A 57,671-nucleotide genomic window follows, 5' to 3' on the forward strand; every position below is an offset into this window, starting at 1 on the left:
ACTTAATACGGTTATTGCCTCATACAAAGACGGTTTATCATTGACCGATAGGAAGTTACTTAACGCGGAGATTGTTGACATTAAGGTTTGATAGCTAGCTGAATGAAAAGAAAAACTGGCTTTTTGATTGAGAGTCGCCTCAATGGAGAAGGCTTTATCGTAACGAGTAGAAGTAATCACATAACGCCAAGGCTGATTTAACCACTCATCACCGTCAACATGCCAAACCGAAGTCGGCGAGCGCAGCCCCTCAACGGTTAAGGTATAGCCGTTATGGCTAATGCAGCCTAAACCCGCCATTAATCCGTCAATCAATCCTTTACCTAATTGTCCAAAAAGGCGATTAAAGCCATTCGCCATATTGTTTTCCTATTTTCCCTAAAATCCATGGATTGCTAATGAGGTTATTCGCTTATCGTTATTTATAGTCTTGTTTTAAGCATAAACGATAATGCGAACAGAGTATAAACTATTTTAACGCAAAGTTAACCTTTTTAATCAATACCTTTACTTAATAACAATAATATCTGTTAGCTAAACGAGTATATGGTAGCGGCTTAACGTCTTTATTTAAAAAGCGATTTAAGCAATGTGATACTTTAACAATTAAAATTTTTTGAAGTTGTTAACTTTACCCAAAAAATGACATCACTCAGCGCAAATCGAAAGAAAAATAATAAAACAAAAGGTAAATTATAGGAACTACTTACATAGACCATCATTTAGTCTGTAATACATTAAAGCAAACTTTGTTTCAGCGTCACTTTCCTAAAGATGTACTCATTTATAGTGACCAAGGTAGCCAATATTGCAGTGCTGTTTTCAAACAACTATTGTTACAATATGGCCTAAGGCAAAGTATAAGTCGAAGAGGAAACTGCTTTGATGATGCGGTCGTTGAAAGTTTTTTTCATACACTCAAAACCCATATTATTCATGGTTGTTACTACAAAACGAGGATGTTGGCTAATAAAGCACTATTTGAATATATTGAAATTTATTATAATCGTATTCATTGTCATTCAGCCAACGGCTGGATATCGCTTGAACAATATGAACAACAATACTACCAAAACGATAGAGGTGGGCACTGTTTAATATTTTGGCGAGGATCAGTATCGCTCTCCACTACCCATTACAAATGTCGTCTTCCCATAATCAACATTCATTGTATTCCCTAATTATTTACACTTTAGCAAGGCACATAACAAGCGAATTTTTGTCAATTAATCCTTTACATAAATAAACTGAAAATGAAAAAGCCCTTAATATAAGAGCCTTTTTAATATCTTTTATAAAATCATTCTCTGGCTAACTCTAGAATGGAATATCATCATCAAAATCCATAGGCGGTTCAGGTGTAGCTGCCGGTTGTGTTGCTGTAGTTGGTGCACTTTGTGTAAAAGGACGAGATTGAGCAGTTGGAGCAGATGAAGAATTATTTGTACTTTGTCCCCAATTTTGTGAACCCATATTCATGCCTTCACTGCCATTACGTGTCCCTAAAATTTGTAAAGTACCACCAATTGGGTTGATTACAACTTCTGTAGTGTAACGATCTTGTCCTGATTGATCTTGCCATTTTCGAGTTTGTAATTGCCCTTCAAGATAAATTTGTGAACCTTTTTTTAAATATTCACCAGCAATTTCAGCTAATTTACCAAATACAACCACACGATGCCATTCTGTACGATCGCGGGTTTCACCCGTTTGTTTATCCTTCCATGATTCTGATGTTGCAACACTCAAATTAGCAACTGCATTACCATTGGGCATGTAACGAACTTCGGGATCTTGACCTAAATTACCAACTAAAATGACTTTATTTATTCCTCTATTGGCCATTATTAACTCCTAAACATTGCATAAGTATTTAAGCTACATATTGTAACATGAGACTATAGTAATATCAGCGAATTTAATCCAATAATGGAATTTTGTTCTCACTTTGTAAAGATATAGAAAGTTCGGCTTAGACATAGGAATTTGTTGCCATAGCGAGTATAATGCCAACCGTTTGTTAATGCAATGTTCTAAAAAATTTCCCCTATAGGAGGCCTTATGATTAATGCGTTTGGATTAAAAAACAAACAATTAGTGAAGATTAATGAAGGCGATATAAATAATGCGACCTGGATTGATTTAATTGAACCAGAAGAAGCCGATCGCGATTTTGTTTTAACACATTTAGGACAAAACTTAGCAACCAGTATTGAACTAGACGATATCGAAGCGTCAGCTCGTTTTTTTGAGGATAATGAAGGGTTACATGTTCACTCATTCTTTTTTTATGAAGATGCGGAAGATCGTGCGGGTAATTCAACAGTGGCTTTTACGGTACATAATGGACGTTTATTCACACTACGTGAACGTGATTTACCAGCGTTTCGTTTGTATCGGATGAGATCTCGTTATCAAGGTATGAGTGATGGCAATCCTTATGAAGTATTACTTGATTTATTTGAAGTAAAAGTTGAGCAGTTGGCCGATCAAATTGAAAATATTTACAGTGAACTTGAAGAGTTAAGCTTAATTATTATGGATCGTTCAGCACAAGAACATTACGATGAAGCCATTACTTCGTTAGCAGAGCTTGAAGATACTGCATGGAAAGTTCGACTTTGTTTGATGGATAGTCAACGTGCGGTTAACTATTTAGTTCGTCGGGCAAAAATGCCGGTAGATCAGTTAGAGCAAGCTCGCGAAGTTATTCGCGATATCGAGTCACTTGTTCCTCATAATGAGTCATTATTTCAAAAAGTAAACTTTTTAATGCAAGCAGCAACTAGTTTTATCAATATTGAACAAAGCCGAATTATTAAGATTTTCTCGGTTGTATCTGTTGTGTTTTTACCGCCAACAGTGGTTGCTTCTGCTTATGGTATGAACTTTGAATTTATGCCCGAATTAAAATGGGAATATGGTTACCCGTTCTCATTACTATTAATGTTGCTAGCGGGTGTTGCACCTTATATTTATTTTAAACTTAAGAAGTGGTTGTAGATTTATTGACTTAATTTTGAGTCTCTATCTGATCATTCCTTATATAGCCTAGCGGAAATTCGTCTTGACAATAATCACTTAGGATAATCTAATTAAATTAATATCACTAATTAATAATATTAATAATTATTCTTTATTACATTGATGGTAAAGCTTGTTCTTTGAACAAAAAAAATTTAATTTATTATAAAGGAAATAATATGAATCAATATGCACTTGTCACCGATATTGGTGGAACCAATGCCCGATTTGCACTTTATAATTTAGGGACTAATGAGCTATCGGCGATCACAAAAGTGCTTATCGCAAAAGATGATGTATTGTTAACATTAATCAAAGATTACTTACATACCCAATCTGTTATCGTTAAAACGGCTTGTATTGCCATTGCTTGCCCGGTTGATGACGAAGATGTTATTAGTATGACAAACAATAATTTGTCGTTTTCACGGTCTGAATTGATTAAGGTACTTGGGCTTGATAAACTAGAGGTGATTAATGATTTTACTGCAGTATCAACCTCAATTCCTAAATTACCTAAACAAGATCTTGTTCAAATTGGTGGTGGTGAACCCAATTTAGATTATCCAATTGCAATTTTTGGCGCTGGTACGGGACTTGGTGTGTCACATTTAATAAAAGTTAATCAACGTTGGATTAGCTTGCCAGGTGAGGGAGGCCATACCGAGCTTCCGATGACAAGTGATGATGAAGATCTTATTTTAGTACAACTACGCAAAAAATTTGGACGTGTTTCTAGCGAGCGGTTTTTATCAGGTAATGGTATTGTTAATATTTATCAGGCCCTGTTACAAATTAATAATCAACCAGTAGAAGAAATTACGCCTGACATGATTGTTAAGAAAGCTTTATCACGAAGTTGCCCACTTTGCTTGCAAACTTTAACTTATTTTTGTACTTTTATGGGGCGTTTTGGTGGTAATTTGGCTTTAACACTTAACACGCAAGGCGGCGTTTATATTGCTGGTGGTATTGTACCGCGTTTTATTGAGTTTTTTAAAAATTCTCCATTTAGAAAGGCTTTTGAACACAAAGGTCGTATGTCATATTTAGTCAAAAAAATTCCCGTTTATGTAATAACACATGAAGATCCAGGCTTGTTTGGAGCAGGTGTTTATTTACAAAATTGTCTTAAATAATATTGATGAGTAAAGGTTTTATTCTATGATGTGGTGTTATATTTACCGAAGTACCAAAAAAGAGAACTGCTATTTGTATATGGAAAATGAAAATGATTTTTCAACGATTCCTGACAAAATAATATCTATTTTTGGGGCTCCTATTTTTGTCATGAAAGTGTTGCTTGATGGCAAAAGAAAATTTGTGGTCGGTACCGCTAATGAAATAGAAGAAAAAATTAAGGCCGATGGATTTTTTTTACAAATGTTAAACGAAGATGATTTCAAAGTATGATTGAGCCATTTTGGGAATCTAAAACATTAGATCAAATGAACGATGATGAGTGGGAACAACTTTGTGATGGTTGTGGACAGTGTTGCTTAAATAAATTAATGGATGAAGATACCGAAGAAATATTATACACCAATGTAGCTTGTAATTTGCTTGACTCTAATACTTGTCAGTGTAAGCATTATTATAATCGCTTTGATTATGAACCTGATTGTATCAAGTTGACACGTGATAATCTTCTTACCATTGAATGGTTACCTGTAACTTGTACTTATCGTTATTTTTCTGAAACAGGGCAATTGCCACATTGGCATCCGCTGATTACAGGTAATAAGAAACTTATGCATAAGCTGAAAATTTCGGTTAAAAACCGGATTGTCTATGAGAAAGATGTTATTTATTGGGAAAACCATATTATCTAAAACAGGGAGCTGTTGCTCCCCCGCTTAATTTTCGCTTTAAAGTAACAGCCACAAATAGCCGAAAAGATCGATAGCAAACATATTTAAAAACATCAGAATAAATACAAAAATCATGAATGAAATATCGATCATACCAATAGGAGGCACAATACGTCGTATCGGTGCAATGAGTGGTTCGGTTAGTTGAGCAAGTAGTTCATCTGCATTTGATGGCCCACGGCTAACCCAACTTAAAATTGCTCGAAATAATAATAACCAAAATAATAAATGTCCAAGTGCATGAACCATTGCGGCAATAGCTAAAAAAAGATAGTCAGCAGACCAAATTGGTGTATTAGTTGTTTTATAATAAAAAATGAAAATAATTTTAATTAATGAAAATAGATATAAAAGTAACCATGTGGCGGTATCAATACGCCCAATTGAAGGAATAATTTTGCGTAATGGACCAATAATTGGTTGAGTAATACGGACAATAAATTGGGTAAAAGGATTATAGAAATTTACTCGTACTTGTTGCATCCATAAACGCAATATCAAAACATATAGACATACCGTTAAGACAGTATTACCTAGAAAATAAAGCGATGTCATTTAAGACTCCTTAAAATAAACATATTTAGGTAATATATCACAAATAATGCCTTGCACCAAAGATTGCTGTACCAATGCGAACCATAGTGCTACCAGCAACAATAGCGGCTTGCATGTCGCCACTCATGCCCATGGATAATGTGTCCATACATGGATAATCAGCTTGTAAAGAGTACAAAAGTTTTTGCATTTTGGTAAAGACATTTAGTTGTTTATCAAAATCATTTTCTATTTCTGGAATGGCCATTAATCCACGTAAATGTAGATTGGGTAGTGCTATAATTTGTTTTATTAAATCTGTAACTTCTTCAGGAGCAACGCCCGATTTACTGGCTTCTTGACTAATATTAACTTGAATTAAGACATTTAGTTTCATCATGTCAGCTGGGCGCTGATCATTTAAACGCTGTGCAATTTTAAATCGATCAATGGTATGTATCCAGTCAAAATGTTCAGCGACTAATTTGCTTTTGTTGGATTGTAAAGGACCAATAAAATGCCATGAAAGTACCCTATTTGGCATGATTTGTTTAAAATATTTAATCTTTTCTATGCCTTCTTGGACATAGTTTTCACCAAAAGCGAATTGGCCAGCGTTTATTGCTTCGGCGATTTGTTGTACAGGTTTGGTTTTACTGACTGCAATAAGTTCTATTGTATTGGGATCTCGTTCGCACTTTGATGCAATTTTTTCAATTTCATTTTTAATAGCAATTAAATTGTCATGTATTGTATTCATGTTAATTCCCAATTGGTAATTATTAGTAGGCGAAGTTTAATGTTAAACTCAATTTTGGCTCTTAGTGTAACTCAAAATGCGTCAGATTTGCATCTTTCAAGTGGTGAAGCACCATGCATTCGAGTTAATGGGCAATTACAGTTTTTATCTAAAGATAAATTATCACCATTAGAACTTGAAATTGAATTATTCAATTTGCTGGAACAATCACAAATTGATACCTTAAAACAATATAAACAAATAGATTTTGCTTATTATTTGGCTGAGGTAGGGCGATTTAGGGTAAATATTTTTTATCAACAACGCGGCATTTCAGCTGTGTTTCGTGTTATTAATCATTATATTCCAACCCTATCACAAATCAAAGCTCCCACTATTTTTAGAGAGCTTGCTATAATTAAATCAGGAATGATTCTTGTCACGGGGGCAACAGGAAGTGGTAAATCGACCACTTTGGCATCATTAATTCAATATATAAATTCGACAGTTGCTAAGCATATTATCACCTTAGAAGATCCGATTGAGTATATTTACCAAAATGATAAATCATTAATTCAGCAACGAGAATTAGCAAATTTTAGACATGCAATTGATGGTTTTTTACGGCAGGATCCCGATATTATATTGTTAGGCGAATTACGTAACAAATATTCAATCCAAGCAGCATTAACTGCTGCTGAAACGGGTCATTTGGTTTTTGCCACTTTGCATACTAGTTCCGCTATTCAGGCAATTAATCGTATTATTGATGTATTTGAAGATAGTTCACGAGATTTTATTCGCTTGCAACTCTCTAATAGTTTAAAAGCTATTATAAACCAAAAACTAGTCCCTGTTGAAAATGGTCGTAAAGCACTATTTGAAGTACTTATCAATACACCAGCTGTCAGCAATTTAATTAATGAAGGTAAAATTAAACAAATCTTTTCTCTTATGCAGACTGGACAAAAATATGGCATGCAAGTGATGCCTGAAAGTTAATAGAATCTGTTATTTTTTATCAAAGTAATGAATTAATTTCTTAGGATATAAAATTTTCAGTTTTATATCTAAAATCATTTATAATCTTTTAAATAGTCTTTTATAGAAGAGGGTAAAATGGAACAACGTATTGGGTTAATTGGTTTAGGTAATATGGGTAATGCCATATTGCAAGGTCTTTTGGTGAGCAATATTGTACCAGGAACACAAATTTATGTTTATGATACTCACCTAGAAAAAGGAGAGAAGTTAAATGAAACTTATTCTATCAATAATTTATTTTCACCAAAAGATGTGGCTCGTGAATCAGATATTGTTATAATTGCGGTTAAACCCAATGTTATTGTTGATGTATTAAATAATATTCAAAAAGAATTAAAAAAGAATACTATTGTTATTTCAATTGCTGCTGGTGTTACCATTAAAACAATTGCAAATTATGTGGGCTATGAGCAAAAAATTATACGTGTTATGCCAAATACACCGGCATTGGTTAATGCAGCAATGTGTTCAATTAGTCCAAACACTGAAGTTACCGATGAAGAGTTAAACATTGTAAAAACATTACTAAATTGTATAGGTGAAACTGAAGTTGTGCCAGAATATTTAATTGATGCAGTTATTGGTGCAAGTGGTTCTTCTCCAGCTTTTGTGTTTATGTTTATTGAAGCGTTAGCAGATGGAGCAGTTAAAGGTGGATTATCAAGAAAACAAGCTTATAAATTTGCTGGGCAAGCAGTTTTGGGATCGGCAAAACTATTATTAGAAACAGGTAAACATCCTGGTGAGTTAAAAGATATGGTTTGCTCACCAGCGGGCACAACAATTGAAGGTGTGCAACAGCTTGAGGCTAAAGGATTTAGATCGGCTGTTATAGATGCAGTAGAAGCAACGATAAAAAAATCTCAAGCAATGACAAAGAATTAACATTATAAAAATTATAACGTTATATATTTAAAGTGGCATTAAAAATGATTCTATTAATAAACTAATGAACAATTTTTAAAAAGATTGCTTGCATTAGTAAACTAATTATGAGTAAATAGAAATAAGCATATGACATGCGGATTTATTTTGTAACATTTCGATATATGTAGTTTGTAGTTTACTATGTCTTAGGGATTAGTTTTCTTCAGTATCTTCTTCTTAGTGTTAATAAGTAGTCTAGGTTTTATGTTTTTGAATATGGCCCTCAGTGGCTGAGATTAATTTATTTATAGGAAGATTATTATGTCTAAGAAAACTGGTCAAGTTAAATGGTTCAACGAAAGTAAAGGTTTTGGTTTCATTTCTCCTGCTGATGGCAGTAAAGATGTATTTGTACATTTCTCTGCAATTTCTGGTGATGGATTCAAAACATTAGGTGAAGGTCAACAAGTAGAATTCTCTATTCAAGACAGCCCTCGTGGTCCTTCAGCTGCTGATGTTACAATTATCTAAAATTTACACTCTATCTTATTATCTTATCAGTAAAGGGTTACTGATAAGATAGACTCTCCACCTTCGATTCTTTATAATAAGTCTGTTTTTACATAAAATTGATTGATATTTTTAATGAAATCATGAATAAACATATTTTATATAAGGAAAAATAATGAAAAAGTTAGTGTTATCTATTGCGTTATTGGGCGCTTGTCCAGTTGCAATAGCTGATTTATCTGAATCATGTAAAACCTATTTTGATAAACTCGACAGTTTAGTTAAAGTTATCCCAGAAGATACAGTAACTAAACAACAAACTGATGTAATCAAGCAAAGCTTAGAAATGGGTAAACAACAAATTTCCTCATTATCGGCAGAAAACCAAGATTCAGCTTGTGAGCAAGCCATAGATTTACTCAAACAAATTGAAGCTTCTTTACCTAAAAGATAAAAATTTTATAAGAAAATTTATCGTCTATTATGACGAAAATCCCAAGGGGCTATTGGATGTTTATCTTTCCATAGTCCTTTTTTGTTTTGTTTAGCTCTTGCCTCTAATTTTACCATGATTTTGTTATTAGCTACACCTTTATAACGATACGCCCAAGCATAACCACTTTCGACCATTTTAGCATTGATATTCACTTTATTTAAGAAAATAGTACCTAAGGTTCTTTTATAGATATCTTTCTTATTTTCTTTAACAAAAACATTTTTACCTGCAATGAGCGAAGCTAAATATTTTCGTGATACATTACCATAGGCTTGTTTTTTTTCTGGAGCATCAATATCCGACAAACGGACACGAATTTTTCGTTTTTTTATGGTTAAAATATCTACCGTGTCGCCATCAATGACTTTAACGACTTTACCATTGAAATCAGCATAAGCTAGCGCATTTGATAAACAAAATAAAACAATGCAAATAAATAAACGTTTAAAAAATTTCATTATTAATAAAAGAAAGATGTAAAATTTATAGCATTATACATCGATTATTGGATCCCATTAAGTTGTAATGGTATTTTTAGTTTAATAGTTAACCATTAATTTAGTAGTTGTTCGTACTTTAAACAACTATCAACAAAAAATAACTATATAACTATACAGTAATAGTTTATTTTTTCTTTATTTAATAAAACAAGGAATTAAATGTAGCCTTACTTATATATTAAGTAAGGCTGAAAAAAGAATAGCTTTAAATTAAAAAGCGTTGGTATCTTGGAATAAACCTACTTTTAAATCAGATGCTTGATAAATTAGTTTACCATCAACAAAAACTTCACCATCACCAATCCCCATAATTAATTTACGATTAATTACGCGTTTGAAATGGATTTTATAGGTCACTTTTTTATTCGTTGGTAATACTTGTCCGGTGAATTTTACCTCACCAACACCTAAAGCACGTCCTTTACCCTTACCGCCAATCCAACCTAAATAAAAACCAACTAATTGCCACATAGCATCAAGTCCTAGGCAGCCAGGCATAACTGGGTCGTTTTTAAAATGACATTTAAAAAACCATAAATCAGGATTAATATCAAGTTCTGCCTCGACAAAACCTTTTCCAAAATTACCACCGTTTTCATTCATTTCGATAATACGATCCATCATTAACATTAAATCCGATGGTAATGGAGGTCCATCATGGCCAAATAGTTTATTATTTCCTGATTTAATTAAGTCTGCTTTATCGTACGATGATTTACGTTCAAATGTCATAAAAAAACCTTTTTATTTGTTGTTATTACTTTCATGATTCAAAGAATAGATTATTTAGAACTATGTTATAAAAATTCAAAAGCGATAAAAACGTTTTGTTTTATCCCATTAATTAATGAAATTATGAGCTAAAGTTTATTGGTTATTGTCACTTTTTGCAATATCTTTGCCATTTACTTAGCCAACTATCTTGTTTTTTGTCTTGTAATAATACTGCCTGCATACGTGCATGAATTAACTGGTAAAGGTTGATACTACTTTTATCTTTATAAGGTATACCCGTGAGCAAATAAAGTGCATCTGCAATATGTTCCACTGTCCATATTGAAAATTTCTCTTGTTCGATGGCTTCAATGACTTTATCACTTAAACTTAGATGGCGTTGATTGGTGGCTGGTATGATCACTCCTTGTTGACCTGTTAAGCCTTGATGCTGACAAACAGCAAAAAAGCCTTCAATTTTTTCATTTACACCACCAATTGCTTGGACATGGCCAAATTGATCCACAGAACCAGTTACAGCCAATTGCTGATCAATAGGTTGCTGAGATAAAGCGCTAATGATTGCACAAAGTCCGGCAAGCGAAGCACTGTCACCATCAATTTCACTATAAGATTGCTCAAAAACCAAAGAAGTCGAAAAAGGTAATTGGTGATTAAACGCAAACTCAGACATGATAAAGGCTTGCATGATCATCATTCCTTTTGAGTGAATATTACCGGCTAATTCTGTTTTGCGTTCAATATCAATTAGCTCACCATCGCCAAAATGAATAAGGCAACTTAAACGTGTCGGTTCACCTATAGCTTTGGGATTTCCAGGATATTCAATTACCGATAAGCCATTTATTTGCCCAACGACTTGATCTTTAGTATTAATCATTATTTGATTACTAAAGATTTCCTCATGTAGCCGTTCTTGCAAATAATCTTCGTGCCATGATTTTTTCTTTATCGCCGTTGTAATCGCTGATTCATCTATTACATTATTTTGCATAAAGTAAGTTGCATTGACTAATAATGAATTAACCCAATCAACAGACAGGGGTAGGTAATATTGATCACCAGTATAGCGTGTTGCTGCTTTGTAAATTTTTGCAAAAGCCGAGGTATCAATATCAGGTAATTGCTGTTTACTGGCAATAAATTTCAAGTAGTTAATCCAGTGTTCAAGTTGTTTGGGTGATTTAACCTGTAATTCATTTTCAAATTCAGTATAAATAGATGTTGAGTAAAATTCAGGTTCGAAATCTTGTAATTCTGCTAAACTTAATCTATCCCCCACTAAAATGATACGTAAATCAAGTGGCATAGGAGGGATAGATAAGGGTAAAGGATGAGATTCGTCAGATGAACCCCACTCAAATTCTTGTGTTATTACCATTTGCTTTAGCTTTGTCCATAGCGACGGTTGGCTAAGTAGCGACCGAAGACCTAAAATTAAAACGCCACCATTAGCATGATGAACCAGTCCTGCTTGTAATTTAATTGGTGCATTTTCAGGTTGTCTAACACAACCAAACAGTTTTTCAGCATCAACAGATGTGGCAAATAAACAATTGTCTTGAGTTGCAAATTTATCTTGCTTGCTTTTCGCTTCGGTTAGTGTAATTTTGCTTTCGTTACAAAAATAACGATAACCGAGTGGAGTTGAAGTTAAATCAAGTTTAATAGCTTGCCTTAGTAAATCAAAAAAAAGCTCACTTTCAGGAGCTTTAAGCAGCATAAAGCGTGGGCTGTAACATACTCTTTTCTTGGGGCATAACAGTGACAAAGCGGAAGCAACACGTGGTTGCCACATGAGTAAATGTTCTGATTTTTCTGACACTAAGGCTGTTGAAGCATTAGTTTCGTGTCTGAATGCAGAAATATAAGATAAATCAGGTTGGATCTGTTGTGCATTGAGTTGTGTAATTGCCAAAGTTGTTGTCTTTTTTGTTAACTTATTTCATCTTCAAATTATAACAAGTATCCGATGTATCGCCAACAGATTACCAAAATCTTTATGCTAACAAATAAAAAATTTACAGAAAGATTTTTCAAAATCAGGTAAACTAAAGCATAATTTAATGTTTATAAATCTTCATTATCACCATTAGTAACGACTTAATATGCTCAAAATCAAAAATACTTACTTCAAAGACGATCGTGCCTCACAAATTGTTAGCTGGGGTCATTGGTTTACGTTGTTTAATATTTTTGTTGTAATTTTATTGGGGAGCCAATATTTACTCATTGCGGATTGGCCCCGTACTTTTATGGGCCGATTTTATGCAATCATTAGCGCCATTGGTCATTTCAGTTATTTGACCTTTATTGCTTATTTAATTTTACTTTTTCCGTTAAGTTTTTTTATTCATTCGTCTCGCTGGCAAAGGATTATTGCAACGGTTTTTGCAACAATCGGTATTTCATTACTGATTATTGATATTGAAGTTTTTTCGCATTTTAGAATGCATCTTAATTTGTCAATTTGGCAATTATTTTCATCGCAAAAAGTTTCTTATTTAAGTACGATATTTATTGCCATTCCATTTATTTTATTGATTGAAATTTTATTTTCATTATGGAGTTGGAAAAAACTACGTAGCTTAAGTAAACGCAAATGCTATGCAAAACCAGTAGTAATTCTTTTTATTGTTTGCTTCGTTGCCTCGCATTTGATTCATAGCTGGGCTGATGCTAATTTTTATCGACCAATTACCATGCAACGCTCAAGTCTTCCACTTTCTTATCCTTTAACTGCTCGCCATTTTCTTGAACGGTATGGCTTTATGAAAGAAAACGGTTATCGCGATCGTGTTGCTCTAGAAGGAAATCCTTTTGCGATGACAATTGAGTATCCGTTAGGACATATTGTTTATGATCAGAAGCCAATAAAAAATAACGTGATAATGATTGCTATTGAAGGATGGAATGCTAATTTGTTAACTAAATATATGCCGTGGTTAAATGAATTTTCTCAAGATAATATTTCCTTTACTAATCATTATGGTGCAAGTAATCAATCGTATTTGAATGATTTTTCATTGTTTTATGGATTAGATCCTAATTACTATAATAGTATTCTTGTTGGGCATAAACCGTCTGTATTGCTCGAGGTTGTTAGTAAGCAGCACTATAATTTAGGTCTATTTTCAGCAGATGGCTTTGCAGAACCTTTATATCGTTCGGCTTTGTTATCTAATTTTTCAATACCAGAGCCTAAAAGACAGTCTAATAAACAGATAACCGAAAACTGGATGAAATGGCATAAAGAACAAAATAACCTAAATAATCACACACCTTCGTTTTCTATTATCCAATATTCGTTGAGTGATAAAAACAAAAAAGTTTCGCTGTCCGCTCTCCAATCTGAAGCTAAAAAATTGGATCAGTATATTAAATCATTAATTGCTTATTTAAAATTATCTAATGCTTATAATGATACGGTTATTATTATTACTGGATCGAATGATATTAAAATTGATGAAGCCAAAAAAATAGTATTACGCAATACAGGTAGCAATTTTAATCGTGCATCATTAAAAGTACCATTGATTATGTCATGGCCTAATAAAGACAGTGCTCAAATCACAGAAACAACCTCGCAAACGGATATTATGTGTACATTAATGCAAGAAATATTTCACGTCTCTACGCCACCACAGCAATATAGTCAAGGTAAAAATCTATTTAACCAAAAGTCTAGACAATGGATAGTTGCTGGTGATGAGAATACGATTGCTGCACTTTACGATGATAACACTGTTGTTCTAGATGCCTTTGGTCGTTCTAAAATTTATGATCTTAATGGTAAATTACAAAAAGGCGAAAAAATCAGCTTGCCGATCTTTTTACAAGTCGTTACCGAAAATCGCCGTTTTATGGTCGTGGATAATTGATTTATCTTTTAAAGAGAATAATAAAAATAGGGTGAAGATTACTTCACCTCTTTGCCCATTGCTTGTAAATCAGCATGATAAGATGAACGCACAAATGGTCCACAAGCAGCATGAGTAAATCCCATATTTAATGCTGTTTGCTTCAATTCTTCAAATTCTTGTGGTGAAACATAACGTTCAACTGGTAAGTGATATTTACTAGGTTGCAAATATTGCCCCAGCGTTAACATAGTGACACCATTACTTCGTAAATCTTTTAATACTTTAATTAATTCCTCGTTTGTTTCACCTAGTCCAACCATCAAGCCCGACTTTGTTGGAATTTCAGGATGTCGTTCTTTAAACGCTGCTAGTAATTTGAGTGATCCTTCATAGTTAGCACCAGGGCGGATTTGTTTATATAAACGAGGAATGTTTTCTAAGTTATGATTAAATACGTCGGGAGGATTATCACTTAACACATCAATTGCTTCATCAATACAGCCACGAAAGTCGGGAGTTAGTGTTTCAATTTTTATATTTGGATTTAATGTCCGGATTTCTTGAGTACAAGAGGCAAAATGACTTGCACCGCCATCTTTTAAATCGTCCCTATCCACTGAAGTAATAACAACATAGCGCAACTTCATCTCTTGAATTGTTTTAGCTAGTTTTATGGGTTCTTCACGATCTGGTGGTAATGGTCTACCATGTGCAACATCGCAAAATGGGCAACGGCGAGTACAAATATCGCCTAAAATCATAAAAGTGGCTGTACCATGGTTAAAGCATTCAGCTAAATTAGGACAAGAGGCTTCTTCACAAACTGAATGCAATCCATGTTTACGCATGGTATTTTTGATATGTGCAATATTATCAGAGTGAGCAGATAATTTAATTCGCATCCATTCGGGCTTTTTTAGTGGTGCTACATCTTCTAATGTGATTGTTGGGATTAAGCGTGTTTTGTCAGCATCACGATATTTTGAGCTTCTGATTATTGTTTCATTATTTGGCATAATTGGTATCTTAATACTTGGATAGATGATTAATAAAGTTATCGGTTAATAGTTGTTTTATTTCGTTGCGGTCAATGTTCAAAACATAGTCTTTTAATTGTGTCATTTGTAATCCAGCGTAACCACAAGGATTAATGTTATTGAAAGGGGTAAGATCCATATCAATATTTAATGCCAGTCCATGTAGTGTGCAGCCTCGGTTTATATGCAAACCAAGCGAACATATTTTTTTATGATTAATATATACACCTGGAGCCTCTGCTTTTGTGTAGGCTATAATACCATAGTATGCTAAAGTTTGAATGACACAATTTTCTAAAAAACTCACCATATCACGAATGCCAATATTGCGTCTTCTTAAATCAATTAGGATATACATGATTTGTTGTCCGGGAGCATGATAAGTAATTTGACCACCGCGATCAGTTTGAATAACAGGAATATTCGTATGATTTAATAAATGTTCAGCTTTACCCACTTTACCTTGGGTAAAGACGGGTTGATGTTCTACTAACCAAATTTCATCAGGTGTTTGTTCATTACGATTTTGGGTAAACTCATGCATAGCTTGATAAGTTTGCATATAGGGAACAACGTGTAGGTCTTTGATGATAACATCATTAATGTTCATGATATTGCTTATTGTCATTGGTATTAACAAAAAATTTATAAATATATATCAGATTTTACTACAATTTGACAACTTGTAGATGATTTCGGTATAGACATTATAGCTATTTTTTTGTATTTATTCATTAGTAAAATTTGGTTTTTATCAAACAACTAACATTGTTTTAAATGTTACCATTGAAATAGTTGATTAATTTGATAGGAATTAACATTCTTTTCTAAGCTTTGGTTTGCTTTACTTTTTTTATGAAAATGGCAGACTGATGCAAATGAAACTCCATAATGCAGGGTTGTAATTTATATAGTTATTTATAGCTAAGGATAGCAAATACTGCATTTTTTTTAACAAAAAAGAGGTTTTTATATGTCGGACATGCAAGTGAATGATATCGATCCCGTTGAAACACAAGATTGGCTCAAAAGTCTTGATTCAATTATTCGTGAAGAAGGTATCGAACGTGCACAATATATTATTGAACAAATAGTCAATAAAGCAAGAGATGGTGGTGTTCCACTACTTTTTGGTTCTTCAACAAGTAATTATGTCAATACAATTCCAGTAGAAGAACAACCTGCTTATCCTGGCGATTGGGAAATAGAAAGACGCATTCGTTCAATTGTTCGTTGGAATGCAATTATGATGGTGCTAAGGGCTTCAAAAAAAGATCTGGAACTTGGCGGTCATATGGCATCGTTTCAGTCTGCTGCTACATTTTATGAAGTTTGCTTTAATCATTTTTTCCGTGCACGCAACGAAAAAGATGGTGGTGACTTAATTTATTTCCAAGGACATATTTCACCGGGCGTTTATTCACGAGCATTTATTGAAGGTCGTTTAACCGAAGAGCAACTTGATAATTTTCGTCAAGAGGTACATGGAAAAGGACTACCTTCTTATCCTCATCCTAAATTACTCCCTGAATTTTGGCAATTCCCAACAGTATCAATGGGGCTTGGTCCTATTAGTGCTATTTATCAAGCTCGTTTTTTAAAATATTTAGAAAATCGTGGTCTAAAAGATACTTCTGAACAAACTGTCTATGCTTTCTTAGGCGATGGTGAGATGGATGAACCAGAATCAAAAGGTGCAATCACCCTTGCAACGCGTGAAAAGTTAGATAATTTGGTATTTGTTATCAACTGTAACTTACAACGATTAGATGGTCCAGTAACCGGTAATGGTAAAATTATTAATGAGCTTGAAGGCGTATTTGCTGGTGCAGGTTGGAATGTCATTAAAGTTCTGTGGGGTGATCGTTGGGATAAATTACTACAAAAAGATAAATCAGGTAAATTAATTCGTCTAATGAACGAAACGCTTGATGGCGATTATCAAACATTAAAATCAAAAGACGGTGCTTATGTTCGCGAGCATTTCTTTGGTAAATATCCTGAAACTGCAGAACTCGTTAAAGATATGTCTGATGAAGAAATCTTTAGATTAAACCGTGGTGGTCAAGATCCAGCTAAAATGTTTGCTGCATTCCAACGAGCCAAAGAAACTAAAGATCGCCCAACTGTTATTCTTGCTCATACCATTAAAGGTTATGGTATGGGGGCAGCAGCCGAAGCAAAAAATATTGCTCACCAAGTGAAAAAAATGAATATGGATGGTGTGCGTCATGTTCGTGATTTCTTCAATATTCCTGTAACAGATGAAGCACTTGAAAAATTACCTTATATCAAATTTGAGGAACACACGCCAGAATACAAATATATTCATGAACGTCGTAATGCATTACATGGCTATGTTCCATCAAGATTAACCAAATTCTCTGGTACGATCTCTATTCCATCATTAAGCGAATTTTCGTCATTACTTGAAGCACAATCAAAAGAAATTTCAACCACAATTGCGTTTGTCCGTGCACTTAACATCATGCTTAAGGATAAAGAATTAGCACCACGCTTAGTACCTATTTTGGCTGATGAAGCGCGTACTTTTGGTATGGAAGGCTTATTCCGTCAAATTGGGATTTATAATCCACATGGGCAACAATATACGCCACAAGATAAAGAGCAAGTTGCTTATTATCGTGAAGACGAAAAAGGTCAAATTTTACAAGAAGGGATTAATGAATGTGGTGCAACGGCTTCATGGTTAGCTGCTGCGACATCATATAGCACCAATGATTTCCCAATGATTCCATTCTACATTTATTATTCTATGTTTGGTTTCCAACGTATTGGCGATTTAATGTGGGCAGCTGGCGATCAACAAGCACGCGGATTTATGATCGGTGGTACATCAGGTCGTACAACATTAAATGGTGAAGGCTTACAACATCAAGATGGTCACAGCCACATTCAATCATTAACCATACCTAACTGTATCTCATATGATCCTGCTTATGCTTATGAAGTTGCGGTTATTATGCAAGATGGTTTACGTCGTATGTATGGCGAACAAGAAAACGTTTACTACTATATTACAACACTCAATGAAAACTATGCACAGCCTGCAATGCCAGAAGGTGCAGAAGAAGGCATTCGTCGTGGTATTTATAAACTTGATACTGTTGAAGGTCAAAAAGGTAAACCGACTGTTCAGTTATTAGGTTCTGGTTCGATTTTACGTCATGTACGTGATGCGGCTGACATCTTAGCTAAAAACTATGGTATTAGTTCCGAAGTTTATAGTGTAACATCATTTACTGAACTTGCTCGTGATGGACAAGATTGTGAACGATACAATATGCTACATCCAAGTGAAACACCAAAAGTGCCTTATGTTGCACAAATTATGAATAACAATCCAGCAGTAGTTTCAACTGATTATATGAAAATTTTTGCTGAGCAAATTCGTGGATTTGTACCTGCTGAAAGTTATCGAGTGCTTGGTACTGACGGCTTTGGTCGCAGTGATAGCCGTGAAAATTTACGCCATCACTTTGAAGTTGATGCATCTTATGTTGTTGTTGCAGCATTGGGTGAACTTGCTAAACGTGGTGATATCGAAGTTAGCGTTGTTGAAGAAGCGATTAAAAAATTCGAAATCAATGCTGACAAACTTAATCCACGAATTGCATAAGAGGTTGTTATAATGAGTATTCAAATTAAATTACCAGATATTGGCGGTGATGAAGTCGAAGTGACCGAAATTCTAGTTAATGTTGGTGACAAAGTTGAAGCTGATCAGTCAATTATGACTGTCGAAGGTGATAAAGCATCAATGGAAATTCCAGCACCACAAGCCGGTATCGTTAAATCTATTTCGGTAAAAATTGGCGATAAAGTCCAAACAGGTGTGGACATTATGGTCTTTGATGAGCAGGGTGGTGCTGAGCCTGCGGCTTCAGCACAAGAAGCACCAAAAGTTGAAGTGACACCAACTGCTGCTGCAGCGAGCCAAACTGTTGATGTCAATGTGCCTGATATCGGTGGCGATGAAGTTGAAGTGACCGAAATTTTAGTAAAAGTTGGCGATACTATATCTGTTGATGATTCGTTAATTACCGTTGAAGGTGATAAAGCTTCAATGGAAGTACCCGCAACCATTGCCGGCACCGTTAAAAGTATCACAGTGAAAGTGGGCGATAAGGTGAAAACAGGTTCCAAAATTATGGAATTTGAAACCACAACTAGTGCAGCGCCAGCTACACAAACAGCGCCGGTCGCTCCAGCACCTGTTGCTGAAAAAGCCGCACCAGCGCCAACATCATCGCCTGTTACCGCACAATCAGCGCCTGTATCATCAGGCAATGACTTTGTTGAAAATGATGCTTATGCGCACGCAACACCATCAGTACGCCGTTTAGCGCGTGAATTTGGCGTAAATCTCGCTAAAGTCACCGCGACAGGTCCTAAAAACCGTATTTTGCGTGAAGACATTCAAGCCTACGTTAAAAACGCAGTTAAACAAGTTGAGAGTGGCGCTGCTGGTGGTGCATTACCTGGTTTATTACCATGGCCGAAAGTTGATTTTAGTAAATTTGGTGAAGTTGAAAGCCTACCATTAACTAAAATCCAAAAAGTATCAGGTGCAAATTTACACCGTAACTGGGTCATGATTCCACATGTGACTGAGTTTGATGAAACCGATATTACTGATTTAGAGGCATTCCGTAAGCAACAAAATGCAGAAGCTGATAAGAAGAAGCTTGACCTTAAGATCACACCTTTAGTGTTTATCATGAAGGCGGTAGCTAGCGCATTAACCGCGTATCCACGCTTTAATAGCTCATTATCTGAAGATGCTCAAACGCTAATTATCAAAAAATACATTAATATTGGTGTAGCTGTTGATACACCAAACGGTCTTGTTGTGCCAGTGTTTAAAGATGTTGATAAAAAAGGCATTGTTGAGCTTTCTCGAGAACTTGCGGCAATTTCTAAAAAAGCGCGTGAAGGTAAATTGACTGGTAGCGATATGCAAGGTGGATGTTTCACTATTTCTAGCCTTGGTGGTATTGGTACAACCTCGTTTACACCAATTGTCAATGCGCCAGAAGTGGGCATTTTAGGCGTATCTCGTTCTAGCATGAAACCAGTATGGAATGGCAAAGAGTTTACACCACGCTTAATGTTGCCTTTATCATTATCATTCGATCATCGTGTTATTGATGGTGCGGATGGTGCGCGCTTCTTAAGCCATATTGTTAACGTCTTATCCGACTTACGTCGTTTAGTGATGTAATTAAGGAGATCAAATTATGAGTCAAGATGTTAAAACACAAGTTGTGGTTTTAGGAGCAGGACCAGCGGGTTATTCCGCTGCGTTCCGCGCAGCCGACCTTGGACTAGATGTTACCCTTGTTGAACGTTATTCAACACTGGGTGGTGTCTGTTTAAATGTAGGCTGTATTCCATCAAAAGCATTACTTCATGTTGCTAAAGTAATGGATGAAGCAAAATCATTAACTGAACATGGTATCCATTTTGGTACCCCGAGACTTGAATTAGACAAAGTGCGTGGCTGGAAAGAAAAAGTCATTAGTCAGCTGACTAACGGACTTGCTGGCATGGCAAAAATGCGCAAAGTCAATGTGATTCAAGGTGAAGCTCAGTTTACTGGTAGCCATACTATGGAGGTGACTTCTTCAAAAGGGATCACTAAAATTACCTTTGATAATGCGATTATTGCAGCGGGTTCTCGTCCAATTAAGTTACCTTTTATTCCACATGATGATCCGCGTATTTGGGATTCAACAGATGCCTTAGCGCTAACTACCATTCCTAAAAAATTATTATTAATGGGTGGCGGAATTATTGGTCTTGAAATGGGGACTGTATACCATGCGTTAGGTTCAGAAGTCGATGTGGTTGAAATGTTTGACCAAGTGATCCCTGCTGCTGATAAAGATGTGATCAAAGTCTTTACTAAGCAGATCCAAAAGAAATTCACTTTACGATTAGAAACCAAAGTGACCACCGTTGAAGCCAAACATGATGCAATTTACGTCACCATGGAAAAGAAAGACGGCTCCACCGAAACCTATACTTATGATGCGGTATTAGTGGCGATTGGTCGTACGCCAAATGGTAAGTTAATTAGTGCAGAAAAAGCAGGTGTTAACGTTACTGATCGTGGATTTATCGAAGTGGATAAACAGATGCGCACTAACGTACCACACATTTATGCCATTGGTGATATTGTGGGTCAGCCAATGCTTGCGCATAAAGGTGTACACGAAGGGCATGTGGCAGCAGAAGTGATTGCTGGTAAAAAACACTTCTTCGATCCAAAAACCATTCCTTCTATTGCCTATACTGAACCTGAAGTGGCGTGGGTGGGCTTAACTGAAAAAGAAGCGAAAGAAAAAGGCATTGATTATGAAGTATCAATCTTCCCATGGGCTGCTTCAGGGCGCGCTATTGCTTCGGATTGTTCAGAAGGGATGACAAAACTCATCTTTAATAAAGCAGATAATCGCTTGCTAGGTGGTGCGGTTGTTGGCGTGAATGGCGGTGAATTACTAGGTGAAATCACCTTAGCTGTTGAAATGGGCTGTGATGCCGAAGATATTGCATTAACTATCCATGCTCACCCAACATTGCATGAATCGATCGGCTTAGCTTCTGAAATTTATGAAGGCTCAGTCACCGATTTACCTAATGCCAAAGCGAAGAAGAAATAGTTAATAAGTCATTTATTTACTTAGTAAAATGCCGTTAGCTCAAACTAACGGCATTTTTATTTGTCTTAAAATAATTTATTTTGTAAAAATTTTTCAGAAAATACTGTGTTTCAGTAAAAAAATAAAGACACGATTAAACTACTAAGCGCTAATCTTAATGAAATTGCAGGGAGAAGGAAGTAAGTTATTTAGCATGATTGTTTCCATAAATGACAGACCCTCACCAAAATATTATACAGTTCTTACTCTCTATAAATTGTTTATTTTGGTAATTGAAGAGGAATAGAATCACGTACAATAACAATCTTCTCCTCACAAATCCAACCAAAATTATTTAAACAGCATTATTTATATTAAGATGATAACGCTTAATTATAAATATTATCTCTATACATTCTTTAACTAAATCTAGGTGGCATTTAGCTAATATATTTGTGCTGATATCAATAGTTTTGTTCAAAGCTATATAGGGTTAGTTTAATTTGGCGCTAACAGTTATTAATTAGAGTTAAAGTTTAATTTTGTTTAGTAAAAATATTTGAATCTGACGCGGGCACCATAACGCTCATCGGTACTATCCCCATGTGATTTACTTCTATCTAAAAGTGACCAATAAGCGCCTAAATAAATATTAAAATTATCCATATCCAATACATTATCAATTAAGTAGGAAGCATTAACAGTGTGAATTTTATATTTGCCTTTACCGATAATATGCCCGTTTTTGAGACGATTTTCTGGGTTAAATTTTTTAATATTATTATTAGCATAATAGTAACCTAAACCGATTTTTTCCCAGATAATATCAGTACCAATAGTCATATCATCTTCGTCTTTAGCATTCATATAGGCAAAGCTAGTATTTATTTTTAATCCTTTATTGGTTACCTCCCAATCTCTTTCACTATTCCAAGAGAATGTTGCACCATAACCTGTCCTTTGAGATTGATCTCGGAACTTTTTATTATTATCGTAATAACCATAAGCGTTTTTCACAACATTAGTTTCAGCTGCAATTGCTGTAGAAAAACTATCATTTTTCCAGAATAAAACAGGGCGAATATAGACTACATTTTTCTTTTTCTCAATGTTATAACCATGATAGGTTGATTTATTAAACATTGTTTCGCCATTATTAATCAAAGTATTTAATTCAAAATTAAAATTATCAAAAAAAAGTTTATTAAATTGAATACTGCCTCCATTTTTACTGCGCCCTCGACCTTCTTTCATCATGTAGATGTAACCAAAGCCATCTTCATAAAGATCATTAGCGGTATTGCCTGAATATTCAATAAATGTATCTTGTCCTAGCGGGAACATGTCATAAGCTTCATAGCGTCCTAGCTTAACACTCCAATCTTGTTTTTGTCCAAAATAGAACGCAGCATCATCCAGATTCATATCGCCACTTAAATCAGCCAAGGGTTGCACTACAAATCCCGCAAAATTCTTATTATTGATTTCGCGATAGCCATCTAACCCAATCAATATTCGACCATTAATATCCCAGCGATCTTTATCAGCAGGGGTATTTTTTTTATCTGCTGTTGCTTTTAATGAGCTAAGTTGTTGTTTACTGCTGGCTGCATCAACATTGAATTCAATATCACCATATAGTTTTAGCTGCCCTTGCTGTGTATCCCATTGAATTGCGGCGTTAGCCATTGAACTTAATCCAATTAAACTGAGTATAAACACTTTCTTCATAAAATAACTCCTTAAATATTTTAACTATATCATGATTAATTGTTATGTATGCAATAACAATTAATTGGATATTTATTGATATTTACTATGTAAATCAAAAGTATTTATTAGTGATATCGTTTTTATTTGGTGATGTTATATGGTGGGTAGATTTTTTTAAACACTAAAAATGTATTTTTGTGACACGAGTAACATTTTTAGCATATTGATTTATCTTGAATTAAAAATACTCTTTTTTTGACGAATTTCCTTTGACATTGTAAGGATAATCCGAAACTATATTTTAAAAGCAATTAAGTATATAATGCCCCACAAATTTAATTAATTTATATCATCTAAAATATATTTCTATGAAATCTTCAATTATCAACAAATTAGAAACGCTACAAGAGCGTTATGAAGAAGTTCAAGCATTATTGTCTGATGCTTCGGTTATCGCCGATCAAAATCGCTTTCGCACACTTTCTAAAGAATATTCACAGTTAACGGGAGTGGTTAAGTGTTTTTCTGATTGGAAGCAAACACAAGAGGATATTGAGACAGCTAAAATGATGCTATCCGATCCTGAAATGAGCGAAATGGCACAAGAGGAACTAAACGAAGCATTAAGCCGAATTGAAGAGCAAGAAAAGCAACTACAAGTGCTATTACTACCGAAAGATCCAAATGACGATTACAACTGCTTTGTGGAAGTGAGAGCGGGAACGGGTGGCGATGAAGCCGCTATTTTTGCTGGTGACTTAGCCCGAATGTATACACGCTATGCTGAATCTCGCAATTGGCGCGTTGAAATTATGAGCGCAAATGATGGTGAGCATGGTGGCTATAAAGAAGTTATTATGTTAGTAAGTGGTGATGGTGTTTATGGTCATTTGAAGTTTGAATCGGGAGGACATCGTGTTCAACGTGTGCCAGAAACGGAGTCGCAAGGTCGTATTCATACATCTGCTTGTACCGTCGCTGTTTTGCCCGAAGTGCCTGAAGCTGAAATGCCCGAAATTAACCCAGCTGATTTAAAAATTGATACTTATCGTTCATCTGGTGCTGGTGGTCAACATGTTAATACGACTGATTCGGCCATTCGTATTACCCATCTACCGACTGGTATTGTGGTTGAGTGCCAAGATGAGCGCTCACAACATAAAAACAGAGCTAAGGCGATGTCAGTTTTAGCCGCACGAATTCAAGATGCGGAACTACGTAAGCGCCAACAAGAAGAGGCTTCAACACGTCGAAATCTATTAGGTTCTGGTGATCGTTCAGATAGAATTAGAACCTATAACTATCCACAAGGTCGAGTTACCGATCATCGAATTAACCTAACGCTTTATCGTTTAGACGAAGTGATGGAAGGGAAATTAGAGATGCTAATCGATCCTATTGTACAAGAATATCAAGCAGATCAACTAGCCGCTTTATCGGAACAAGATGAATGACTTACTTAGAATGGCTTAAGTGTGCATCTCAAACCTTAACAGATAGTGAAAGCCCAAAACGAGATGCTGAAATTTTGCTGAGTTTTGTGACGCAAAAAACACGAACATTTTTAATGGCGTTTAGTGAAACACCACTTACTGATGATGAATTGATAGCTCTATCTGAATGCTTAAAACGCAGGCAAAACGGTGAACCTATCGCTTATATTACTGGCGAAAAAGAGTTTTGGTCTTTGAAGTTTAATGTTTCTAATGCCACGTTAATACCGAGACCCGATACCGAAAAATTAGTCGAATTGGGTTTAGAGTATCTGCCTAAAGTGCCATGCGAAGTGTTGGATCTTGGTACCGGTACTGGTGCAATAGTTATTGCCATGGCAACTGAGCGTCAAGACTGTTTATTTACCGCAATTGAAAAAAATAAAGATGCGCTAATTTTAGCTCAACAAAATGCAGCCCACATTGGAGTAAACAATGTCTATTTTTTACAAGGTGACTGGTATAAACCAATTAAAAACAGAAAATTTTCGATGATTGTCAGTAATCCGCCTTATATCGAACCAACAGACTTTCACTTATCACAAGGTGATGTGCGTTATGAACCAAGAAGCGCACTAGTTTCAGAAGATGAAGGTTTAGCTGATATTAAACTCATTGTACAAGGTGCAACTAAGCATTTAAATCAATATGGTTGGTTACTGATAGAACATGGTTGGAAACAAGGCGAGGCAGTGCAAACCATTTTTAAACAACACGGATTTCAATTAGTAGAAACCTTCACCGACTATAGCGGTAATGATAGAGTTACACTAGGTCGCTGGTTTAAACCTTAATTAGGAAAATTTTATGATGCAGCAAAAAAAAGTAAATGTTGGTGATATTACTGTCGCCAATGATCTACCTTTTGTACTATTTGGTGGTATGAATGTACTTGAATCTCGCGATTTGGCAATGAGAATTTGTGAACATTATGTTACCGTCACTAATAAACTGAATATCCCTTATATTTTTAAAGCGTCTTTCGATAAAGCGAATCGCTCATCAATCCATTCTTATCGTGGACCAGGCTTAGAAGAAGGGCTTAAAATCTTCCAAGAGCTTAAACAACAGTTTGGCATTAAAATTATTACCGATGTCCATACCGAAGCGCAATGTCAACCTGTTGCCGATGTGGTTGATGTGATTCAATTACCAGCCTTTTTAGCAAGACAAACTGATCTCGTTGTTGCAATGGCTAAGACAGGTGCGGTAATTAATGTCAAGAAACCGCAATTTGTCAGTCCTGGGCAAATGGGCAATATTGTTGAAAAATTTGAAGAGGCAGGCAATAATCAAATCATCCTTTGTGATCGCGGTAGTTGTTTTGGTTATGACAATTTAGTAGTGGATATGCTTGGTTTTAACATTATGAAAAAAGCCAGCAAAGGTTCGCCCGTTATTTTTGATGTTACTCATGCTCTGCAATGTCGTGATCCAATGGGCGCAGCATCTGGCGGGCGTCGTGGTCAAGTGACTGAGCTTGCGCGTTCAGGTATGGCTGTTGGTATTGCAGGTCTCTTCTTAGAATCGCATCCCGATCCAATCCATGCAAAATGTGATGGCCCATCAGCATTACCACTAGCAAAACTAGAACCTTTCTTAAAACAGATGAAAGCCATTGATGAGCTAGTAAAAGGTTTTGAAGAAATTGATACTGAAAATTAAAAATTGATATATTTTCTATAATTTGAAAGAATGTGTAATTCATTGTGGATGACACATTCTTATTTATAGTTAATAAAAAGAGAAATTTGAGTGATTTCTTTTTTTACTGCATTTTTTAACCGCATTATTTACTTTTCTTCCCTGTTTTTTCACATTGAAATCTATTCTTGTTTTTATATCTTAAATATTAATAACAATACTCACGATTGTCTTAAAACTAATCTATTATTTTTTTTAGTAAAAAAAGGTGTGATTTTATCTTAAAATTCGCTTAAAAAATGATTGTTTTGGTGACTTTGATCACGATTTTAGATAGTTTAATTTGCTAGATAAAATATGTTTATGCATTATAAAACTACATATTACAGCCTATTTTGCAATTTATGAACTTTTTATCGAACTACATTAGTGTTAAATAGGCTTAAAAAATAATGTGTCTTTCAAATTTTAAGGTAAATATTAATTTGTACTTTGACTTACTCATGTAAGTTAGATCTTGAAAAATTTATTTATTAATTAAATAGAATAATTTTAGGGAAATAAAGATGAATACCTATAATGCACAAATAATCCCTCGACCAGCTAATCTTTTAACTAAACTGATTTGTTCTGTCTCTGTGTTAGTGAGTGTAACGCCTGTTTATGCTATCTATGAAAACAATTTTGTAGATGATGCTTCATTAACAGGTAATGTCTTTTTTTGGAATCGTGATCGTGATCGTAAAGATATCGAAACGGATAAATATAAAAGCAATATTAGGCAATCAACCTTTAATAGTAATTTGGATTTTCGTTCTGGATATATTGCCAATAGATTTGCTATCGAGCTAGGCGGTTATGGCGCATGGGAGGTGAGTAATGGTGGCAATGGTCATCCAAATGAGATTGGGTTTAGTGGTGCAAACACGCGTTGGGATGAAGATTGGAAGAAAGATGTCAGTGGGCTTAGTTTTTATAAAGCACAAGCGAATTTTAAGATTGATGAATTATTTTGGCTGAAAGCAGGTTATATTCAACCTTCTGGACAAACGTTACTGGCACCTCATTGGAGTTTATTACCGGGTACTTATCGTGGGTTTGAATTGGGTTCTACCCTTGATTTTGATACAGCTGGTGCATTATCGATGTCATACATGTGGACAGATAAATATAAAGCGCCATGGTATAAAAGGCTCTATGAATTCAAACAATGGGGCGCGGGTAAAAAAATTGATTATTTACATTCTGCTGGCTTGAAGTATGACTTCAAAAATAATTTAGTATTAGAAAGTGCATTTGGCCAAGCGCACAATTATATGGACCAATTTTTTGGCAAAGTATCTTATAGAACAGAAGTGTTTGATAGCCCGCTGACCATGAGTTACCAATTTTATGGTGCCAAAGATCAATCCCATCAAGGCAAAGATGTTTACGATGGCTTAGCATGGTTGCAAGCGGCAACATTAGGTTATCAAGTTGGTCCAATTGGTCTGCGACTTGAAGGTGTTGCGGTTAAAGCTAATGGAGAGCAGGGATTCTTTTTGCAACGAATGACACCTGATTATGCTTCATCAAATGGTCGTTTAGATGTTTGGTGGAATTCGCGTTCAGACTTTAATGCCAATGGCGAAAAAGCCGTGTTTGCTGAAGTGACTTATGATTTAAGTAATCTATCTTACTCTTTAGCAGGCTGGAAAACCGGTGCTTCTTATGCTTATGGATGGAACGCAAAACCAAGCACTAATCGACAATTCAATCAAAAACAACGTTTGATTGAATCAGCATATAACTTTGATTTAGGGTATACCGTGCAAGAAAGTTGGGCAAAAGATACGGCTTTCCAATTGCACTATACCAAATATAACAATCACTCAAATAGTATACCAAGCTGGGGCGGTGGATATGGGAATATCTTTCAAGATGAGCGAGATATCAAATTTATTGTCACAATTCCATTCACTGTTTTTAGTGCTCAACAAAAATAGGTAAAAATGATGAAAAAGATAAAAACAGCAATATTAGCCACTTCAATTGCTTCTTTGTTAAGTATGGGAGCAACCCAATCTGTTTTTGCTTCGCAACAAATTGTTGACTCAATGAGTTCACAACTCAATGTTAAATATGAGGTAATAGACAATCAAGCCGGGGCTCATGGTGTAAATTGTTCAGCTTTAGGTGCTGATTGGGCTGCTTGTAACAAAGTGCTCATTTCGCTAAAGAATAATGGTCCGGCAATCAAGGATAAGGATTGGGCTATTTATTTTAATAATATCCGTATGATTTTAGCGGTAAATAATGAACAGTTCAAAATAACCCATATTACTGGCGATCTTCATAAAATCGAACCAACAGAAAAATTCACCTCGATTCCCGCTCATTCAACCATCAATATTCCCATAATTGGTGAATATTGGATGGTAAGTGAAAGTGATTTAATGCCTCGTTGGTATATCACATCAAGTCATGCTAAACCAAAGATCATTGCTAATACTAACACGGGGACTGACAATTTATCGGCTTTTGTTGCACCAATTCAACAAAACTGGAAAAGAACCGCCGATGATCACAATACATTAATGACGCCTAATACTCGTTTCCAATATAATTCGGATATTAAGAAATTATCGGCTGAATCACTCCGCGGGCAAATTTTGCCAACACCTGCAAAAATGACATTAGGAAAAGAAGATATAACAATTGGCCAGCAAGGAGTGAATCTAATACTTAATGACTTAAATCAAGAAAGCTTAACAATTTTAAACACGGCGTTTAACGCGTTAGGTATTCCCGTTACTCAAAATGGTTATAAAATAAAAGCGACAATTGCTCCTGAACAATTTAAACAAGGGCAATTGGGGGGGTATCAATTAGATATTAAAAAAGATGAGGCTTTAATAGTAGCTTACGACGAAAGCGGTATTTTTTATGCTGTACAATCCATTTTATCATTGATTCCCGTAAACGAACTTAAAACAATTCCAACACTAAATGTGTTTGATTCCCCACGTTTTGCTTATCGCGGTATTATGCTCGATATTGGGCGTAATTTTAAATCTAAAGCATCCATAATGCGCTTATTGGATCAAATGGCAACATATAAACTAAATAAGTTTCATTTTCACCTCAGTGATGACGAAGGATGGCGAATTGAAATTCCAGACTTACCTGAACTCACCGATATTGGCAGTAAACGCTGCCATGATCTTACTGAGCAAAGTTGTTTATTACCTCAATTAGGCTCAGGACCCGAAAGTAATACGACAGGATCGGGATTTTTAAGTCGTCAAGACTATATTGAAATTGTCAAATATGCCAAAGCACGCTTTATCGAGGTTATTCCTGAAATTGATATGCCCGCTCATGCCAGAGCAGCAATTGTATCAATGGAAGCACGTTATAAACGTTTAATGGCAGAAGGAAAAGAGGCGCAAGCTAATGAGTTTCGACTAGTTGATCCAACCGATACTTCTAATACCACAACAGTACAATTTTATAATCGTTTAAGTTATTTAAATCCTTGCCTTGATTCATCTAAACGTTTTGTCAATAAAATCATAGATGAAATAACTAAAATGCATATTGAAGCTGGCCAACCACTTCACACTTGGCATTTTGGTGGTGATGAGGCTAAAAATATTCGTTTAGGCGCAGGTTATCAAGATCTACAAGCAAAAGATAAAACTGATGCTAAAGGAACGATAGATCAAAGCATAGAAGATCATCCATGGGCAAAATCTCAAGCCTGCCAAACCTTTGTGTCAAAAGGAAAGGTAAAAGATATTGAACATTTACCTAGTTATTTTGCACAACAAGTTAGTACGATAATAAAATCTCATGGCATTAACCATATGCAAGCATGGCAAGATGGCATGAAATATGCTGATAATGCAAAATCTTTTGCGGTTGATAAAGTGACAGTTAACTTTTGGGACACATTATATTGGGGCGGTTTTGACTCTGTAAATGAATGGAGCAATAAAGGTTATCAAGTGATCATTTCTAATCCTGATTATGTTTATTTAGATATGCCATATGAAGTCAATCCAAAAGAGAGTGGTTATTATTGGGCTACCCGTTTTAATGATGAACGAAAAATATTTAGTTTCGCACCAAATAATTTGCCACAAAATGCAGAAACTTCTGTTGATCGCGATGGTAATCCATTTACGGCTAAAGGGACAATGAATTGGTCTGGCGCGTATGGCATATCTGCTCAGATTTGGACTGAAGATATTCGGACAGATAAAAAAATGGAATACATGACATTCCCTCGTTTGTTGGCCGTCGCTGAAAGAGCTTGGCATCAGGCCGATTGGGAAATTGACTACCAAAAAGATCGTGAATTTGCTCAAGGAACAACGCATTATGTTGATCAACAACAATTACTTAATGATTGGATTCGATTCGCAAATTTAGTGGGGCAGCGTGAACTGCAAAAACTGGATTTAGCTAGTATAGATTATCGCTTGCCTGTTCCAGGTGCTAAAATTGAAAACGGTCAATTAGTAGCAAATATTGTGTTTCCTGGTTTAACCATTGAATATTCAACCAATCAAGGTAAAAATTGGTATCGCTACACTGAACCAGTAGGCATTAGAAAAGGCGAAACCGTCTCTGTTCGTAGCGTATCGCCCAATCACAAAAGAACGAGTCGTATAGAAGAATTGAAATAGATTAAGTTAATTCAAATATTCTTATCCGTTATTTAACGGATAAGAATACGAAGAGCAAAGTATATTGATAAACTTAATGAAGTGTTTCCATGAGTTCATTATCATCAAAATCGTCATCACTTCCATCTTCAAAATAAGTACCCCAACCATCATAATTGACGCCAAATTGGGCAGTAAGGTTGATGATTTCGGCAATTTGCGCATTGATTAATTCAGCTTTGAGCGGACTTTCAGTAACGATATCAAAAGCGATAACAACGTTGCCCGCATCATCGACATCTTCATCGGGATCGGTTGCTTCATAACCTAACTTATAAGCTTCTACTGCTACTTTTTCTAATTTATCAAAATTTTGTGATGAAACATGGTGTTCAATAATATAAAGCGCATGAGGATCGCTACCATCTTCTAACAGTTCTTCAATAATAGCGTTAGTATCTTGCTGAGCAAGAATAATTTGATCTTTCATAATATACCTTTTAGTGGTCATGCAAATTGTGTGGTATATTACACGTTTCAAAATAATTTTCGAGAAAAAAGTGATTGTTGATTTACATTCTCATACTACAGCATCAGATGGTGTGTTAACGCCCAGCGATCTTGTCAAAAGAGCGGTGGATAACCAAATTGCTATTTTGGCTATTACCGATCATGATACCGTTAAAGGCTTACCTGAAGCTCAACAAACAATTGCTAATGAAAATTTGCCTGTTAAATTAGTTTGTGGTGTTGAAATATCTACGGCTTGGAAGAATAACGAAATCCATATTGTGGGTTTAAATATTGATATTGAGCATCCTCAATTATTGACACTGTTATCCTCACAAGAGCAAGGCCGAATTAATCGGGCGTTAGCAATAAGCCAAAAATTGGCAAAGGTTAGTATCGAAAATGCTTATCAACAAGCACAACAATTTGCGAAAGGTGACATTGTTTCGCGCGCCCATTTTGCGAGATTTTTAGTCGCTAACGGCTATGTTAAGGACATCAAACGCGCATTTAAAAAGTACCTAGGTAAAGGAGGGTATGCTTATGTGCCTGCAACATGGTGTCGCATTGCTGATGCGGTTAATGCCATTCACATGGCCGGAGGGCAAGCGGTGCTTGCACATCCAAGTCGTTATGATTTAACTTTAACAAAATTGAAATTATTACTGAGTGAATTTAAAGCTTGTGGTGGCGATGCCATTGAGGTTTCGCAAAGCAGGCAAACGCAAGATGATTTACATCGATTAGCTAAATTAGCCAATGAATTTGACATGTTAGCATCGCAAGGTTCAGATTTTCATGATTTAGTTAATTATTTGGATTTAGGCAAAACAACGCCATTGCCAGGTAGCGTTACGCCAATTTGGCATAATTGGCAATACTAATTAAATCAAGATTAAATGGTTTTATATTTGCGTTTCATCAAAAGATTGACGGCATTGAACTCAATACTGAAAAAGAGATTAACGATTAATTATAGAAGAAAATTATGAGCCAAACTTTTTATATTCACCCAGATAATCCTCAAATGCGATTATTAGATCAAGTTGTTAAAATATTAAATGACGGTGGCGTTATCGCTTTTCCGACTGATTCTGGGTATTCTTTGGGTTGCTTACTGGATAACAAACATGGCGTTGATCGCATTTGCCAAATTCGTCAGCTGGATAAAAATCACAACTTTACTTTAATGTGCCGTGATCTTTCAGAGCTATCTTGCTATGCTTTTGTTAATAACACGACGTTTCGATTATTAAAAAATAATACACCGGGTAAATATGTGTTTATTTTACAAGCCAGTAAAGATGTACCGCGTCGATTAATGAACGAAAAACGTAAAACCATTGGGCTACGTATTCCAGATAATAAAATTGATTTAGCGTTACTTGAATTATTAGGGCAACCATTAATGACCGCAACGTTAATTTTACCTAATGATGATCAAGCGCAATCCGATCCCGACGAAATAGAAGATAAAATCGGCCATCAACTTGATGCGATTGTGCACGGAGGCTATATAGGTGAGCAACCCACCACCGTGGTTGATTTAACGAATGACTATCCAGAAATTATTCGTCAAGGAAGTGGAGACACTAAACCATTTGAATAAATGACCGTTTTTTATTGTCAACATTCAGACAATAAAGTGAAGAGAAAAATGATACCTGAGAAGGTAACAGCGAGGATAATATGAAAAATAGCAAATCTGCATTCCCACAACGAGGCAAAAAGTTAACTAGTCTTAAAGCTAAAGAAAGCCAATCTTATGAGAAAATGAAAGCGTCAAGTACACCAACTGTGACTCGCAAGACTTCGGCACATGATAATACTGAAAAACTACAAAAAGTCTTAGCCAATTTAGGTAATGGATCACGCCGCGAAATTGAAGCCATGATTATAGCCGGTAAAATCAGTGTAGACGGTAAAATTGCCACTTTAGGTGATCGTGTTGATGTGAATGCAAACCCTAAAATACGTATCAACGGGCACTTGGTTCAGCTTCGTAGCAAAGAAAAAGAAATTTGTCGCGTGCTCGCTTATTACAAACCGGAAGGCGAAATTTGCTCTCGCCATGATCCACAAGGTCGGGCCACTGTTTTTGAACGTTTGCCTAGATTAAAAAATGCTCGCTGGGTAAATATTGGCAGACTTGATATTAATACATCGGGTTTATTATTATTTACAACAGATGGTGAATTAGCTAATCGCTTAATGCATCCAAGGCACGAAATTGAGCGCGAATATGCTGTGCGTGTATTTGGTAATGTGACTGATCAGCAGATTAATCAGCTCCGTAAAGGAATACAACTAGAAGATGGCCCAGCCTCATTTCAATCAATAAAAGCGCAAGGCGGAGATGGGCTTAACCAATGGTTTAATGTTGTGATAACTGAAGGACGTAATCGCGAAGTGCGCAGAATGTGGGAAGCTATCGAGGTGCAAGTTAGCCGATTATTGCGTATTCGTTATGGCAATATCACTTTACCTAAAGGATTATCGCGTGGAACTTGGATGGAACTGGGCATTGACTCAGTCAATTACTTACGTGAACTAGTCGGTTTACCACCAGAAGCCAAAAGCTTTACAACAAGTTCATCCTCTGACAAACGAATAGTAAGACCTAAGCGTGTAAAATTTAATCAACAGACTAAAACTACTCGTCAAAAAGCAACCCGAAAATAACCTTTATAGATAGGAAAATGCCGAGTGGTTTACACGTCAAGATTAAAATAATTTGTTAAAAACTCATAAGGCGTTTTTATCCAAAATCGCTTTATGTGTTTTAATCTTATTATAAAAGTAAATAAATTGCTTAAACTTTTGTTGGCAAGCGGTTTTTTTGAATGCTTGATTGATACGTTGTTTATTACACGTTTTACCCCATAGCCACTACCAATTCTTAATTGCGAAACGGTATAGAATCCTGAATATTTTTTACAAAAAATCTAACCTAAAAAGCGAATATTTAGCTTGCTGTCTTAGTTTAACTTCAATCGAGCTTTTTTAGCAGGATATAAATGGTCGGACGCTTGACCATAAAGCGTTTAGCCAATTAGATGACAGTGATTTTTCTTTATGATATCAGCGCCATATCGCTTGTCTGTGATATGGCGTTAGTTTGTTTTAAAGATGATTAATCTGTTGATCTGCTTTAGCAAAAAAAGTTAATAAATTAGAGCAAATTTATAATAAACTCACCAACCTGCTTATTAATTAAGCTCAATTAAAACTGTTTTTATCTTAATGAATAGATGAACGAGCACAAAACGAAAATGAATTGAAAGGAAAATTATGCGTATAATCATAGCTGTTTTTTTTATGTTTTTATTAACTGCTTGCCATACACGTACAGCAGAAGATGCTTATAAAGAAGGAAAATATTTAGAAAGTATCAACCTATTGGGTGACAGTATTGAGGACAAAGGTCCTGCTGAATTTGGAAAACAAGATATACAACGACTGCAAAATATCGTCAATAGCGTTATGCAACATTACGAAACAAGCCTTTTAAACGCCAATAACTTTGATTATGCCACACGAATAAAATGCTACGAAAATCTATTAGCTATGAAAATGCGATTAACTGATCGTTTTTATAGTCAAGAAATCAGTTTTTTTGATAACAAATATGACGTGACTCAATTACAACAAAATATAGCTAAAGAATACTATAATTATGGCAATTCAATCACTGGCACCGACAGCGAAAGTTATAGAATAAGAGCCGATTTATATGGAAAAGGGCTTGAGCAATACAACTATAAAAATATTGAAAGCTTGTACAAAAATGCCAATAAAAAATATAGGCAACTTGCGGCTAAAGAGTATTATGATCAAGGAAAAATGTTCGAACAGCAAGGTAACTACAAAGCCGCAGCCGATGCCTTTAATAATGCATCGGCGGTCTATGAACCGCTTGGTAAGTACAAAGATAGTGATAAACGTTCTATTGATAATGATAGAAAATACTGTACTCAGCAAGCAGAAAATGCTTATGAGCAAGCTCAACAACTAGCAAAGACTGCAACACATCGTTACCAATTTCGTGAAATTGCTAGATATTACGCTTCAGCTGCTTCTGCTTATCGTCAATACGGATCATTTCGTGATGCAAATTCACAAGCAGATAATTATGCCAAAAAAGGGAAAATTAAAGTTTATTATAATTCTTCAGAATTAAAATCTTTTGTATTAGATCTATTAAGTAAAGACTTTATAGAATTTGTTACTTATCATCCAAGTCAAGCTGATGTCACAATTCGCATTACGACAAACGTTGAATTTTCTGATCTTGGGGAATCAGTTAACAATGAAACCAAAACCGAAAAAGTCTTTGATAAATTTGTTGAAGTGTCTGATGAAAACGGTAATAAAAAGCAAGTTAAAACCTACAAAGATCAGCAATTTAATTTAAAAACGGTGACGCATAGCAATAAATTAACCTTGACCACTGAAATTGAGGTTCACGGCGTCTATAGTTACAGTAAAAAATTTGACATAGTTCAAACATCAGCAAAACATGATTATATCTATTCTGGTAATGTGCCATCAAATTTGCGTAATCACAGTAAAGGAACATTACAAAGCAAAGATAGCTTGCTTCAAGCAGCAAAAGAACAGCAATTAACCGAAGTAAAATCAAGGTTTGAGGATATTATTAGCGATCTTTCATATTTATAACTAATTGAAGTTTATATTGAATTTTTTAGAAAAGATAATCTAATCACATCCGTGTGCATAGTATTTATATGCAAAGCAAAAATAAAATTCCACAAACAACAGTATTTATTGTTTGTGGGGTTTTTATTTAATATAGATGATTAACTATTCAATCCCAAGTACCATTCGTCCATTTTTGGTTGCCACATTAACGACATTATCTAAATCAGTATAACGACATCCGGTTACTAACAATTTAAGTTCTTCCCACATATTGCCAGTTGAAAATGGCAACATATAATCGCTGACGTTATCTGTACCGATTGCAACAGGAATACCTGCTGTGGCAAGTTCATCAACTGGGGTGAGTGAGTTACGAGTAGGGCCTTGTTCTTCGCGGCGTGGGCTATCGATCCAAGCAAATGGGCAGGCAATTACCATCATTTTTGCTTCTTGCATTTTTTTATAGAGTTTTTGGCGATATTCTAAACTGTGGGCTGTGATCGAAATACTATGAATGGCAACAACGCGACCATGCATACCATATTCAAGGGTTTTATCGGTAAGTTGTTCCGTTTCGATCTCATCTTGAGAATTAAACTGGTCAACATGTACGTGCACCATTTTGCCTAATGATTTACCCGTTTGCATTAGCACATCAAGATGTTTCAGTCCCATCCCTTCACCATGATCGCGCTCATCACGACGTGGTAAACCGCCAATAATATCAACTAAATCAGCGCCTTTATCGAACCAATAACGAGCCTCTTTATCGATAACGCCTTTAAGTGTTTGATTGACTAATTTTATGGTGATGTCATTTTTATAGGTTTCGCGTGCTCTTAACGCCCCTTTAATGGCTCGCTCTTGCGCGATAGGGTCAATATCAACAAACGATCCCATTGCACTCACCCCTTGCTCAATCATCCGCTCAACCGCCATACTAAAATGGCGATAGTAATCATCTTCGCTCATTGATGCTTTGACTTTATCTAATGTATCCCATTTTTCAATTAAGGTCTGTTTTTGATAGACATCAAAACTATCAACCGAAATAGTAAAAGCACGATCGGCATGCATATGAGCATTAACCCATCCGCCATTTTGTTTAATTTTATTCATTAAATAGGCTTTTAAACTTTGGTCTCTTGTGGTTAACAACATGTTTTTATGTTCAATCATAATGTGCCTCTACAATGCAATCATTTTAAATAAAGTGGATAAAATCGAGCGCAATAGGCAAAAAAAATCCCCCAAAAAGGAGGATAAAAGTCTTATCAATAATTTTATTGGTTAAGATTATTGATTTACAAGTGTTCATTGCGCTTATACCTTATCGATTAAAAATTGCAGAAATTCTAACCAAAATATTTTTAATAGCAAGGACTATAATTGATAAAATATATAAATAAATGAAATGGTTAAAGTATTATTTTTTAGATTTTCTACTGCAAAAAAAAAGCGTTCAATAAATACAAATTACCCATAAAATAAAAAATTAAATGATAACTTATTATTTAATCATAATAATTGAACGTCACAAAAATGAGATTATTCGTGATACCAAGCGTATACTGTGCTAATCAATTATTCTGAAATATAGGGCAGTTAACATGAGCCAATTAAATATCGTTGCCACAATCGCCGTTAAACCAGAATTTTATGATGCATTTCAACCGATATTGAAACGATTAGTCACAGGTAGCAGGGCCGAAACAGGTTGTGTGCGCTATGAACTTAATCAAAGTATTGATAACCCCAATATCTTTATTGTGATCGAAACATGGGCTTCGCAGCAGGCGATTGATTTTCACAATGCAACGCCTCATTTTGTCGAATTTGCCAACTTTGCTAAAGATTATGTTGATGGATTAGAGATTAATATAGTTAAACAAATCATGTAACTTAAAAGTACAAAATATTAAGTATATTAGCAAAACTGCCACCCATGCATTCACATCGGTGGCAGTTTACTTACATTTTATCAACTGTCTTAATACCTAACATATCAAGACCAATTTTCAGTGTTTTTGCTGTTAAACAAGCCAATTTCAAGCGACTTTGTTTTAAGCTCTCGCTGTCGGCCGTTAAAATAGGGCAGTTCTCATAAAAACTTGAAAATAGCGTCGCAATTTCATAAAGATAAGCACAAAGTACATGCGGCGTACCGTCCCTTGCTACGGTTGAAATTGTATCGTCAAATTGAATTAAACGTGTTGCTAAGGCACGCTCTTTATCGGTTTCTAAACGAATATTACCTGTTAAGCTCGCTTCGGTAATATTCGATTTTTTAAATATCGATAACACTCGGGTATAAGCATATTGTAAATAAGGTGCGGTATTGCCTTCAAATGACAACATATTATCCCAATCAAAAACATAATCGGTGGTACGATTTTTAGAAAGATCGGCATATTTAACTGCACCAATAGCCACTGCATCGACGATTTCGGCAAGCTCGCTTTCAGTTAAGTCAGGATTTTTGCTACGAATTAATGTTGTCGCACGTTCACAAGCTTCATCGAGCAAATCATTTAATTTAACGGTATCGCCAGAACGTGTTTTAAATGGTTTACCGTCTTTACCTAGCATCATACCAAACATATGGTGCTCAAGTTTTAATGATTCTGGCACATACTTGGCTTTATGAACAATAGCCCAAACTTGTTCTAAATGTTGATGTTGGCGGGAATCAGTATAATAAAGAATACGATCGGCATGTAATGTTTCGTAACGGTATTTAGCACAAGCAATATCGGTTGTGGCATAAAGATAGCCACCATCCCGTTTTTGGATGATAACCCCCATCGGTTCGCCTTCTTTGTTTTTATACTCATCTAAAAACACAACAATCGCGCCTTCGCTTTCAACGGCAAGTCCTTTCTGTTTTAAATCGGCAACGATACCCGGTAGCATACTGTTATAGATGCTTTCGCCCATGGTGTCTTCAACGGTTAAGGTGACATTTAAACGTTTATAAGTGGCAATATTTTGCGTCATGGTAATATCAACTAGCTTACGCCACATATCGCGACAATATTCATCGCCACCTTGTAATTTCACTACATAATTACGAGCTTTTTCGGCAAAAATTTCGTCTTCGTCATAATGTTTTTTAGCGGCGCGATAGAATGACTCTAAATCTGAAAGATCCATATCATTGGCATGTTCATTTTGCATCTTTTCAAGATACGCAATTAACATTCCAAATTGCGTTCCCCAATCACCAACATGATTAGCACGAATAACATTATGACCTAAAAACGATAAAACGCGAACGCTAGCATCACCAATAATGGTTGAACGCAAGTGCCCGACATGCATCTCTTTGGCGACATTAGGCGCTGAATAATCAACCACAATGGTTTGTGGTTTCGCGGGCAAAGTGATATTAAGTTTATCGCTGTTTAAAGCAATTTCATTTTGCTCAGCAATCCAGCTATTTTTTAAAAAGATATTGATAAAGCCTGGGCCGGCAATTTCCACTTTTTCGGCGATATCATCGATATCTAAATGTTGCAAAACAGCTTGGGCAAGTTCTCGAGGTGGCATACCTAGTTTTTTGGCAACAGCCATAATGCCATTGGCTTGGTAATCACCAAATTGTGCTTTGTTTGATTGCTTAATTAAAGCGTCACAGTTTTTATCAGCACCCGCCATAATCATGGCTTGCGAAACACGTTGCGTTAATAATTGTTGAATATTCACACTAAACCTAACCGATTATAATAAAATGCCCAATATAATACCGGCAAAGTGACGAATTGTCACTGATCGTAATAAGAGGGCGGATTTTTTATTAAAAAATATAAAAAATTAAGTATAATCGATACACTACTTGAAACGTTTTGACAAAATGCCAAGTTTTAGTTAGAAGTCAAAACGCCTCACCATCTTATAAATGTTTGATTTCACCCAAAAACATTAACGTAAAAAACTTTAATTAAATCAATGTGTTTTCTGATTTTTTTATGGAAAAATGTACTAATTTTTTGTGGCAGCAAAGGTTATTGTAGTGGTTATACTATGTCAGAATGCGCCGATAACTGAGTGAGGTTAGCACGCCAAATAAGTGATGTTTGTCAAAAACGAATCGTAGCTGATATGTCAGAACCAAGCACTGGTGTAGGGTTAAGTTTTGGTAGGTTAGTTTGGTTTGTTTTTGCACATTTAGAGTAGTCAATAGATTTTTGTTTTAAATAAAAATATTAATAAAATTAAATTATTGAATAATTTTTTTTAGTTATAGCGGCTCTTTATTCTTTTTCGTTGTTTACAATTTTAACACTAACCACTACACTAACCCGTGTTCTCAACGGGGTGCCTAGATGGGCTGAGAATGTTAGATAGGCTAACATAACCCGTCGAACCTGAACTGGATCATGCCAGCGGAGGGATTTGAGTTATTGTACTTGCTCAAACCTTTTGTCTTTTATTGCTGTTTTGGAGGCAAAATGTTTTGTAAAAAATTGTTATTATCTTTGGTATTTTCTATCCCTTTCATTGCAAACGCTGCCAACGTAAAACCTACCTTAACTGTTTATAGTTACAATTCCTTTATTTCAGAGTGGGGACCAGGGCAGGCGATTGAAAAGGGTTTTGAAGCGCAGTGTGGCTGTCAACTCGAGATTGTTACATTAGGGGATGGAGTATCGGTTTTAAATCGAATTCGTCTTGAAGGTGATAAAACTAATGCCGATGTAATCTTAGGGTTAGACAATAATCTTATAGAACAAGCTAAACAGGCGGATATTGTTATTCCTCATCAAATCAGTAAACCCGATAATTTAAATACTGACTGGTGGGATAGTGATTTTATGCCTTATGATTTTGGCTATTTTGCTTTTATTTATGATCAACAAAAAATTGGTAATCCACCACGCAGCATGCATGAGTTAGTTGATAATAAAGCCAACTGGAAAATTATTTATCAAGACCCAAGAACCAGCACTCCCGGCTTAGGTTTATTATTTTGGGTGAAGAAGATATACGGCGATGATACCGCATCTGCATGGCAAAAAATAGCTAAAAATACCGTAACAGTGACCAAAGGTTGGAGCGAAGCTTATGGTCTATTTTTAAAAGGTGAAGCCGATTTAGTGCTTAGCTATAGTACTTCACCTGTTGCGCATATTATGAATGATAATGATCATCGTTATGCCGCGGCTATTTTTGATGAAGGCCATTACCGTCAAGTCGAAGTTGTGGGAATTACTAAATTTAGTCAACAACCAGAACTTGCGCGTTCATTTTTGCGATATTTATTAACTCCTGATGTACAGCGTCAATTAGCTGAAAAAAATTTCATGTATCCAATTGTTAATACTTCATTACCCGAAGCTTTTCAGGAAATTAAGCCAGTCAATAAAGCGCTTGAGTTTGATGCCAAGCAAGTTGAACAGAATCAAAAGATGTGGGTACGTGAATGGAAATCCACCATTAGTAAGTAGTTTTATTCAGTACCATGTTGAAATTAAGAACACTACTGCCAGGTATTAGCGCTGCAAGCTTGATCTTAACCGTCTTAGGTACAGCCCTATTTGTGCTTTGCTTGGCTGCTATTAAGTCTAATAATTTAACAGTCTGTTTTGATAGTTATTTATTGCATGTTGTTTGGATAACTATATTTCAAGCAACACTATCGACATTGTTATCTATTTTATTAGCAATATTAATGGCCAAAGCCCTATCGATGGTTGATTTTCTAGGGAAAAGGTTATTGCTACGCATTATGCCTATTACCTTTATATTACCTGCACTGGTGGTAGTAACGGGACTGTTGTCTGTTTATGGGCAACAGGGCTTATTGGCGTGCTTTTTTGATTATTTGGGTTTTCCATTTGTGAAATCTATTTATGGATTAGAAGGTATTTTACTTGCGCATGTGTTTCTTAATTTTCCGTATGCTTGTTGCTTATTTTATCAAACTTTAAATAGGGTGTCAGTTGAGCACAAACAACTAGCTGCACAATTAAATTTTTCGAGTTTTAGTTATTTTAAATGGGTGGAATGGCCTCTATTGCGTCGACAATTGTTCCCTATGGCGGCGCTTATCTTTATGCTTTGTTTTTCTAGCTTTGCTGTTGCGTTAGCACTTGGCGGAGGGCCTAAATATACCACACTTGAAGTGGCTATTTATCAATCTATTCGTGATTTTGATCTGATACAAGCCGTGCTTTTAGCGTGTTTACAGTTGGTTTTTTGTGTTAGTTTTATGAGGTTGATGCAAAAATTTAATTATAACTATAAATTTAATCCGCACGATGTTAGGCAAAATTATCGTTTGCCTGTTTCGTTTAACTTAGTTTTGTCAAGTTTAGTCATTATTGTTATTGGTGGCTTATTTATTTTACTTCCCATCATAACCATACTTATAAATGGCATTTGTTTTTTTCAGTGGTCGTTTCTAACGTTGGCTTTTCAACATGCAGTTATGTTTTCATTGCTAATTGCTGTGGGATCAGCCATTATCGCTATGTTGCTTGCTTTATTATTACTTTATACAAATAGTCGCTTATTGATTAATCGGCAAATAAATTGGAGCAATCGGTTAATGTTAGTTGGTTCGCTGATTTTAATTATTCCAAGCATGGTGCTGGCGTGTGGCCTGTTTTTATTGTTATTTCCCTATGCTTATAATCCCATCTTTGTTTGCACCTTAATGATGCTTTGTAACGGTTTAATGGCATTACCGTTCATATTAAAAAATCTTGCAGCGCCAATGTATGATGTTACTTCCCGCTATTGGGATTTAAGTCAGTCACTTAACATTAATGGTTTTTTACATTTTTATTTAATTGAATATAAAGCACTAAAGAAGTTAATTATCCAGAACTTTGCTTTTTCAGCAATATTATCATTGGGTGATTTTGGTATTATTGCGTTATTTGGTGGACAGTCAGTTACTACGTTACCTTATTATTTATATGAGCAAATATCCCATTATCACTATCAAGAAAGCACCGTAACGGCTGCATTATTGTTAATATTATCTTTTAGTTTATTGGTTGTAATAGATTATGATCGAACTGAATCAAATTAATTATCAATATGATAATTTTAAAATGCATTTTGATATCAAAATCCCAGCAAAAGAAAAGGCCGTTATTGTTGGGCCAAGTGGTGCAGGTAAAAGCTCATTATTAAGCTTGATTGCTGGGTTTATTTTTCCAAACTCTGGGCAAATTTTACTTAATCATCAAAATATGACTCACACTTTGCCAGGAAAACGCCCAGTGTCGATTTTATTCCAAAGTAATAATTTATTTGGTCATTTAACTGTTGAGCAAAATATTGGTTTAGGCATAAGGCCTTGTTTAAAATTAAATGCATCTGAACAGCAAACAATAAATGATATGCTGGCTAAAGTTGGTTTAATTGGTTTTAATGATCGTTATCCCGATCAGCTTTCAGGTGGACAGCGTCAACGTGTTGCATTAGCTCGCTGTTTAATTCAACGCCGACCTATTTTATTATTAGATGAGCCATTTTCAGCGCTCGATCAGGCATTAAGGTTTGAGATGTTAGCGTTAGTTGATCAAGTCTGTAATGAGTTTGATTTGACATTAATGATGGTCTCACACTATCTTGATGATTCGCTCAGTTACTTTTCTCGTTGTTTAGTGGTGAATCATGGGCAGATTGTTTTTAATGGCTTGCCAACGCAACTAAACCAGTCTGAAAATAAGCACATTGCAAAGATGTTGGGCTTTAATTTTTAATAAAAAGTAAGATTTAAACGTTACATAAAGATTTTTATCTATTAATCTGTTTATCTATTATTTCTTTAAAACTCATGGTGAAGTAAGCAAATTATGATTTTATTTATATAAATGTTTGCTGTTAGTTAGCAATTGATATATTAGTTTTTAAATTCAATGGTTAAATATTAAGGTTTTATTAATGTGTTTAGCGTATATTGGGCTTAATTACCAATAACAACACCGATTAATATCCATGCAAAATACAAAAGCAAGCCGTAAGTTTAGCTGGTTAACCCTTATTTTTGATATCTTATTTTTCTAGTGCATTATAGCTGTATATTTTTCTTTCTGGGTATTCCAATGCAATCGGATTGCGTGATTCTATTATCTATAGTTTGATTTGGCTTATCCCTATTTTAATCTTTCCTCACTGTACGCGAAAGATTGCGTCTATTTTGGGGCTGATTATCGGCATTTTTTCTTTGATTTCTGTCGGTTATTTTACTATTTATCGACAAGAATTTTCACAAAGTGTGTTTTTTGTTATAGCAGAATCAAATTTTAGTGAATCAAGTGAGTTTGTTCAGCAGTATTTGAGTATTAAGTTAGTTGCGGTACTGATTATTTATGGTTTGGTGGTGATTTATCTTTGGACCAAAGTTAGACCTGTTTTTGTTAAGATTTCCACTAAATGGATTGCATCGCTGTTAATAGCCACTTATGCCATAATGCCTATGTTTGTTAGTATAACAATAAAAAATCCTCCATTGAAAAAGCTGTAGCTCACTTGTTAACACGCATGGAAACGACGGTGCCATGGCAACTTATTAATAGTTATTTGGCGTATCGCACTCAACTTGGCAATATGGAAGATATCTTGAATCATTTGGACACTTTACCTCCCGTTGAGAATTTCACCGATGCGAACGGTAACGCACCAAGAACGTTAGTGTTAGTTATTGGCGAATCAACAACGCGTAATAGAATGAGTATTTGTGGGTATAGTCGAAATACTACACCAAAAATTGAACAATTTAAAAAAAGATAAAGCGAATTTTGTTGTATTTAACGATGTGGTTTCATCAAGACCGTATACTACCGACATTTTACAACAAGTGTTAACTTTTGCTGATGAGCAACAGCCTGATTTATACCTTAAAACTCCTTCATTAATACATATTATGAAACAGGCAGGATATAAAACGTTTTGGATCACCAATCAACAAACCATGACCAAGCGTAATACTATGTTGACTGTTTTCTAAACAAACCAATGATCAGTTTTATATGAATAACGATCGAAATCAAAGTGCCAGACAATATGACGAATCGGTTTTTGAGCCATTCAAAAAAGTGTTATCCGATAACGCTGAAAAAAGTTTATTGTTATTCATCTGTTTGGTACACACATGAAATATGCGCTTCGCTATCCCAAAAGTAATGAATATGACCGTTTTAAAGATAAGACAAGTATACCATATCTTCTCGATGCCGATAATGTAGATATATAATAGTTATGATAATACAATAAGTTATAACGATCATATCACAACAACACTGTTTAATATTTTCAAAAACAGTCAAGAAAATGGTTTTATGTTATATTTTTCAGATCATGGTGAAGATGTTTATCAAACGTCACTACACGATGTGTTAGGGTGCAACGAGAAGGCACCGACTTAAACTATGTATACTGTGCCATTTATGCTTTGGCAATCACCAACGTGGGTGGCAACGCATCCTAATAACTCTCTAGCCTATGTAAATCGAAAATTTAGTACACAAGATTTGATTCATACTTGGTCTGATTTAGCTGGATTAAGTTATCACTTATATATCTCTGAAAAAAGTGTTGTTAATCCTCATTTTCATGAATCGACTCGTTGGATTGGCGATTCTTATGATAAAAACGGATTAATTGATTTGGATAAATTAACTAAGTAAGCAGTACTGGTTGTTTACACAACTATTTAAGTTATGATATTGTATATTTATACAGTTGTGTTTTAAATATTGTGAAACCATCTATGCGAAAAATTATTCATGTTGATATGGATTGTTTTTACGCCGCCGTTGAAATGAGAGACAATCCCCGTTATCGCAATATGCCTATTGCGGTAGGGGGAGATCCTCGTAAGCGTGGCGTGGTTGCGACTGCCAATTATTTAGCTCGTCAGTATGGTATACACAGTGCTATGTCAATGGCACAAGCTATTAAACTGTGCCCCAATCTTAAAATTATACCGGGTAGGCATGCGGTATATAAAGACGTGTCAAAACAGATCCACCAAATTTTTAGGCGATATACTGAATCTATTGAGGCATTATCACTCGACGAGGCTTACCTTGATGTGACTGATTGTAAGCTTTGCTATGGTTCGGCAACTTTAATCGCTCAAGATATTCGCCAAGCTATTTACAACGAACTTGAATTAACGGCATCAGCAGGTGTTGCTCCACTTAAGTTTCTTGCCAAGATAGCTTCAGACATGAACAAACCTAATGGTCAATATGTGATAACCCCCGATGAAGTTGATAGCTTTATTGAGCGGCTTCCTCTAAAAAAAATTCCGGGAGTGGGTAAAGTCACTGAAAAAAAGCTAGCACAATTAGGACTCTTTACCTGTAACGATGTCGTTAATTTTGATGTCACTAAATTACTCAACCAATTCGGTAAATTTGGGCGAATATTGCATGAACGATGTCAAGGTATTGATGATCGTGAAGTGTGTAATGACAGGCAACGTAAATCAGTTGGGGTTGAGCGCACTTTAACTGACGATATTCATAGTTGGGAAGAGTGTTTATTGCAGTTCGACCCTTTATTTGAAGAGATAGAAAAACGATTAAGTAAAGTGCGTGCTGACTTGTCGATCGCTCGGCAAGGCGTCAAATTTAAGTTTGACGATTTTCAGCTGACAACACAAGAGCATGTATGGTCTAAATTAGATAAAGCGGATTTAATTGAACAAGCGCATAAAGTTTGGTTAGAACGGCGTAACGGTCGTGGTGTTCGGTTAATTGGTTTTCATGTAACGTTAATTGATCCACAAGTTGAAAAGCAATTAATTTTTCAGTTTTAGACTTTTTAATTATAAAAACGAGGATGCCGGCAAAGCCTTAAAACATCCTCATAATAGAATTATCAATTAACGGCTAATTATGATTTTAAACTTGCGCCGTTGGTGCTAATTACTTGTTTATACCATTCAAATGAATCTTTTTTATAACGCTTCATGCTACCGTTACCGGCATTGTCACGGTCAACATAAATCACGCCATAACGTTTTTTCATTTCGCCAGTAGTGAATGATACGACATCAATAATCCCCCAAGCGGTATAGCCAATCACATCAACGCCATCATAATCCATGGCGGTTTGCATAGCTTTAATGTGTGCACCTAGATATTCAATACGAGGTTTGTCGTGTACTTGATTGCCGTTTTCAAGTTCATCAATTGCTCCAAAACCATTTTCCACAATAAACAGTGGTAATTGATAACGATCATACAAACGATTGAGTGTATAACGTAAACCTTCAGGGTCAATTGGCCAGCCCCAATCACTGCTTTTGATATAAGGATTTTCAACCGCATTAGGTAGCGCACCGTTAACGATGTTATCGCGATTGTCATTTTTGGCATCGGCTTTCACAACGGTAGACATATAATAGCTAAAGCCAATGTAATCAACCGTACCTTTTTTCAAATAAACTAAATCTTCTTTGGTAATATCTAGTTTATAGCCTTCACGCTCAAACTCTTTTAAAGCATAAGTAGGATAATAACCACGAACATGAACATCAGGGAAGAAGAATCGTTGATGCATGGCGATTTCTGATGCCATCATATCTTCAGGGTTACAAGAATATGGATAAATTGGCACATGTGACACCATACAACCAATTTGAAAATCTGGATTGATTTTTTTACCAGCAATCACCGCTTTGGCACTGGCTAACAGTTCATAGTGAGCAACTTGGTACAGGACTTCTTGCGGATTTTCGCCCGGTTTAACTTGTACGCCTGAGTTAGTCCAAAAGAAAATAGGGTTACTGGTATCCATTTGATTATTAATTTCGTTAAATGTCATCCAGTATTTGACTTTATTTTTATAACGCTCAAAACACGCAGTGGCAAAACGTTCAAAAAATTCAACTGTTTTACGGTTTCTAAAACCACCATACTGGCGAGCAATATGTAACGGCATTTCAAAATGCGATAAGGTGATAACAGGTTCAATGCCGTGAGCAATTAATTCATCAAAAACGTTATCATAAAAACGAAGTCCTTCTTCGTTTGGTTCAAGCTCATCACCTTTTGGAAAAATTCGGGTCCAAGCGATCGAGGTGCGTAAACATTTAAGACCTAATTCAGCGAATAGTTTGATATCGTCTTTATAATGATGATAGAAATCAATTGCAGTATGATTTGGATAAAATTTACCCGCTTCGATATCTTGGGTGATTTGTCTTGCAACGCCATGAGCGCCTGCGGTCATAACATCAACCACGCTAGGTCCTTTACCGCCTTCGTTCCAGCCACCTTCAAATTGGTGAGCGGCTAAAGCACCGCCCCATAAAAATGGTTTTTTAGTCATCTTTGATTCCTTGTTATTGCTTAATTTTAAATATGATATCATCAATGGTTACTTCTGTTTTATCAGTTAATGAAATGAACTGGTACTGATCGGTATTAACAATAATAATTGGAGTAATCAATGGATAGCCTGCTTGCTTAATTGCGTCAGGATTAAAGCTGATTAATAAATCACCTTTTTTCACTTTTTGGTGTAATTCAATGTGATATGCAAACTCGTTATGGGTCAAATTGACCGTATCAATCCCCACGTGAATTAATAACTCAACGCCGTTATCTAATGTTAAACCAATAGCATGTTTAGAGTTTTCAAATATTGCTGTGACTTCGGCATCAAAAGGCGCATAAACGTGATTATCAGTCGGTTCAATCGCAATCCCTTCGCCCATTAATTTTTGTGAAAAAGCAGGATCGGGCACTTCACTTAGTGGTAAAGCATGGCCCGTCATTGGGCTTGTGATATCAATCTCGTCAAGAAGAACTTTAGGATTATCAATTTCGTTATTGATAGTCTCTTGGTTATTAACGGTATCTTGTATGGTTTCGCCAGTACCCAAAATTTGGAGCAAAATTACCGGTCCAAAAAAAGCGATAAGCGCACCAATTAAGACGCCAACAAATGAACCCGGATTATTAGGACTAATGGCATTAACGATAGTTAATGGACCAGGTAAACCAGCGTAGGCAACATAGTGAGGAGCAAAAAAACCGGCTACAATACCACCACAAGCTGCCGAGATACAACCATAAATAAATGGTTTTTTAAAACGTAAGTTAACACCATAAATAGCAGGTTCGGTTATACCAAATAATCCAGTGATAAAAGCAGATAATGAAATACCTTTCATCTCTTGTGTTTTGGTTTTTAAATAAAAACCAAATGCTGCCCCGACTTGACCAATAACGGCAATGGTTTGAAATGCTTGGAAAGAGTCTTGGCCATATTGCTTAAAGTTTTCAACGATAACAGGTGTGATACCCCAATGTACGCCAAAAATAACAAAGACTTGCCAAACCGCACCAATAATTCCCCCAGCAACAAAAGGAGCTAGGCTAACAAACCAATTATAACCGTTAGCAATGTATTGTGCGCCATTTGCGGTTAATGGACCAACAATAAGTAGTGTTAAAGGGACCATAATGACAAGGCTAAATAATGGCAGTAAAACAGGTTTTATGATGCTGTGCAGGCGAGGTTCTAAGAATCGTTCTAAATACGAGAGTAACCAAACTAAAAAGAGTGGTGGTAAAACAGTTGAAGCGTAAGTTGTTTTAGATAGCGCAATACCAAATAGATCAATTTCTTGCCCAGCGCTTATTAAAGTTGCAAATTCTGCCCATGTTGGCGACAGAAGAGCTGCGCAACAAGCAACAGCTATATAGAGGTTACAACGAAAATGTTGCGAAGCAGTAATCGCAATAAAAATAGGCAAAAAGACAAAAGGTGCCCAAGATATAAAATCAAATACTTTAAAAGTTCCTGTTGATTCTACTGCTGGCAATGCCAATTTAAGTAAGATTAATATTCCTTGTAAAATACCCGATGCGGCTAGAATATAAACAAAGGGCGCAAATACTGCTGACATAGTTGCAATAACACGATTTAAAATATTGGCTTTATCGTTATTAGCCACTTTATTATCAGTATTAACCAGCTGAGTAAACGCATTGTAGACTTTATCAACATGTGTACCAATAACTACTTGGATTTGACCACCTTTTTCAACAACAGTAATTACGCCTGGCAATTTAGATATGTTTTCTTTTGCGTGATCTGGCGTATTTTGAGTAACAAGCCGAAGACGCGTTGCACAGCGGGAAACGGTGACAATATTATTTTCACCACCTAACTCATTTAAAATATCAACGGCCAGCTTGTTATAATCTCTTATTTTCGATGACATCGATTAAGCTCCTTAAATTCAATTTAATGAGCTTATCTTATAGACAATTTCAGAATTGTTAATGACCAATTATATTGTTTGTGATCTAGATCGACTTTTTACACGATTTAATTTAAAACTTCAAATAACCTGTATAAAATAATACTTAAATGGTTTATTCAATATAATAAATGTAAATGGTTAAATATCAGGATGTTGCCAAAAAAATAAAACAGATGATTTATCAACAGCAATTAGCTAAGGGCACCCAACTTGCTAATATTGAAGGATTGATTAATCAGTATCAGGTAAGTCGCAGTACTATTATTAAAGCGCTCAATTGTCTGGAACGACAAGGCATTATTTATCAAGTGCAGGGCAGTGGCATTTTTGTTCGTGAACGAAAAAAAAGAGGCTACCTCAATTTTTTACAAAGTCATGGTTTTACCGTTGATTTAGAAGATGTTTATGGCTCATCGACAGTATTTAATGTCGATACTATCAAGCCCTGTTCCAAAGTGAAAGAAAATCTACAATGTGATGATCAGGAAGAAGTTTATTTTATTAAACGACTACGTTACGTTGAAGGTAAATTATATGGTTTAGAGCAGTCATATTATCGTAAAAAGTTAATTTGTTATTTAAATAAAGAGATCGTTGAAAATTCAATTTTTAATTATATTCAAGAAAATTATAATATTAATATTGGCTTTTCTGATAAATATATGCAAGTGATAAAGCTTGATGCTGAAATGGCGCAATATTTAGGACTACAAGCGGGTGAGCCAGCACTTTGTGTTGAAGAAATATTTTATACCTCATCTGGTGAGCCATTTGATTTTTCAAAAATCATTTATCATTATGAACATGCAAGATTTTGTATACAAAATCATTCAAAGTAAATTTGAGTGATGAGTTATGAGGAAGATGAATAAGAAATCGATCATTCAACTTCCTTTAATTATTAGCGAATTTAACTGTTAACAATTAAATTTTACCACCACCCCCTTTAAATTTTTCAACCAATGCGGCGATTTTTTCAAAAACACGGTTCTTTTTAATTAAATATTGAGGATTAAGTGGACTCATTTTAGGTAGAATCTCGTTCAGCTCTGTACCATTTTCAGTTGCATACTCTCGCTTTAACGACGAGGCGATATAGCGTTTTGTGGCGGCTTCGTTTAAATTTTCTTCTTCTATTAAGGTATTCACTTCGACCTGCAACTCCTGCTGTGCATATAAGAAAAATGCATCAATAATCGAGGCTTTATCTGGAATAGCGTCAAGATCGGTTTGTTTTATAAATTCGACAACTAGCTCCTCTTTAGCGCGATTTTCTAAACTTGATCGAATTAATCGCTGAGCATCTTCGACAATGTCTTGTTTGGTTTTTTCTTGCTTATTTTGTTCATAAATTAGCTCAAGAATATAATCCAGATTGATCTCTTGTGATTTTAATAGATCAATTTCGAAAACCACATCATCCCAGTCAAATCTTTGCTGATCTTGTTGATTGGCTTCTTTTTCTCGGCGTAGCCAATCACGAATATCATTATAAGTTGAACGATAATTTTGAATTGCGCGATCAGTCGGTAGCTTAACTGCGTGCATTTTTTGCAGATCTTCATCAGTCACATAATGCTTGTTTTTAAATGCTAAAACCGCTTGCTCATCAGTCATATCTAATTGTTGGAAATCTTTTAATGCCACAAATTCATCATAATTTTGCAACACATTGTCAGTACGCAAATACTCGCCAAATAATTTAACAAACGCTTTTTTATCTTGGTCGGTAATAATTTCGTCAGGACGTGGGAATTTGTCTTGCAATTCGGCAACGATAGCTAAATAGCCATGGTGCAATTCACCTGAACTTTTATCAGTAAAACCTTCCATGTATTCCTTAAAGCTTTTTTCTAACACCACTTCATGAGTATTGCTTTTACCAAATGTTTTTATTGCATCAATGGTAGCTTGTTCTAAATCACGGAACGCCACAATATTACCAAAGGTTTTAGTGGCATTATAGATACGATTGGTGCGTGAAAAAGCTTGAATTAACCCATGATATCGCAGGTTTTTATCGACAAATAACGTATTGAGCGTTGGCGCATCAAAGCCAGTTAAGAACATGCCAACGACAATTAATAGATCGACTTCTTGATTTTTGACTTTGAAAGACAGATCGCGATAATAGTTTTGAAATTGATCACTACTGACATCAAAGTTAGTTTTAAATATTTTATTATAATCTGCTATCGCAGCAGCTAAAAACTCTTTAGCACTTTGATTTAAGGCATCGGTTTCAAAACTTTCATCGGCAAAATTACCCTGTGCATCTTGTTCTTCATTGGCAGAATAAGAAAATATGGTGGCTATTTTTAATGGCTGATTGGCATTTTTTTGTAATTTTTTGAATGATTCATAATAGAGTTTAGCCGCATCGACACTACTTACAGCAAACATGGCATTAAACCCTTTACTTTTGCCCATTAAGCGGTGGGTTTTTTGTTTAAAATTATTCAAAATATATTGTGTGATTTGCTCAATACGATTTGGGTGGAGCAGTGCTTTTTTATTTTCAGCAGCGCTAAGTTTTTCGAGATCTTGTTCTTGCTCTATCGATTTAAAATTAGGGCGCACATCATTATAGTCAACTTTAAATTTTAGTACCTTTTCGTCACGAATGGCATCGGTTAATACATAAGCGTGTAGTTCACGACCAAAAACATCTGCCGTGGTTTGCGTCCCTATTGCGTTAGTATGCATAATCGGCGTGCCAGTAAAACCAAATTGGTAATACTTTTTAAATTTACGCTTTAAGTTTTTTTGAGCTTCACCAAACTGAGAGCGATGCGCTTCGTCAAAAATAAATACCACATGTTTATCATAGATTGCCAAACTATCGTCGCTTTTCATTAAATTATTAAGTTTTTGAATGGTAGTAACAATAATTTTATTATCGGTTTTCTCAATATTGCGTTTAAGCCCAGCGGTACTATTTGAGCCATTGACACTATCTTTTGAAAATTTTTGATACTCTTTCATGGTTTGATAATCCAGATCTTTACGATCCACCACAAAAAAGACTTTATCAATAAATTCCAGTTCAGTGGCTAACCGCGCCGTTTTAAAACTGGTTAATGTTTTGCCTGATCCTGTTGTGTGCCAAATAAAACCGCCACTTTGTAAGCTACTCCACTTTTTGGCATGATAAGCGCTAATGATTTGCCACAATATACGCTCGGTGGCGGCGATCTGGTAAGGGCGCATAATTAACAATGTGTCATTTACATCAAGCACCGAATAAGTCAGTAACACATTTAACAGCGTTCGGCTGGCAAAAAAGGTGGCAGTAAAGTCTTTTAGATCTTTTATCGGCTCGTTTTTAACATTGGCCCAATTCATTGTAAAATCAAAGCTGTTTTTATCGCGCTTAGTGGTGTTAGCAAAATAGCGCGTGTCAGTACCATTTGAGATAACAAACAGTTGTAAATATTTAAACAGTGAATTATCTTGATTAAAACTCTCTTTACTATAGCGATGCACTTGGTTAAAGGCTTCACGAATGGCAATACCCCGCTTTTTTAGTTCAACTTGAACAAGGGGCAAGCCATTCACTAAAATCGTCACATCATAACGATTTGCATAATTGCCAGTTTGCTGGAATTGACGGATAACTTGTAATTTATTATTGGTGACATCTTTTTTATCTAACAGCTTGATATTTTGGATATGACCATCATCAAAAACAAAATCATAAATATGATCGTGGTGGATTTTGCGACTTTTATCGATCATCGATTCATTGGGTTTATCTAAATACTCTAATACAAAACGTCGCCATTCATCATCAGTAAATTGCATTTTGTTCAGTGTTTGCAATTGCTCGCGAATATTGGCTAATAACTTTGCATGCGTGTTTAAATTAGGTAAATATTCATAGCCTTGTCGATTTAAATCATGAATAAATTCGTTTTCTAAATCCGTTTCAGTCTGATAAACAGCTGCTGTCTCTTCTAGCTTGTTGTAGTTATCTAAAATAATGTAGCTATTGGTTTCGGCAATTGGTTTTGTATAAGTTGTCATAGTCTATTCCAGCTATTTAAAATGATAATTTTCGAGTAAATGATTCAGTAAAAAGGCAACAGTTTGCTTTTCAGGTTCAGAAGGTTCGGAAACCATTTCATTAGATAAGGTTAAATGGCTGGTAAAATTGATAATCCGTGTTAAGTAAAGTTTTTTATCGCCAGGCAATAAGTCTGACCATTGCGGATAGCCTAAAAAACTGGCGGTTTTTTCATATAAGTTACGTAATAGGGTAAAATGATATTTTTCAATTTTATTTTCCTTAACCGCTTCTTGCAGCAACTGTTTTAAATAAAGATGATAGGAAAAACTACGGTTTGAATCGCCTTTTTTCTCTTCTAATGCAAATTTACCGTCCTCAAATCGTCTTAAAATATAACTATCTTTTGAAGTTAATGCATTATAAAGCACATTATAAAACAGCGGGTTATGGGTCGTAATAATAAATTTAATGTCAGATTCACAGGATGTGATTAATTGGGCAATATCTACCGCCAACTGGATAAGGTGATTTTCGTCCAATGAACTAACGGGGTCATCAATAAAAATATAGCGTAAATGGTCAAATTCATTAGTCGAGCGTTCGCTTTTGTCAGTAATATTGCGCTCAGCGATAACTAAGTTAATCAGTGTAAAAAAAATACTCCAAATTAAATTGTTTTCTTCGCCTTTGGAGATTTTAATATTATCAATACGCTGATCATTATCGCCTGCTAGCGAAAAAGTAATAGCAGAAAAATCCTCGTTGAAATGTGGCAGTAATCTTTGGTGAGTATAGGATTGAAAGTAACGAACAATATTTTGGTCTTGTCCTTGGTCTTTTAAAATCCAGTCAGTAAATGAGTTAGGTTGAATGATTAATTGATGTTCACCCTCTTGGTGTTTATCATTATCCCAAGCAAATAGATCTTCAGTGAATGCATTATAGTAAAGAATTTTATGCCGCGTTAAAGCGGCGTTATTTTCTTTATCATCTTTCCCTTGCGACACAATAAAATTTTTAAATGCTTGGGATAAACGCGTTTTACCTGTACCGTTAAAAGCATAAATTAATTGTGTTTTTTTATTGTTTTTATCCAATTGTTCAGCAATATTCCTTAGCGATTTATTCATGTTGTGATTGCCTTATCTTGTTATTCTTTGTCCTTAGGAAAATCTAATAATAAATTGCGATAATATTCATATTGTTTTTGGCGTAATGCAATCTCACGCGGTAAACCCTCGGTGATTGAGTTGGTAAGCGCATCGAATTTATCTAAGATTTCGACAATACGGGCTTGTTCCTTGAGAGGGGGAATGGGGATTATAATTTTTGACATATCAGTTGCTGAAACATCTATAACTTTTGTCCCTTTTGCATATTTTCTTTTCTCACTTGCAAACATTGATGTTTGAGTAAAATATGTAAAATATTTGCCTAAAATACTATTGTTTGGCTTGAAGATTGTTGCATGTCCCCCAGTAACAGCCTGTTTTTTTCCTAAATAGACTAAGGCTTTACCAACATCTTCAAGATTCTCACTGGTATTTGTTATAACAACATCGCCAAAATCAACTTTTTTTAATTTTTTTGCTAATTCAGCTGAAACAAATGATTTAGTTTCAGTAGCAAAAGTTCCATAGTAAGTATAAATTTGTCCATAATGAATAGCTGGCACACCTGTTTCGGTAAAGTCTTTTTTTTGTAATCCATTACCACGAATTAATTGACCGACTTCCCCTAATGTTTTCCACTCAACCTCATCCTCTTTAAAGGTCAACAATTTATCTCGATAATAGTTGTATTGTTTTTTCCGTGTAGTAAGCTCTGCTGTGAGCTCTGCTGTGAGGGCTGTGAATGAGTCTAAAATACGGACGATTTCGGTTTGAACGTGTAGAGGAGGGATGGGGATTAAATATTGCTTTAATTTATTTATTCCGATTATACCTAATCCTCCATTTTTATTTGCATTATTCGCACACCATTTTCCAAAATCATAAAAGCAGTAAAAAAGAAATTTAATTCTAACTCTATTTAAATAAGATTCTTTTAATGAAAAACTAGTTATTTGTTGATTTGTTAAATATGGTACTAGAATCAATGCGTGTTCACCTAAAGTAGCTGTTGTAGACATTAATAGTGAATTAGCAGGAATAAGTTTTCCCTTTACTGCTGATGTCGATATATGTTGTATAGAATCAGTAAGAATTCTTCCATTTTCGCGGATATCTTCCATTCTAAACCAAGGAATATTACCATTTCTCCAATATTCTTCTTTTGCTTTACTTGGGGTATAGCCATTTTTTAAAGTAAAAATATCCTCAATAGTTTTCCATTCCACAGCAGAATTCTTAAGTAGTTTTTTCATAATGCTAGAGTTCATCCCTCAATCTCCGCCACAATTGCATCGATTTGGCAACGTAAGCTATCAATTTTAGCTACCGTATCTTTTATTTCGGCATTAAGCTGGGTGATATCAATCACTTCACGGGTATCTTCGGCTTCAACATACGAACTGACTGATAGATTATAGTCATTTTGCGCAATGGTTTGATTATCAACTGATTTAGCAAAATATTCGATATCTTGCTTGCTATCAAATACTTGCATAATTTCTTGAATATGTTCATCAGTGAGCACATTATTATTGGTCTCTTTTTTAAACAGTTTACTGGCATCAATAAATTGTGTCTTTTTGACGGTTTTATTTTTGGCTAGCACCAAAATATTAACCGCAATTGATGTTCCATAAAATAAATTTGGTGCCAGTGAGATTACGGTTTCAACAAAATCATTATCGACCAAATATTTGCGAATTTTTTGTTCCGCACCACCACGATAAAATATCCCTGGAAAGGTAA

General features: G+C 35.3%; 51 protein-coding genes, 1 pseudogene and 1 riboswitch (1 of these 53 running past the window's edge). Of the genes and pseudogenes, 33 read left to right on the forward strand and 19 right to left on the reverse strand.

The annotated features are described in order from the left end of the window. Positions 1–360, reverse strand: a pseudogene (locus A9G23_RS00565) (hypothetical protein); the annotation flags it as partial. 350 nt (positions 361–710) lie between these two features. On the opposite strand from A9G23_RS00565, the gene A9G23_RS11110 reads away from it, so the two are divergent. Continuing rightward, positions 711–1,181 carry a DDE-type integrase/transposase/recombinase gene (locus A9G23_RS11110; protein ID WP_335339972.1) on the forward strand — a complete coding sequence of 157 codons (471 nt, stop codon included), beginning with the start codon at positions 711–713 and terminating at the stop codon, positions 1,179–1,181. A 136-nt stretch (positions 1,182–1,317) separates the two neighbouring features. Here the strand turns inward: A9G23_RS11110 and A9G23_RS00570 are convergent, their stop codons facing one another. Further along, a complete protein-coding gene (locus A9G23_RS00570) occupies positions 1,318–1,845 on the reverse strand; it encodes a single-stranded DNA-binding protein (protein ID WP_065585773.1) in 528 nt (175 codons plus the stop codon). A gap of 216 nt (positions 1,846–2,061) precedes the next feature. Here A9G23_RS00570 and corA point away from each other — a divergent pair, with 216 nt between their 5' ends. The 4 genes from corA (at position 2,062) to A9G23_RS00590 (ending at position 4,856) form a co-directional block, all read left to right on the forward strand. Further along, complete coding sequence (gene corA, locus A9G23_RS00575) at positions 2,062–3,003, forward strand: magnesium/cobalt transporter CorA (RefSeq protein ID WP_065585774.1); 942 nt, start codon at positions 2,062–2,064, stop codon at positions 3,001–3,003. A gap of 200 nt (positions 3,004–3,203) precedes the next feature. Next, entirely contained in the window at positions 3,204–4,163 is a 960-nt protein-coding gene (locus A9G23_RS00580) for a glucokinase (RefSeq protein WP_065585775.1), read from the forward strand. A gap of 25 nt (positions 4,164–4,188) precedes the next feature. After that, entirely contained in the window at positions 4,189–4,437 is a 249-nt protein-coding gene (locus A9G23_RS00585) for a YcgL domain-containing protein (protein ID WP_081296877.1), read from the forward strand. Further along, positions 4,434–4,856, forward strand: a complete 423-nt coding sequence (locus tag A9G23_RS00590) for a YcgN family cysteine cluster protein (RefSeq protein ID WP_065585776.1) — start codon at positions 4,434–4,436, stop codon at positions 4,854–4,856. Before A9G23_RS00585 ends, A9G23_RS00590 begins: the two co-directional genes overlap by 4 nt. Positions 4,857–4,892: 36 nt before the next feature. On the opposite strand, the gene A9G23_RS00595 is transcribed toward A9G23_RS00590, so the two are convergent. Continuing rightward, entirely contained in the window at positions 4,893–5,450 is a 558-nt protein-coding gene (locus A9G23_RS00595) for a YggT family protein (RefSeq protein ID WP_065585777.1), read from the reverse strand. 37 nt (positions 5,451–5,487) lie between these two features. Then, complete coding sequence (locus tag A9G23_RS00600) at positions 5,488–6,189, reverse strand: YggS family pyridoxal phosphate-dependent enzyme (RefSeq protein WP_065585778.1); 702 nt, start codon at positions 6,187–6,189, stop codon at positions 5,488–5,490. A 39-nt stretch (positions 6,190–6,228) separates the two neighbouring features. Here A9G23_RS00600 and A9G23_RS00605 point away from each other — a divergent pair, with 39 nt between their 5' ends. From A9G23_RS00605 to A9G23_RS00620, 4 genes are all read left to right on the forward strand, one after another. After that, entirely contained in the window at positions 6,229–7,170 is a 942-nt protein-coding gene (locus A9G23_RS00605; protein WP_065585779.1) for a type IV pilus twitching motility protein PilT, read from the forward strand. Positions 7,171–7,287: 117 nt separating this feature from the next. Next, positions 7,288–8,097 (forward strand): pyrroline-5-carboxylate reductase, encoded by an 810-nt coding sequence (gene proC / locus A9G23_RS00610; RefSeq protein ID WP_065585780.1) that lies wholly within the window; start codon positions 7,288–7,290, stop codon positions 8,095–8,097. 303 nt (positions 8,098–8,400) lie between these two features. After that, positions 8,401–8,610, forward strand: a complete 210-nt coding sequence (cspE, locus tag A9G23_RS00615; protein ID WP_065585781.1) for a transcription antiterminator/RNA stability regulator CspE — start codon at positions 8,401–8,403, stop codon at positions 8,608–8,610. Positions 8,611–8,764: 154 nt separating this feature from the next. After that, entirely contained in the window at positions 8,765–9,043 is a 279-nt protein-coding gene (locus A9G23_RS00620) for a DUF5339 domain-containing protein (RefSeq protein WP_081296879.1), read from the forward strand. Positions 9,044–9,060: 17 nt separating this feature from the next. Here the strand turns inward: A9G23_RS00620 and A9G23_RS00625 are convergent, their stop codons facing one another. The 3 genes from A9G23_RS00625 to A9G23_RS00635 all read right to left on the reverse strand — a co-directional run bounded on the left by A9G23_RS00625 (position 9,061) and on the right by A9G23_RS00635 (position 12,091). After that, a complete protein-coding gene (locus A9G23_RS00625; protein ID WP_065585783.1) occupies positions 9,061–9,543 on the reverse strand; it encodes a thermonuclease family protein in 483 nt (160 codons plus the stop codon). 252 nt (positions 9,544–9,795) lie between these two features. Beyond that, the gene (fabA, locus tag A9G23_RS00630; protein WP_065585784.1) at positions 9,796–10,317 is read right to left on the reverse strand and encodes a bifunctional 3-hydroxydecanoyl-ACP dehydratase/trans-2-decenoyl-ACP isomerase; all 522 of its coding nucleotides are present in this window, start codon (positions 10,315–10,317) and stop codon (positions 9,796–9,798) included. A 148-nt stretch (positions 10,318–10,465) separates the two neighbouring features. Then, on the reverse strand, positions 10,466–12,091 hold the full coding sequence (locus A9G23_RS00635) for an AAA family ATPase (protein WP_065585876.1): 1,626 nt from the start codon (positions 12,089–12,091) through the stop codon (positions 10,466–10,468). A 337-nt stretch (positions 12,092–12,428) separates the two neighbouring features. On the opposite strand from A9G23_RS00635, the gene A9G23_RS00640 reads away from it, so the two are divergent. Then, the gene (locus tag A9G23_RS00640) at positions 12,429–14,201 is read left to right on the forward strand and encodes a DUF3413 domain-containing protein (protein ID WP_065585785.1); all 1,773 of its coding nucleotides are present in this window, start codon (positions 12,429–12,431) and stop codon (positions 14,199–14,201) included. A gap of 38 nt (positions 14,202–14,239) precedes the next feature. Here A9G23_RS00640 and lipA read toward each other — a convergent pair whose 3' ends face one another. Both lipA and lipB read right to left on the reverse strand, forming a co-directional pair. Further along, complete coding sequence (gene lipA, locus A9G23_RS00645; RefSeq protein WP_065585786.1) at positions 14,240–15,199, reverse strand: lipoyl synthase; 960 nt, start codon at positions 15,197–15,199, stop codon at positions 14,240–14,242. 10 nt (positions 15,200–15,209) lie between these two features. Then, positions 15,210–15,830 carry a lipoyl(octanoyl) transferase LipB gene (lipB, locus tag A9G23_RS00650; protein WP_065585787.1) on the reverse strand — a complete coding sequence of 207 codons (621 nt, stop codon included), beginning with the start codon at positions 15,828–15,830 and terminating at the stop codon, positions 15,210–15,212. 363 nt (positions 15,831–16,193) lie between these two features. On the opposite strand from lipB, the gene aceE reads away from it, so the two are divergent. The 3 genes from aceE to lpdA are packed head-to-tail and all read left to right on the forward strand — an operon-like array spanning position 16,194 to position 21,906. Further along, the gene (aceE, locus tag A9G23_RS00655; protein ID WP_065585788.1) at positions 16,194–18,860 is read left to right on the forward strand and encodes a pyruvate dehydrogenase (acetyl-transferring), homodimeric type; all 2,667 of its coding nucleotides are present in this window, start codon (positions 16,194–16,196) and stop codon (positions 18,858–18,860) included. Positions 18,861–18,872: 12 nt separating this feature from the next. Further along, entirely contained in the window at positions 18,873–20,465 is a 1,593-nt protein-coding gene (gene aceF, locus A9G23_RS00660) for a pyruvate dehydrogenase complex dihydrolipoyllysine-residue acetyltransferase (RefSeq protein WP_081296880.1), read from the forward strand. A gap of 16 nt (positions 20,466–20,481) precedes the next feature. Then, on the forward strand, positions 20,482–21,906 hold the full coding sequence (gene lpdA, locus A9G23_RS00665) for a dihydrolipoyl dehydrogenase (protein WP_065585789.1): 1,425 nt from the start codon (positions 20,482–20,484) through the stop codon (positions 21,904–21,906). A gap of 525 nt (positions 21,907–22,431) precedes the next feature. Here lpdA and A9G23_RS00670 read toward each other — a convergent pair. Then, positions 22,432–23,616, reverse strand: coding sequence for a carbohydrate porin (locus A9G23_RS00670; protein WP_065585790.1), 1,185 nt, complete (start codon positions 23,614–23,616; stop codon positions 22,432–22,434). A 350-nt stretch (positions 23,617–23,966) separates the two neighbouring features. On the opposite strand from A9G23_RS00670, the gene prfA reads away from it, so the two are divergent. The 5 genes from prfA (at position 23,967) to A9G23_RS00695 (ending at position 31,408) form a co-directional block, all read left to right on the forward strand. Then, positions 23,967–25,052, forward strand: a complete 1,086-nt coding sequence (prfA, locus tag A9G23_RS00675; RefSeq protein WP_065585791.1) for a peptide chain release factor 1 — start codon at positions 23,967–23,969, stop codon at positions 25,050–25,052. Then, entirely contained in the window at positions 25,049–25,885 is an 837-nt protein-coding gene (gene prmC / locus A9G23_RS00680) for a peptide chain release factor N(5)-glutamine methyltransferase (protein ID WP_065585792.1), read from the forward strand. The genes prfA and prmC overlap by 4 nt, the downstream gene beginning before the upstream one ends. 16 nt (positions 25,886–25,901) lie before the next feature. Beyond that, complete coding sequence (gene kdsA, locus A9G23_RS00685) at positions 25,902–26,756, forward strand: 3-deoxy-8-phosphooctulonate synthase (protein WP_065585877.1); 855 nt, start codon at positions 25,902–25,904, stop codon at positions 26,754–26,756. A gap of 545 nt (positions 26,757–27,301) precedes the next feature. Then, a complete protein-coding gene (locus A9G23_RS00690; protein WP_081296881.1) occupies positions 27,302–28,720 on the forward strand; it encodes an OprD family outer membrane porin in 1,419 nt (472 codons plus the stop codon). A 9-nt stretch (positions 28,721–28,729) separates the two neighbouring features. Beyond that, on the forward strand, positions 28,730–31,408 hold the full coding sequence (locus A9G23_RS00695; protein WP_065585793.1) for a beta-N-acetylhexosaminidase: 2,679 nt from the start codon (positions 28,730–28,732) through the stop codon (positions 31,406–31,408). Positions 31,409–31,481: 73 nt separating this feature from the next. On the opposite strand, the gene rraB is transcribed toward A9G23_RS00695, so the two are convergent. Beyond that, complete coding sequence (gene rraB, locus A9G23_RS00700) at positions 31,482–31,877, reverse strand: ribonuclease E inhibitor RraB (protein WP_065585794.1); 396 nt, start codon at positions 31,875–31,877, stop codon at positions 31,482–31,484. Positions 31,878–31,896: 19 nt separating this feature from the next. On the opposite strand from rraB, the gene rnm reads away from it, so the two are divergent. The 4 genes from rnm (at position 31,897) to A9G23_RS00720 (ending at position 36,577) form a co-directional block, all read left to right on the forward strand. Beyond that, positions 31,897–32,781 carry an RNase RNM gene (gene rnm, locus A9G23_RS00705; protein WP_065585795.1) on the forward strand — a complete coding sequence of 295 codons (885 nt, stop codon included), beginning with the start codon at positions 31,897–31,899 and terminating at the stop codon, positions 32,779–32,781. Between the two features lie 104 nt (positions 32,782–32,885). Then, complete coding sequence (locus A9G23_RS00710; RefSeq protein ID WP_065585796.1) at positions 32,886–33,506, forward strand: L-threonylcarbamoyladenylate synthase; 621 nt, start codon at positions 32,886–32,888, stop codon at positions 33,504–33,506. 164 nt (positions 33,507–33,670) lie between these two features. Continuing rightward, positions 33,671–34,579: a 23S rRNA pseudouridine(2605) synthase RluB gene (rluB, locus tag A9G23_RS00715; RefSeq protein ID WP_065585879.1), complete on the forward strand. Its 909-nt coding sequence runs from the start codon at positions 33,671–33,673 to the stop codon at positions 34,577–34,579. 609 nt (positions 34,580–35,188) lie between these two features. Beyond that, a complete protein-coding gene (locus A9G23_RS00720; RefSeq protein WP_065585797.1) occupies positions 35,189–36,577 on the forward strand; it encodes a hypothetical protein in 1,389 nt (462 codons plus the stop codon). A gap of 144 nt (positions 36,578–36,721) precedes the next feature. On the opposite strand, the gene A9G23_RS00725 is transcribed toward A9G23_RS00720, so the two are convergent. After that, positions 36,722–37,738: an amidohydrolase family protein gene (locus tag A9G23_RS00725; protein WP_218059453.1), complete on the reverse strand. Its 1,017-nt coding sequence runs from the start codon at positions 37,736–37,738 to the stop codon at positions 36,722–36,724. A gap of 431 nt (positions 37,739–38,169) precedes the next feature. Between A9G23_RS00725 and A9G23_RS00730 the strand changes: the two genes are divergently transcribed. Next, on the forward strand, positions 38,170–38,460 hold the full coding sequence (locus tag A9G23_RS00730; protein WP_065585798.1) for a putative quinol monooxygenase: 291 nt from the start codon (positions 38,170–38,172) through the stop codon (positions 38,458–38,460). Between the two features lie 70 nt (positions 38,461–38,530). On the opposite strand, the gene argS is transcribed toward A9G23_RS00730, so the two are convergent. After that, the gene (argS, locus tag A9G23_RS00735) at positions 38,531–40,264 is read right to left on the reverse strand and encodes an arginine--tRNA ligase (protein ID WP_065585799.1); all 1,734 of its coding nucleotides are present in this window, start codon (positions 40,262–40,264) and stop codon (positions 38,531–38,533) included. A 598-nt stretch (positions 40,265–40,862) separates the two neighbouring features. Beyond that, positions 40,863–40,971: riboswitch (TPP riboswitch) on the forward strand. Positions 40,972–41,010: 39 nt separating this feature from the next. On the opposite strand from argS, the gene thiB reads away from it, so the two are divergent. The 9 genes from thiB (at position 41,011) to dinB (ending at position 47,342) form a co-directional block, all read left to right on the forward strand. Beyond that, a complete protein-coding gene (gene thiB / locus A9G23_RS00740) occupies positions 41,011–42,006 on the forward strand; it encodes a thiamine ABC transporter substrate binding subunit (RefSeq protein WP_065585800.1) in 996 nt (331 codons plus the stop codon). Positions 42,007–42,020: 14 nt separating this feature from the next. Beyond that, complete coding sequence (gene thiP / locus A9G23_RS00745) at positions 42,021–43,598, forward strand: thiamine/thiamine pyrophosphate ABC transporter permease (RefSeq protein WP_065585801.1); 1,578 nt, start codon at positions 42,021–42,023, stop codon at positions 43,596–43,598. Then, positions 43,576–44,277: a thiamine ABC transporter ATP-binding protein ThiQ gene (gene thiQ / locus A9G23_RS00750; protein WP_065585802.1), complete on the forward strand. Its 702-nt coding sequence runs from the start codon at positions 43,576–43,578 to the stop codon at positions 44,275–44,277. Before thiP ends, thiQ begins: the two co-directional genes overlap by 23 nt. A 353-nt stretch (positions 44,278–44,630) precedes the next feature. Further along, positions 44,631–45,041, forward strand: a complete 411-nt coding sequence (locus A9G23_RS11570; RefSeq protein ID WP_218058702.1) for a phosphoethanolamine transferase CptA — start codon at positions 44,631–44,633, stop codon at positions 45,039–45,041. A gap of 29 nt (positions 45,042–45,070) precedes the next feature. Next, on the forward strand, positions 45,071–45,307 hold the full coding sequence (locus A9G23_RS11575; RefSeq protein WP_218058703.1) for a phosphoethanolamine transferase CptA: 237 nt from the start codon (positions 45,071–45,073) through the stop codon (positions 45,305–45,307). After that, a complete protein-coding gene (locus tag A9G23_RS11580) occupies positions 45,255–45,524 on the forward strand; it encodes a sulfatase-like hydrolase/transferase (protein ID WP_218058704.1) in 270 nt (89 codons plus the stop codon). Before A9G23_RS11575 ends, A9G23_RS11580 begins: the two co-directional genes overlap by 53 nt. Before the next feature lie 301 nt (positions 45,525–45,825). Further along, positions 45,826–45,942, forward strand: a complete 117-nt coding sequence (locus tag A9G23_RS11785; protein ID WP_442899753.1) for a hypothetical protein — start codon at positions 45,826–45,828, stop codon at positions 45,940–45,942. 3 nt (positions 45,943–45,945) lie between these two features. Next, complete coding sequence (locus A9G23_RS11590) at positions 45,946–46,203, forward strand: phosphoethanolamine transferase CptA (protein ID WP_218058706.1); 258 nt, start codon at positions 45,946–45,948, stop codon at positions 46,201–46,203. 83 nt (positions 46,204–46,286) lie between these two features. After that, positions 46,287–47,342, forward strand: a complete 1,056-nt coding sequence (gene dinB / locus A9G23_RS00760) for a DNA polymerase IV (RefSeq protein ID WP_065585803.1) — start codon at positions 46,287–46,289, stop codon at positions 47,340–47,342. A gap of 77 nt (positions 47,343–47,419) precedes the next feature. Here the strand turns inward: dinB and A9G23_RS00765 are convergent, their stop codons facing one another. Together A9G23_RS00765 and A9G23_RS00770 are read right to left on the reverse strand one after the other, a co-directional pair. After that, on the reverse strand, positions 47,420–48,859 hold the full coding sequence (locus A9G23_RS00765; RefSeq protein ID WP_065585804.1) for a 6-phospho-beta-glucosidase: 1,440 nt from the start codon (positions 48,857–48,859) through the stop codon (positions 47,420–47,422). A gap of 13 nt (positions 48,860–48,872) precedes the next feature. Then, positions 48,873–50,762 (reverse strand): glucose PTS transporter subunit IIA, encoded by a 1,890-nt coding sequence (locus A9G23_RS00770; protein WP_065585805.1) that lies wholly within the window; start codon positions 50,760–50,762, stop codon positions 48,873–48,875. A gap of 176 nt (positions 50,763–50,938) precedes the next feature. Here A9G23_RS00770 and A9G23_RS00775 point away from each other — a divergent pair, with 176 nt between their 5' ends. Continuing rightward, positions 50,939–51,643, forward strand: coding sequence for a GntR family transcriptional regulator (locus tag A9G23_RS00775; protein WP_065585806.1), 705 nt, complete (start codon positions 50,939–50,941; stop codon positions 51,641–51,643). An 85-nt stretch (positions 51,644–51,728) separates the two neighbouring features. Here A9G23_RS00775 and A9G23_RS00780 read toward each other — a convergent pair whose 3' ends face one another. The 4 genes in view from A9G23_RS00780 to A9G23_RS00795 are tightly spaced (at most 20 nt apart) and all read right to left on the reverse strand, a layout consistent with a single transcriptional unit that may run on beyond the window. Beyond that, complete coding sequence (locus tag A9G23_RS00780) at positions 51,729–54,830, reverse strand: type I restriction endonuclease subunit R (protein ID WP_065585807.1); 3,102 nt, start codon at positions 54,828–54,830, stop codon at positions 51,729–51,731. Positions 54,831–54,842: 12 nt separating this feature from the next. Continuing rightward, entirely contained in the window at positions 54,843–55,943 is a 1,101-nt protein-coding gene (locus tag A9G23_RS00785) for an AAA family ATPase (protein ID WP_065585808.1), read from the reverse strand. A 20-nt stretch (positions 55,944–55,963) separates the two neighbouring features. Next, the gene (locus tag A9G23_RS00790; protein ID WP_065585882.1) at positions 55,964–57,178 is read right to left on the reverse strand and encodes a restriction endonuclease subunit S; all 1,215 of its coding nucleotides are present in this window, start codon (positions 57,176–57,178) and stop codon (positions 55,964–55,966) included. A gap of 11 nt (positions 57,179–57,189) precedes the next feature. Next, positions 57,190–57,671 carry the final stretch of a type I restriction-modification system subunit M gene (locus tag A9G23_RS00795; protein WP_065585881.1) on the reverse strand. It continues 1,060 nt past the right edge of the window, so 482 of the gene's 1,542 nt are visible here — the last part of the coding sequence; the start codon falls outside the window, past its right edge; its stop codon occupies positions 57,190–57,192.

Origin of the sequence: Gilliamella sp. App4-10 (genome assembly GCF_001690495.1) — a bacterium.
Classification (GTDB): Bacteria; Pseudomonadota; Gammaproteobacteria; order Enterobacterales; family Orbaceae; genus Gilliamella; species Gilliamella apicola_G.

Excerpts from the sequence above, each read along its gene's own strand:
- A9G23_RS00765 (WP_065585804.1), bottom strand. The coding sequence starts at position 48,859 with ATGACTAAAAAACCATTTTTATGGGGCGGTGCTTTAGCCGCTCACCAA.
- dinB (WP_065585803.1), top strand. The coding sequence starts at position 46,287 with ATGCGAAAAATTATTCATGTTGATATGGATTGTTTTTACGCCGCCGTT.
- A9G23_RS00580 (WP_065585775.1), top strand. The coding sequence starts at position 3,204 with ATGAATCAATATGCACTTGTCACCGATATTGGTGGAACCAATGCCCGA.
- aceE (WP_065585788.1), top strand. The coding sequence starts at position 16,194 with ATGTCGGACATGCAAGTGAATGATATCGATCCCGTTGAAACACAAGAT.
- A9G23_RS00780 (WP_065585807.1), bottom strand. The coding sequence starts at position 54,830 with ATGACAACTTATACAAAACCAATTGCCGAAACCAATAGCTACATTATT.
- A9G23_RS00585 (WP_081296877.1), top strand. The coding sequence starts at position 4,189 with ATGATGTGGTGTTATATTTACCGAAGTACCAAAAAAGAGAACTGCTAT.
- lpdA (WP_065585789.1), top strand. The coding sequence starts at position 20,482 with ATGAGTCAAGATGTTAAAACACAAGTTGTGGTTTTAGGAGCAGGACCA.
- A9G23_RS00640 (WP_065585785.1), top strand. The coding sequence starts at position 12,429 with ATGCTCAAAATCAAAAATACTTACTTCAAAGACGATCGTGCCTCACAA.
- A9G23_RS00710 (WP_065585796.1), top strand. The coding sequence starts at position 32,886 with ATGAGCCAAACTTTTTATATTCACCCAGATAATCCTCAAATGCGATTA.
- rluB (WP_065585879.1), top strand. The coding sequence starts at position 33,671 with ATGAAAGCGTCAAGTACACCAACTGTGACTCGCAAGACTTCGGCACAT.
- A9G23_RS00790 (WP_065585882.1), bottom strand. The coding sequence starts at position 57,178 with ATGAAAAAACTACTTAAGAATTCTGCTGTGGAATGGAAAACTATTGAG.
- thiQ (WP_065585802.1), top strand. The coding sequence starts at position 43,576 with ATGATCGAACTGAATCAAATTAATTATCAATATGATAATTTTAAAATG.
- A9G23_RS00690 (WP_081296881.1), top strand. The coding sequence starts at position 27,302 with ATGAATACCTATAATGCACAAATAATCCCTCGACCAGCTAATCTTTTA.
- prfA (WP_065585791.1), top strand. The coding sequence starts at position 23,967 with ATGAAATCTTCAATTATCAACAAATTAGAAACGCTACAAGAGCGTTAT.
- A9G23_RS00695 (WP_065585793.1), top strand. The coding sequence starts at position 28,730 with ATGAAAAAGATAAAAACAGCAATATTAGCCACTTCAATTGCTTCTTTG.
- A9G23_RS00730 (WP_065585798.1), top strand. The coding sequence starts at position 38,170 with ATGAGCCAATTAAATATCGTTGCCACAATCGCCGTTAAACCAGAATTT.
- A9G23_RS00625 (WP_065585783.1), bottom strand. The coding sequence starts at position 9,543 with ATGAAATTTTTTAAACGTTTATTTATTTGCATTGTTTTATTTTGTTTA.
- prmC (WP_065585792.1), top strand. The coding sequence starts at position 25,049 with ATGACTTACTTAGAATGGCTTAAGTGTGCATCTCAAACCTTAACAGAT.
- rnm (WP_065585795.1), top strand. The coding sequence starts at position 31,897 with ATGCAAATTGTGTGGTATATTACACGTTTCAAAATAATTTTCGAGAAA.
- A9G23_RS00785 (WP_065585808.1), bottom strand. The coding sequence starts at position 55,943 with ATGAATAAATCGCTAAGGAATATTGCTGAACAATTGGATAAAAACAAT.
- thiB (WP_065585800.1), top strand. The coding sequence starts at position 41,011 with ATGTTTTGTAAAAAATTGTTATTATCTTTGGTATTTTCTATCCCTTTC.
- A9G23_RS00595 (WP_065585777.1), bottom strand. The coding sequence starts at position 5,450 with ATGACATCGCTTTATTTTCTAGGTAATACTGTCTTAACGGTATGTCTA.
- rraB (WP_065585794.1), bottom strand. The coding sequence starts at position 31,877 with ATGAAAGATCAAATTATTCTTGCTCAGCAAGATACTAACGCTATTATT.
- kdsA (WP_065585877.1), top strand. The coding sequence starts at position 25,902 with ATGCAGCAAAAAAAAGTAAATGTTGGTGATATTACTGTCGCCAATGAT.
- A9G23_RS00670 (WP_065585790.1), bottom strand. The coding sequence starts at position 23,616 with ATGAAGAAAGTGTTTATACTCAGTTTAATTGGATTAAGTTCAATGGCT.
- A9G23_RS00770 (WP_065585805.1), bottom strand. The coding sequence starts at position 50,762 with ATGTCATCGAAAATAAGAGATTATAACAAGCTGGCCGTTGATATTTTA.
- A9G23_RS00720 (WP_065585797.1), top strand. The coding sequence starts at position 35,189 with ATGCGTATAATCATAGCTGTTTTTTTTATGTTTTTATTAACTGCTTGC.
- A9G23_RS00570 (WP_065585773.1), bottom strand. The coding sequence starts at position 1,845 with ATGGCCAATAGAGGAATAAATAAAGTCATTTTAGTTGGTAATTTAGGT.
- A9G23_RS00605 (WP_065585779.1), top strand. The coding sequence starts at position 6,229 with ATGTTAAACTCAATTTTGGCTCTTAGTGTAACTCAAAATGCGTCAGAT.
- thiP (WP_065585801.1), top strand. The coding sequence starts at position 42,021 with ATGTTGAAATTAAGAACACTACTGCCAGGTATTAGCGCTGCAAGCTTG.
- aceF (WP_081296880.1), top strand. The coding sequence starts at position 18,873 with ATGAGTATTCAAATTAAATTACCAGATATTGGCGGTGATGAAGTCGAA.
- A9G23_RS00725 (WP_218059453.1), bottom strand. The coding sequence starts at position 37,738 with ATGATTGAACATAAAAACATGTTGTTAACCACAAGAGACCAAAGTTTA.
- lipA (WP_065585786.1), bottom strand. The coding sequence starts at position 15,199 with ATGCCAAATAATGAAACAATAATCAGAAGCTCAAAATATCGTGATGCT.
- A9G23_RS00590 (WP_065585776.1), top strand. The coding sequence starts at position 4,434 with ATGATTGAGCCATTTTGGGAATCTAAAACATTAGATCAAATGAACGAT.
- fabA (WP_065585784.1), bottom strand. The coding sequence starts at position 10,317 with ATGACATTTGAACGTAAATCATCGTACGATAAAGCAGACTTAATTAAA.
- proC (WP_065585780.1), top strand. The coding sequence starts at position 7,288 with ATGGAACAACGTATTGGGTTAATTGGTTTAGGTAATATGGGTAATGCC.
- lipB (WP_065585787.1), bottom strand. The coding sequence starts at position 15,830 with ATGAACATTAATGATGTTATCATCAAAGACCTACACGTTGTTCCCTAT.
- A9G23_RS00620 (WP_081296879.1), top strand. The coding sequence starts at position 8,765 with ATGAAAAAGTTAGTGTTATCTATTGCGTTATTGGGCGCTTGTCCAGTT.
- A9G23_RS00600 (WP_065585778.1), bottom strand. The coding sequence starts at position 6,189 with ATGAATACAATACATGACAATTTAATTGCTATTAAAAATGAAATTGAA.
- cspE (WP_065585781.1), top strand. The coding sequence starts at position 8,401 with ATGTCTAAGAAAACTGGTCAAGTTAAATGGTTCAACGAAAGTAAAGGT.
- A9G23_RS11590 (WP_218058706.1), top strand. The coding sequence starts at position 45,946 with ATGTATACTGTGCCATTTATGCTTTGGCAATCACCAACGTGGGTGGCA.
- A9G23_RS00775 (WP_065585806.1), top strand. The coding sequence starts at position 50,939 with ATGGTTAAATATCAGGATGTTGCCAAAAAAATAAAACAGATGATTTAT.
- corA (WP_065585774.1), top strand. The coding sequence starts at position 2,062 with ATGATTAATGCGTTTGGATTAAAAAACAAACAATTAGTGAAGATTAAT.